The sequence below is a fragment of the Nocardioides aequoreus genome, from assembly GCF_000720335.1.
Lineage (GTDB): Bacteria > Actinomycetota > Actinomycetes > Propionibacteriales > Nocardioidaceae > Marmoricola > Marmoricola aequoreus.
Map to the genome: position 1 here is coordinate 225459 of NZ_JOJN01000001.1, position 57252 is coordinate 282710.

Below are 57252 nucleotides of genomic sequence, written 5' to 3' on the forward strand. Positions count from 1 at the left end.
AAGACGGTCTCGATGCCGGCCAGGCCCGCACCGAGGCCCCGCATCACGGCGTTGATGGCCGTCAGCACCCCGAGCATCGCCAGCACCTTGGAGTCCATCCCGCCCTCGGTGAGCTCGGCCAGGCACACCACGACGATGACGGGGAGCAGCGCGACGAAGAGGAAGGGCGGCTGGACCGTGCCGGCGTCCGGGGGCACCTGCAGCAGCAGCGGCCAGCAGAACATCATCAGCCCCGCGAGCGAGGCCGCGGCGAGCACGGCCGCTGACCGGGGCCGCAGCCGGAGCCCGGGCACGTCGAGCCGCTCCTCGCGCGTCACGACTGCCCCTGCAGCTGCGCCACCGTGAGCCAGCCCTCGCCGAGGATCTTGTGCACCTGCGGCGCGAAGGCGGGCGACTCGGCCACCACGCGGGCCGTCGGGCCGGCCGAGACGACCTCGCCCTCCGCGAGCACCACCACCTCGTCGGCGACCTGGGCGACGAACTCGACGTCGTGGGTCGCGACCAGCACCGCACGTCCCTCGGCCGCCTGTGCGCGCAGCACCGAGGCGAGCACCTCCTTGCCGGGGTAGTCGAGCCCGCGGGTGGGCTCGTCGAGCAGCAGCGCCGTGGGGCGCGCCGACAGCACCACGGCCAGCACCAGCGCGAGCCGCTGGCCCTCCGAGAGGTCGCGGGGGTGGGCCTCGCGGTCGATGCCCGGCACCAGCCGGTCGAGCAGCCGTGCCGCGCTCCCGGGCTCCGCGCCGGTCTCGCGGTCGGCTGCCGCGCACTCCTCGGCGACGCTCTCCAGGTAGAGCAGGTCGGCGGCCGTCTGCGGCACCAGCCCGACCAGCCCTCGACGCTCCTCGGCGTCGAGGCGCTGCGGGTCCCGCCCGTCCACCTCGACGCTGCCGCCGGCGCGCGAGCGGCTGCCCTGCAGCGCCCAGAGCAGCGTGGACTTGCCCGACCCGTTGCGGCCCATCAGCGCCGTCACCCGGCCGGAGCCGAGCACGAGGTCGACCTCGCGCAGCGCGGCGACCCGGCCGTAGGCCACCGACACCCGCCGCGCCGTCAGCGCGGGCGGCGCGGGAGCCGGCTCCGGCACCACCGCGGGCGACGGCAGCCGCAGCCGCGTCGCGCGCCGCCGGGCGTCGCGGACGCTCAGCGGCAGCGGGTCCCAGCCGAGGTGGCGGCCGAGCTCGACGATCGGGGGCGCCACCGGCGAGTCGCGCAGCACCTCCTCCGGGGGCCCGACCACGACGCCACCGTCGCCGCGCACGAGCGCGATCCGGTCGACGAAGGGCACCACTCGCTCCAGCCGGTGCTCGGCGAGCACGACCGTCACTCCGAGGTCGTGCACGAGCCGCGTCAGCGTCGCCAGCACGTCCTCGGCCGCGGTCGGGTCGAGCGCCGAGGTGGGCTCGTCGAGCACGAGCACCCGCGGGTGCATCGTCAGCACGGCTCCGATCGCCACGCGCTGCTGCTGGCCACCCGAGAGCGTGCGCAGGTCGCGCCCGCGGAGGTCGGCGACGCCGAGCAGGTCGAGCGTCTCCTCGACGCGGCGTCGCATCGTGGCGGCGTCCAGGCCGAGCTGCTCCATGCCGTAGGCGAGCTCCTCCTCGACCGTGTCGGTGACGAAGCCGGCGCTGGGGTCCTGGCCGACGTAGCCGACCACGTGCGCCCGCTCCCGCGGAGGCAGCCGCACGACGCTGCGCCCGTCGAGCAGCACGTCGCCCTCGAGCACCCCGCCGGTGAAGGACGGCACGAGACCGTTGAGCACCCCGAGCAGCGTCGACTTGCCGACGCCGGTGCGACCGGCGACGAGCACCAGCTCGCCCTCCTCGAGCACCAGGTCGACCGCGTCGAGCACCGGCGGCAGGCCGGGACGGTAGCGGAAGCCGACGTCACGCAGCTCGAGCACGGCCCACCTCCCGCGGGAGGCTCATCCGTGGTGGCGGCGCCGCCACCGCCGCGAGCAGGCCGACGAGCACGACGAGCAGCGCCGTCGCCGTGACCACGGGGGTCTGGTCGAGGGTCGGGAAGCGCACCTCCACCGGCACCAGCAGCCGCATCCCCGCCGCGGCCGCGACGCCGCAGAGCACGACGGCGGTCTCCTCCAGCCTCCAGGGGTCGGGGCGGTAGCGGGTGCGCTGCACCCGCTGCCCCGCGGAGAGGAAGCCGAGCGTGGCGCAGGTCAGCCCGCCGACGAGACCGCCGACGACCAGCCACCGGGGCGCCTCGAGGTCGAGCAGCGCGTAGACGCCCACGCAGATGCCGCCCAGCCCGAGCAGCATCAGCGTCCCGGTCGTGCCGCGGCGGCCGCGGGTCAGCGCGCCGGAGCGGCCGTAGCCGCGCGCGTCCATGCCGGCCGCCAGGGTGAGCGAGCGCTCCAGCGCGTCCTCCAGCACCGGCACCACCACGCCGCGGAAGCGCGCCACCCTCCCCCCGGGTACGCCGCGCAGCCGCCGGGCCGCGAGCACCCGCGCGAGGCTGTCACCCAGCTGCGGCAGCAGCGCGACCGCCACGACCACGGCCGTGCCGACCTCGTAGAGCGCGGCCGGCATCGCCTTGAGCAGCCGCTTGGGGTTGGCCAGCGAGTTGGCGGCGCCCACGCAGATGACCAGGGCCGCGAGCCGCAGCCCGTCGTACAGGCCCGCCAGCACCGCCTCGCGGGTCACCGGGCCGAGCAGCGTGATCCCGGCGGCCCAGTCGGGCAGCGGCACCTCCGGCAGCCACAGCCACTCGGTCACCCCGAGACCGCTGCCGAAGAGGATCCGGAAGACCACGCGCACGACCACGATGACCACGCCGAAGAGCAGGTAGAGCCGGAAGGACGAGGCCCACGGGTGGTCGGAGCGTCGCAGCACCACCGTCACCCAGGCCACGCCGATGACCAGGAGCAGCAGCACCGGGTTGGTGGTCGCCGTCGCCGCAGCGGCCAGGGCGAGGGCCCAGGCCCACCACGCACCCGGGTGCAGGTCCCGGGACAGCCGTCGCGCGCTCACCGTCTCGTCGTACCAGCCCCGGTCGGCCGTGCCGCGCTCAGGCCTGGCGACGCCGCCACCACACGGCGCCCCCGCCGCCGGCCGCGAGCAGCACGAGCACCCCGAGCGGGACCCACAGCGGGAGGCCCTCCGGCTGGTCGTCGTCGACCGCGACGGACGTCGGCTCCAGGGCCGCCTGCGCGTCGTCGGTGGGCGACGCGGACGGCGACCCCGCGGCCGACGTCGTAGCCGACGACGCGGAGGCCTCCGCGGAGGCCTTCGCGGACGCCGTGCTCGAGGCCTCGGCCGAGGCGCTGGCGGACGCCCGGGCGGACGCACGGGCCGACTGACGCGCTGACGGGCTCGAGGAGCCGGTCGTCGCCTGGGGCGCGCTCGAGGAGTCGTCCGAGGGGCGCGCGCTCGGCGTCGAGGCAGGCTTCGACGCAGGCGCCTTCGTGGGCTTCGCCGCAGGCGCCCTCGTGGGCTTCGCGGCGGGAGCCTTCGTGGGCTTCGCCGCCGGCGCCTTCGTGGGCTTCGCGGCCGCCGGCGCCGTGGGGCTCACCCCCGGCGCCCCGCTGCCACCACTGCCCTGGAAGGCCCAGCCGACGAAGCCGCCGGAGGGCACGTCGAGGGAGTAGGCCCCGCGGCTGGAGTAGGTCCACCGGCCGTTGCCGCTCGACCAGTAGAGCCCCCAGTAGGCGCTGCCCGAGGACGCCCGCTGGCAGGGGTCGTTGGCCGGCTTGCCGTTGACCCGGCACACGAAGCCGGGCTCCTGGGCGGCCTGGGTCAGGGCCACTCCGGCGCGCTGGCTCAGCGCGGCGGCCTTGCCGCCGCCGCCCGAGGCGCAGGAGCGCACGATGCCGCCCCCGAGCGCCTTGTAGTCGACCACGACGCTCACGCCCTGGCCCGCGCCGCACAGCGCTGCGGCCGCGGGTGCGGCGTGCCCCACCGCACCGGTGGCGGCGACCAGGGCCGCCACCACCAGACGGGTGGTCCAGCGCAGGATCAACGCACGACCCGGACGGTCTTCTCGCCGCGCCGGATGTCACCGAACTTCGACCGGGCGACGACCTTCTTCGCCCCGAGCGAGCGGCCGGAGTCGAAGCGCGCCACGAACTGGCCGTTGCCGTCGGCGTTGCCGCGACCGACGACCTTGCCGGCGTACAGCACGGCGACCTTCTCGTTGGCGGCCAGGCCACGCACGCGGGCGACCAGGTCGGCGCCCCGAGCGGCACGCGCCCGGTTGGTCGCGACGGCGAGCCGCTTGGCCCCGAGCGCCTTGACGTTGGCCCGGGCGATGTTGCCCTGCCGGTCGACGATCGAGTAGGTCCGGTTGGCCGACCTCGCCGGCAGGTCCACCGTGCGGGGGAAGACCGCGGAGGGCGCGTTGCGCAGGATCTTGTTGCCGGGGCCGATCAGGCAGTAGCCCTCGCCGGCCTCGAAGCCGCCCGCGCGCAGCGCGATGCGGCTGCCCGCGCGCTGGTAGCTCTGCGGTGCCGCCAGACGCGGCACGGTGCCGAGCTCGGACTCGTCGAGCAGCGCCAGGGCGGGCAGCGCCTGCGCCATCACGCGCTGCCACTGGTCACGGTCGGCCGGCTCGGAGCCCAGCCCGTCGTTGCGCGCCGACTTGAGGTCGGCGCCGTTGTAGCCCAGCGCGCCGCGCTCGGGGTTCATCTCGGTGCAGGCGTCGAACGCCGTGACCTGGAGCCGACGCAGCCACGCGGCCGCCTCGGTCGCCGCGCCGGCGTCGCCGGCCGCGACCGCGAGCGCCGCCAGGGCGGTGCTGTTGGCGTTGGACGCCGTCTCCTCGCCGCTGCCGCCCCACGAGCCGTTGCCGGCCTGGCGTGAGAGCAGCCAGGTGCGCGCCGCGGCGATCGCGTTGGTCACGTCGGTGCCGGGGGCCTCGATCTCCTGCAGCTGCTGCACCACGATGCCGGTGACGTCGTTGGTGGCCTCCGCCGCGTCGGCGCAGGTCAGCGCCGTGGTCGCGGTGGGCTCGGCCATCTCGAGGCGGAAGCCGCCGCCCGGGCACTGCTGGAGGAGCAGGTAGTCCGCCGCCGCGGCGGCCTCGGGAGAGCCGGCAGCCGCCAGGCCGCGGGCGGCGAAGGCCTGGCCGAGCGTGTTGGCGAAGTCGGTGCGGGTGAAGTCGGCGTCGCCCGCCTGCCCGACGGGCGGCTGCGCGGCGCCGTCCCTGGTCAGGCTGTCGACGATGCGGCCCTGGGAGGCGCCGGCGTCGGTGGTGAGCTCCTCGAGCCGCTGCTCCAGCTCGATGCTGCCGGCCGAGGTGGCTCCGCCCTGCCCGGTGAGGAGCGTCAGTGCCTTGCCGGTCGCGTTGGCCGCCTGGCTCACGAAGTCGGACGGCGTGCCGTCGCTGTCGTCGTCGAAGGAGTACTCCGCCTGCACGTAGGCCTGGCCGCGCGCGCCTCGCACGGCCGAGACCACGGAGGCCACCGCGGCGTCCTGACCGCCGACGGCCGCGAGCGAGAGCGCGGCGTCGATGCTCAGGCCGACGTCGCCACCGCCGAACTGGCCGGGCAGCAGACCGTCGCTACCGAGCTCGTCGGCGAGCCAGGCGGCGCCGGCGGAGGACGCGACGTCGGTGGGTGCCGCGCTGGCGGGCGACGAGGCGGCGACGACCGCGCCCGAGGCGAGCAGGACGGTGCTGAGGGCGGCGGCCGTGGTCCGGCGCACGGATGAGCTCATCGAGTGGTTCCTTCCCGCTGCGGTTCCGCGGCAGCGCGAGTGAAGGTGACTCGTGGCAGGTCCTCCGGCTCGCCGCGGTCCCGACGGGATGGCGGCCTACGGTTGCGGGTCAGCGCCGGACTCAGACCGGCTTCCCCTGATCACGGGCCAAGGTGGAGTTGTCGGCCCCGACGGGGCCGCGCGCAATCTAGCACTGGCGCGGCCCCTCACCGAGCACAGGCCTGCCAGCCGGACGAGGTCAGGCCAGGCGCTCCAGGATGAGCTCGCGCACCCGGCCGGCGTCGGCCTGACCGCGCATCTGCTTCATCACCGCACCGATCAGCGCACCTGCCGCGGCGTGCTTGCCGTCGCGGATCTTCTGCGCCACGTCGGGGTTGTCGGCGATCGCCTGGTCGACCGCGTCGCCCAGGGCGTCGTCGTCGGAGACGATCGCGAGGCCGCGGGAGGCGACGACCGCGTCGGGGTCGCCCTCGCCGGCCAGGACGCCGTCGAAGACCTGCCGCGCGAGCTTGTCGTTGAGCGAGCCGTCGTCGACCAGCGCCTGGATCCGGGCGACCTGCTCCGGGGTGATCGGCAGCGCGGTCAGCTCGGTGCCCTGCTCGTTGGCGCGCCGGGCCAGCTCGGAGAGCCACCACTTGCGGGCCGCCTGCGGCGTCGCGCCCGCCGCGATGGTCTGCTCGACCAGGCCGAGCGCGCCGGCGCCGACGGTGTCGCGCATCTCGAGGTCGGAGAAGCCCCAGGCCTCCTGCAGCCGCGCCCGGCGTACCCGCGGCGGCTCGGGCAGCTCGGCCCGCAGCTCGTCGACCCACTCCCGGCTCGGCGCCACCGGCACCAGGTCGGGCTCGGGGAAGTAGCGGTAGTCCTCGGCGTCGGACTTCTCGCGGCCCGAGGTCGTCACCCCGGTGTCCTCGTGCCAGTGACGCGTCTCCTGCGTCACCGAGGCGCCGGACCTCAGCACCGCCGCCTGCCGGGAGACCTCGTAGCGGGCCGCCCGCTCCACCGAGCGCAGCGAGTTGACGTTCTTGGTCTCGGTGCGGGTCCCGAGGGTGCCCGAGCCGATCGGGCTGAGCGAGAGGTTGACGTCGCAGCGCAGCGAGCCCTGCTCCATGCGCACGTCGGAGACCCCGAGGCCGAGCAGCAGGTCGCGCAGGTGGGCGACGTACGCCCGGGCGACGGCGGGTGCCTTCTCGCGGGTGCCGAGGATCGGCTTGGTGACGATCTCGATCAGCGGGATGCCGGCGCGGTTGTAGTCGACCAGCGAGTAGTCGGCGCCGTGGATGCGGCCGGAGGTGCCGACGTGGGTCGACTTGCCGGTGTCCTCCTCCATGTGGGCGCGCTCGATCTCGACCCGGAAGGTCTCGCCGTCGACCTCGACCTCGGTCCAGCCGTCGAAGGCGATCGGCTCGTCGTACTGGCTGGTCTGGAAGTTCTTCGGCATGTCCGGGTAGAAGTAGTTCTTGCGCGCGAAGCGGCACCACTCGGCGATCTCGCAGTTGAGCGCGAGGCCGATCCGGATCGCCGACTCCACGGCGACGGCGTTGACCGCCGGCATCGAGCCCGGCAGGCCCAGGCACGTCGGGCACACCTGGGTGTTGGGCTCGGCGCCGAAGACGGTCGAGCAGCCGCAGAACATCTTGGTCGCGGTGCCCAGCTCGACGTGGACCTCCAGGCCCAGGGCCGGGTCGTACGCCGCGAGCGCCTCGTCGTAGTCCACCAGGTCCGTCATCGGGCCACCGCCTCGTCGAGCTTGTCAGCCGTCAGCAGCGGGCCGCCCCACTGCTGCTCCAGCAGCGCCTCCAGCGCCGCGCCGACCCGGTAGAGCCGGTCGTCGGCCGCGATCGGGGCCAGCAGCTGCAGGCCCACCGGCAGGTCGTCCTCGGGGGCGAGACCTGCCGGCACCGAGATGCCGGGCACGCCGGCGAGGTTGGCCGGGATGGTGGCGACGTCGTTGAGGTACATCGCCAGCGGGTCGTCGAGCTTCTCCCCCAGCCGGAAGGCCGTGGTCGGCGAGGTGGGGCTGACCAGCACGTCGGCCTGGGCGAAGGCGCGATCGAAGTCGCGCTGGATCAGCGTGCGCACCTTCTGGGCCTGGCCGTAGTAGGCGTCGTAGTAGCCGCTGGAGAGGGCGTAGGTGCCCAGGATGATGCGCCGCTTGACCTCGTCGCCGAAGCCCGCGTCGCGGGTCGCGCGCATGACCTCCTCGGCGCTCGGCGCCTCGACCCCGTCGGGCAGCACCCGCAGGCCGTAGCGCATGGCGTCGAAGCGGGCGAGGTTGGACGACGCCTCGCTCGGCATCAGCAGGTAGTAGGCCGCCAGGGCGTGGGTGAAGCTCGGGCAGCCGACGCGCACCACCTCGGCGCCCGCACCCACGAGCAGCTCGACCGCCTCGTCGAAGCGCTGCTGCACGCCGGGCTGGTAGCCCTCGCCGCCGAGCTCGGTGACGACGCCGACCCGCACCCCGGCGAGGTCGCCGGACGCGCCCTGCCGGGCCGCGGCCACGACGTCGGGCACGGGCTGGTCGAGGCTCGTGGAGTCGAGCGGGTCGTGACCGCCGACGACCTGGTGGAGCAGCGCCGCGTCGAGCACCGTGCGAGTCACCGGGCCCACCTGGTCGAGCGAGTTGGCCATGGCGACGAGCCCGTAGCGGCTGACTCCGCCGTAGGTCGGCTTCACGCCGACCGTGCCCGTGACCGCGCCGGGCTGGCGGATCGAGCCGCCCGTGTCGGTGCCGAGCGCCAGCGGCGCCTGGTAGGCCGCGACGGCCGCGGCCGAGCCGCCGCCCGAGCCGCCGGGGATCCGCTCGAGGTCCCACGGGTTGCGGGTGGGGCCGTAGGCCGAGTGCTCGGTGGAGGAGCCCATCGCGAACTCGTCCATGTTGGTCTTGCCCAGGATCGGCAGCCCGGCCTCCTTGAGGCGGCGCACGACCGTGGCGTCGTACGGCGGCACCCAGCCCTCGAGGATCCGCGAGCCGCAGGTCGTGGGGAGGCCCTCGGTGGCGAGGACGTCCTTGACCGCCACCGGCACGCCGTCGAGGTCGGAGGCGGCCTCGCCGCGCGCACGGCGCTCGTCGGAGGCCCGGGCCTGGTCGAGCGCGCCCTCGGCGTCGACGTGCAGGAAGGCGTGCACGGCCCCGTCGGTGGCCTCGATGCGGTCGAGGTGGGCCTGCGTCAGCTCGACACTGGTGGTCTCGCCGGCGGCGAGCGCGCGGGCGAGCTCGGCGGCGGTGCTGGTCGTGAGCGGGGTGGTCACTGCTCGTCCCCCAGGATGCGCGGCACGGCGAACTTCTGGTCCTCGACGGCGGGGGCGCCCGCGAGCGCCTGCTCGGGGGTCAGCCCGGGCCGGACGACGTCCTCGCGGAAGACGTTGGTCAGCGGCACGGGGTGCGAGGTCGGCGGCACGTCGTCGGCGGCGACCTCGCTGATCGAGGCGACCGACTCCAGGATCACCGCCAGCTGCGGGGCGAGGTGGTCGAGCTCGGCGTCGTCGAGGTCGATCCGCGCGAGGTCGGCGAGGTGTCGCACCTGCTCGCGGCTGATGACGTCGACAGGCTCGGAACGGCGCTCAGGCATGCGCGTCATCCTAGGTGCGTGCCCGTACGCCCTTCCCCGCGCCCTGCGGCCGCCCTCGTCGCCCTGCTCGTGCTGCTCTCCGGCTGCACCGCCGACCAGCCCGAGGCCGCCCCCGACCGTCCCGACGACAGCACCGGCGCGTCCGTCGCGCCCGAGGTGCAGCGCTACGTCGCCCTCGGCGACTCCTACACCGCCGCGCCCGGCGTCCCGCTGACCGACGTCGCCGACGGCTGCTTCCGCTCCGACGGCAACTACCCCGCCCTCGTGGCCGCCCAGCTCGACGCCGAGCTGGTCGACGTGAGCTGCTCGGGGGCGGACACCTCCGACGTCACCGGCCGCCAGCTGCGCGGCGTACCCCCGCAGCAGCGGGCGCTCACGGCCGACACCGACCTCGTCACGGTCGGGCTCGGCGGCAACGACGGCGGCGTCTTCCAGCAGCTGGTGAGCCGCTGCCGGTCGGTCGCCCCCCAGATGGGCGAGACCGAGCCCACCGGCGAGACCTGCCCGCCCGCGCTCGACGCCGCCACGACCGACCGGATCGCGGCCACCATCGACCAGACCGCCGACCGGCTCGCCGAGGTCTTCCGCCTGGTGCAGCAGCGCGCGCCCGAGGCGCGGGTGCTGGCCGTCGGCTATCCCCAGATCCTCAACGCGGACCGGACGTGTGACGAGCTGCCCCTCACCGAGTCCGACCAGCGCGCCGCCGCGCAGCTCGCCGAGCAGCTCGACGACACCGTGCGCCGCGCCGCCGAGGAGACCGGCGTCGACTTCCTCGACGTCAACGCCGCGACCGAGGGGCACGACATCTGCGCCGAGGAGCCCTGGGTCAACGGCATCGTCACCGACCAGCGCCGCGCCATCGCCTTCCACCCCTTCGTCGAGGAGCAGGAGGCGGTGGCCGCGCTCGTGCTCGAGGCGGTGCGCGCCGCTGACTGAGGCCGCCGCTGTCGCACCCCGGGGCTAGCGTCCGGGGATGGCCCTCCACTGGACCGTCGGCGCCGACGCCAACGACCCCCACGCCCTCGCCGACTTCTGGTGCGCCGCCCTCGGCTACGTGCCCGAGCCCGGCTACGACGACCCCGACGGCGCCTCGATCGTCGACCCCGACGGCGTCGGCCCCGCCATCGGCTTCCTCCGCGTCCCCGAGCCCACGACGGGCAAGAGCCGCTTCCACGTCGACCTCCGCGTGGCCGGTGAGCCCCCGTGGGACTGGCCCGCCCGCGCCGAGCTCATCCGCGCCAAGGTCGCCGCCCTCACCCCCCTCGGCGCCACCGTCGTCCGCGAGGAGCAGTACGCCGACGAGCGCGGCAGCATCCTCGGCCACGTCGTCATGCTCGACCCCGAGGGCAACGTCTTCTGCGTCGCCTGACGGCCCCGTCCGGCTCGGGTGGTCGAGGACGGGTCTCGACAAGCTCGACCAACAGGGCCTCGGTGGTCGCGGAAGGCGCGCAGCGCCTGTCTCGAGACCCGGTGACATACGAAGGCGCGCGGGGTCTCGACAAGCTCGACCGACAGGGCCTCGGTGGTCGAGGAAGACGCGCAGCCGGACCCCGGGTGGTCGAGGAAGGCGCGCAGCGCCTGTCTCGAGACCCGGTGAGCGGGCGGCGTACGAGGTCTCGACAAGCTCGACCGACAGGGCCTCGGTGGTCGAGGAAGACGCGCAGCCCGACGCCGGGTGGTCGAGGAAGGCGCGCAGCGCCTGTCTCGAGACCCGGTGACATACGAAGCGCGCGGGGTCTCGACAAGCTCGACCGACAGGCACGGGAGGTCGAGGAAGGCGCGCAGCCGGACCCCGGGTGGTCGAGGAAGGCGCGCAGCGCCTGTCTCGAGACCCGGTGAGCGGGCGGCGTACGAGGTCTCGAGACGGTTGCTGCGCAACCTCCTCGACCACCCGGGGGGAGGCAGCTGGGCGCTGGTCTCGACAAGCTCGACCGGCAGGGCCCGGGTGGTCGAGGACGGCGCGCAGCGCCTGTCTCGAGACCCGGTGAGGTGCGCAGGCGCGCGGGGGTCTCGACAAGCTCGACCGACAGGGCACGGGAGGTCGAGGAAGACGCGCAGCCCGACCCCCGGTGGTCGAGGAAGGCGCGCAGCGCCTGTCTCGAGACCCGGTGAGGTGCGGGCGTGCGGGGGTCTCGAGACGGTTGCTGCGCAACCTCCTCGACCACCGGGGGGGTGGCGCGGGGTGGACTTGCGGTTGGTCAGTGGTGGGTGGCGATGGGTAAGCGCGAGGTGGGGACGACGGTGTAGGTCTGGCCTTGAGGGCTGGTCCAGTCGTAGGTGCCGTCGCGGCGGCGGACGTAGGTCCAGCCGGCGTGGGTCTTGGCGCGGTGGTGGCGCCGGCAGAGTGGCGCGAGGTTGGAAGGTCGCGTCTGGCCGGGCGGGCCGTCGGGGTCGTATGCCTGGATGTGGTCGAGGTCGCAGGAGCGGGAGTCGCGGGCGCAGCCGGGGAAGACACAGTGGGCGTCGCGCAGGATCACCTGCTCGCGCATCGCGGGTGGTGGGTCGTGGCGGTCGACCGAGTTGTCGGCGGCGAGGTCGATGACGGGTCGGACCCTGACGGTGGCTCCCTCGATGCCGCAGCGGGCGAGCCAGCCGGCGAAGAGCTCAGTGGACAGGGCGCCGAGCCGCTCGACGACCGCCACGCCGTCGCCCTCGAGGTCCGACGGCGTGAGGTGGACGCTCAGGTCGAGGGTGCCGGCGGTGCGGGGTCGCGGGTCGGTGGTCTCCCCGGTCATCAGATCCAGGGCGTGCTGCGGGTCGGCGAGGACCCCGACGGCCTTGGCGCGGCGGACGTCGAGGACGTCGGTGTCACCCAGCTCCTTGAGCTCGCCCGCGAGTCGTCCGACGGTGTGGTGGAAGGCCATCGCCTCGGGGGTGTCGAGCGTCAGGTGGACGTCGGTCACCCCAGGGGCGCGGCCGTCGCGCTGCAGCCACACCCCACGCCGCGTCAGCGCCTCGTCCTCGTCGGCCCTCGCGCGGTCGGGGTCGGCGTGCAGCCGCGCCTCGTGCACCAGACGCGCCGCCCCCGCGGCCGACAGCTGGTCGAGCCGGTCCGGCACGGCGCAGAGCAGCCGGTCGGCGTGCAGCGCCGCATCCAGCGAGAGGTCGCGGGTCTCCCCGGAGATCGCACGGGCACGCCACACCGCGACCCGGCCGGCGCACATTAGCTCCCACAACCGCGGCAGCCGGAAGACCAGCTCCAGGGTGTCGCCCAGCAGCTGCTGGGCGTGCTCGGCCGGACGACCCGGGGCGGCGGCCAGCTCCAGTGGTGCGGCCGCCGCGACGAGCGGAGCGCCGTCGCCGGCCAGCGGGAGCGGTCCACCCACGCCGTCGCCGAGCACCAGGCCGTCGTCACCCCAGCCGGCGTACGCCGCGCCCTCGGCGGCGGGGTGGAGCAGGGCCCACTGGAGCGCGAGACGGAGCTGGCGGACCTGCGCCTCCTCCTCCTCGGCGCGGGCCTCGACGAGGACGTCGAGGACCTGGCGCTTGGGGAGGTAGGGGCTGGGCTCCATGAGTTGATTCTACGCCACGTGACTGACAATCGAACAGGTGTTCTACTGTCTGTGGACAAGCTCTCTGGACGGGTGGCGGGGGTCTCGAGACGGTTGCTGCGCAACCTCCTCGACCACCCGGGGGTTGGGTGACCTCCTCGACCACCCGAAGAACAGCCCCGCGACCTCCCGAAGAACAGCCCCGCGACCTCCTCGACCACCCGGAGACGCGGGTGGGTCAGGGTCAGAGGCCGTCCGGGCCCTGCTCGAGGAGGAGCTTGAACTGCGCCTCGTCGAGGATGGGGACGCCGAGCTGCTCGGCCTTGTCGGCTTTGGAGCCGGCGTTGTCGCCGACGACGACGTAGTCGGTCTTCTTCGAGACCGAGCCGGAGGCCTTGCCGCCGCGGCTGATGATGGCCTCCTTCACGGAGTCGCGGGTGAAGTCCTCGAGGGAGCCGGTGGCGACGACGGTGAGGCCCTCCAGGGTGCGGGCCACCGAGGCGTCGCGCTCGTCCTCCATGCTCACGCCGGCGGCGGCCCAGGAGTCGACGACGGCGTTGTGCCAGGCGGCGTCGGGCTCGTCGTCGAAGAAGCGGCGCACCGAGGCCGCGATGGTGGGGCCGACGCCCTCGGTGTCGGCGAGCAGCTCCTCGGGGGCCTCGCGGATCGCCTGCATGGAGGCGAAGCGGGTGGCCAGGGCGCGAGCGGCGGTGGGGCCGACGTGGCGGACCGACAGGGCGACCAGCACCCTCCACAGCGGTACGTCGAGGCGCGAGCGCAGGTTGGCCAGCAGCCGCTCGCCGTTGGCCGAGAGGACCCGCCCGTCGGTGGCGCGCTCGGCCTCGGTCTTCTTCGCCGCGCGGGTGAAGAGCTCGGTGCGCAGCAGCTTGTCCTCGTCGAGGTCGAAGACGTCGCCCTCGTTGGTGATCACGCCGGCGTCGAGCAGCGCGACGGCCGCCTCGTAGCCCATGCCCTCGATGTCGAAGCCGCCACGGCCCGCGACGTGGAAGATGCGCTCGCGGACCTGGCCCGGGCAGGCGACGTGGTTGGGGCAGCGCAGGTCCTTGTCGCCCTCCTTCTCCTCGCGCAGCTCGGTGCCGCAGGAGGGGCAGTGGGTCGGCATCACCCAGGGGGCCAGGCCGTCGGGACGCAGCGCCAGCACCGGGCCGAGGATCTCGGGGATCACGTCGCCGGCCTTGCGCAGGATCACGGTGTCGCCGGGTCGCACGTCCTTGCGCTTGACCTCGTGGGCGTTGTGGAGCGTGGCGTTCTCGACCGTGGAGCCCGCGACCTTGGTCGGCACCATCACGCCGTACGGCGTCACGCGGCCGGTGCGGCCGACGTTGACCTCGATGGAGAGCAGCTCGGCGTTGACCTCCTCGGGCGGGTACTTGAAGGCGATGGCCCAGCGGGGCGCGCGGCTGGTGGAGCCGAGCCGGCGCTGCAGCGCGACGTCGTCGACCTTGACCACGACGCCGTCGATCTCGTGCTCGACGTCGTGGCGGTGCTCGCCGTAGTGCTCCACGAACTCCTGCACCGCCGCCAGGCCGTCGACGACCTTGGCGCGGTCGCTCGTGGGCAGGCCCCAGGCGCGGAGCGCGGCGTAGGCCTCGGACTGGGTCGTGGCCTCGAAGCCCTGGCGGGCCCCGATGCCGTGGCAGACCATGCCGAGCGCGCGGCGGGCGGTGACCCGGGGGTCCTTCTGCCGCAGCGAGCCGGCGGCGGCGTTGCGCGGGTTGGCGAACATGGGCTTGCCGGCCTCGGTCATCTGCTCGTTGAGCTGGTCGAAGGCCGCGACGGGCAGGAAGACCTCGCCCCGCACCTCGAGCAGTGCCGGCACCTCGAACCCCTCGGCCGCCTGCAGCCGGTGCGGGATCGAGTCGATCGTCTTGACGTTGGGCGTGACGTCCTCGCCCGTGCGGCCGTCGCCGCGGGTGAGGGCGCGGACCAGGCGGCCCTCCTCGTAGAGCAGGTTGATCGCGAGGCCGTCGACCTTCAGCTCGCAGAGGTAGGCGGCGTCGCTCACGCCCTCGCGCGCCAGCCGGACGGCCCACGCCTCGAGCTCCTCGAGCGAGAAGGCGTTGTCGAGGCTCTGCATCGGCTCGAGGTGGTCGACGGCCGTGAACTCCGTGGACACCGCGCCGCCGACCCGCTGCGTCGGGGAGTCGGGCGTGCGCAGGTCGGGCACCTGCTCCTCGAGCTCCTCCAGGCGCCGCATGCGGACGTCGAAGTCGGCGTCGGAGAGGGTGGGGTCGTCGAGCACGTAGTAGCGCCAGCGCGCCTCCTCGACCTCCTCGACGAGCCGGCGGTGCTCCTGGCGCAGCTCGGCGGCGGGGTCGGCCTCGGGGGTGGCCTGGCGGGTGGCCTGGGGACTGCTGCTCACGGGCACCATCTTGCCCGTCACCACCGACATCGGGGCCGCGGGCGGGGTACCCCATCCGAGCGCCGTACGCCGCCGAACCACGCACGCCCGTCACCCCACCCGAGAGGACCCCCGTGCCCGAGCCCGCCCTCACCAGCTCCACCCCGCCCGAGCAGCCACGCGGCGTGGTGCTGATGCTGCACGGCGGCAAGCCGCGCGGCACCGAGCCCGTGGGCAGCCGCAGCGCCTCGCGCTGGCGCTCCGACACCATGCGCCGGGTGCTGGAGCCGCGCTTCCGCGACGCCGGGCTGGCGGTGCACCTGCTGACCTACGCCGTGCGCGGCTGGAACGCCGGCTCCGCGCTCGAGCCCTCCCCGGTGCCGGACGCCCGCTGGGCGCTGGAGCAGCTCAGCCACGAGCACCCCGGGCTGCCGGTGGCGCTGCTCGGCCACTCCATGGGGGCCCGCACCGCCGTGCACGTGGCCGACCACCCGGCCGTGGTCGGGGTGGTCGGGCTGGCGCCGTGGTTCGACGCCGGCGACCCGGTCGCCACGCTGCGCGGCCGCCACCTCGTCGCCGGTCACGGGAGCCGCGACCGGATCACCTCGGCCCGCCACACCCGGGCGTACGTCGACCGCGCCGCCCGGGTGGCGGCGTCGGCGGAGTTCGAGGACCTGGGCCCCCTCGGCCACTACATGCTGGCGCGGCCCGACCGGTGGAACCGCTTCGCGCTCAGGGCCACGCTGCGCGTGCTCGACCGGGAATGACCCGGGCGGCGACGCGGTTGCGACCCCTGATGTACGCCACCCGCTCGCCCGCCCACCTGCCCGTGCTCGTCGGGCTCCTCTTCGGGCTCGCCGGGCTCGGCAGCTCCTCGGCCGCCATCGCCCTCCCGGCCCTCGCCGAGGACCTCGGCGTCAGCACCGGTGTCAGCGCCTGGGCGATCAGCCTCTACGTGCTGATGCTCGCGGTGATGACCGCGCTCTACGGACGGCTCTCCGACCTCGTCGGCCAGCGGCTGCCGCTCGTGGCGGGCGTCTCGCTCATGGCGCTGGGCGCGCTCGCGGGCGCGCTCTCCCCCGACTTCGGCGTGCTCCTGGCGGCCCGGCTGCTGCAGGGGGCCGGCGCCGCGGCGGTGCCCACGCTCGGCGTCGCTATCGTCAGCGCGCGCTTCCCGGGCGCCGGCCGCGGCGCCGCGCTCGGCACGGTCGCCGGCATGGCCGCGGCGCTGAGCTGCCTGGGTCCGCTGGCGGGCGGCGTCGTCGAGGGCCTGCTCGGCTGGCGCGCCGTGGTCGCGCTGCCGGTCCTGGGTCTGCTGGTGCTGCCGCTGCTGTGGCGCCACGTCCCGACCGACGGCAGCGGCGCCCGCCTCGACCTGGTCGGTGCTGTGCTGGTCGCCGGCACGGCCGGAGGCGTGGTGCTGCTCGTGCAGTCCCCCTCCACCGGCCCGGCCGTGGCCGTGATCGGGGCCGTCCTCGCCGTGGCGGGCATCCCCGCGGTCTCGGCGTGGGTACGCCGCCGTCCCCACGGCTTCCTGCCCGCCGAGGTGATCCGCAACGCCACCGTGGTGCGCAGCGCGCTGGCCGCCGGCGCCGTGCCGGCGGTGTGGTTCGCGCTGCTCATCGCCGTGCCCGCGGTGCTCGTCGCCGACGGGTGGGAGCCGTGGCACGTCGGCGTGGCGCTGCTGCCCAGCGCCGCGACGGGGCTGCTCGCCCCGCGCCTGGCCGGGCCGCTGCTCGAGCGGGTGGGCGCGACCCGCGCGCTCGGGCTGGCCGCCACGGTCTCCGCGGTGGCGCTGCTCGTCTCGGCCCTGGGGGCCGCGGTGACCTCCGCCACCCTGCTGGTCGCGGCGGTCGTCGCCGTGACCTTCGCCTTCGGGCTCGGTCAGCCCGCGCTGACCGCCGCGGTGGGCGACGCGGTCGACGACGACGTGCGCGGCGTCGCGCTCGGCATCGCGACGCTCTTCTTCCTGGTCGGAGGGGGTGTGGGGTCGGCCGTCGTCGGCGGCCTCGGCGACGTCCTCGGCATGGCCCCGTCGCTGGCGCTGCTCACCGTGCTGCCGGTGCTGGGGCTGGTCGCCCTGTGGCCTCAGCTGCGTGTGTCACAGTCGACGGAGGGCTGAGCGGCGACGCTTCCCGGGCGGCGTGGCCGAGGTCACCCCGCACTCCAGGAACGAACGACCCCGCCCGCGACGTCCTACCTGACGCACGACCGCCCCCCACCGTGAAGAGATCATGACCGAGGAAGACGACTCGACCCCCCGCAAGCTGGAGCTGTCCCCCGTCCAGGTCGCGGCCAGTGCGCTGGCGGCGACCTCAGCCGCCTTCGTCGCCTCCTGGGCGGGCACCGCCGGCACGCTCATCGGCGCCGCCCTGGGCAGCGTGATCGCGACGGTGGGCGCGGCGACCTACACCTACTCGCTCAAGCGCACCAGCGAGCTGGCCCGGCGCACGGCGGCCCAGGTGCGCGAGGGGGCGTTGCTCCCCAACGGCCTGCCCCGCACGCGCGGGCGGGTCGACGAGACCGCCGTGATGCCGCCGGTCGAGGACGGCGCCACACCCGCGGAGGCGGGCGAGGACGTCGCCTGGTGGCGCCGCTTCGACCCCCGCGGCAAGCAGCTGCCCTGGGGTCGCGTCGCCCTCGCCAGCGCCGCGGTGATGCTCGTGACCCTGGCTGTGCTCACGTCCTTCGAGGGCGTGACCGGGCGCTCGGTGTCCGACACCGTCACCGGCGACGACAGCAGCCGCACGACGGTCGGCAACGTCTTCCGGGGCGGCGGCGACACCCGCGACGAGGAGCCGGCGCCGCAGGAGGACGAGCAGCAGCCGGACGACGGGGCCACGCCCTCCCCCAGTGACGACGCGACGCCGTCCGACGACGCCGACCCGACGCCGACGACCGAGCCCACCGAGGAGCCGTCCGTCGAGCCGACACCGACCGTGGAGCCGACGACGCCGACCCCGACCCCGAGCGCGCCGGCCCCGGACGCCGCCGAGCCGACGGAGGCGCCCGACGCGTCGCCGAGCGCCACTCCGTCGGCCTGATCCGCCTGCTCAGGCGGTCAGCAGCTCGCCGATCGCCTCGACGAAGGCCGGCAGGTCGTCGGGGTTGCGGCTGGTGACCAGGGTCCCGTCGACGACGACCTCCTCGTCGACCCAGTCGGCGCCGGCGTTCTGCAGGTCGATCGCCAGGCTCGGGTAGCTGGTCAGCCGCCGGCCCTCCGCGACGCCGGCCGAGACCAGCAGCCACGGGCCGTGGCAGATCACGGCGAGCACCTTCTCGTGCTCGAGCGCCTGGCGCGTGATCTCCTGCGCGTCCTCGTCGGTGCGGATGGTGTCGGCGTTGACGGTGCCGCCCGGCACGACCACCGCGTCGACCGAGGCGACGTCGAGGTCGGTGAAGACCCCGTCGACGGCGATCTTCTGGGTCGGCTCGGTATCGCCCTCGACGGCCTGGATGGGCTCGCCGTCGGTGGAGTAGATGCGCACCTCCGCGCCGGCGGCCCGCAGCTCGTCGCGCGGCGTGGTGAGCTCGGACTCCTCGAAGTGCGAGGTGGCGATGATGGCGATCTTCTTGCCGGAAAGGTCAGGCACGAACAGCTCCTGTCGATGGGGACGTCTGGCGACCCAGGGGTACCCGAGTCCGCCGTCGCCACGCGGTCAGCCGAGCTCGGTCGCCACCTCGCGCAGCCGTCGCAGCACCGCGCGGGCGTACGCCGCCGTCGCCCCGGCCGAGCCGCAGGCCGGGGTGAGCACGAGCCGCTCGCCGACCTCCTCGACGTCGAGGCCGAGCATGTCGAGCCACGAGCGCACCCGGTCGACGACCGACCCCACCGGGGGCACCTCCGGCGCCACCGCGGGGACGACGCCCAGGTGCACCCGCTCCCCCGCCTCCAGCGCCGTCGCGAGCCCCTCGTACGCCGCGGGCGCGAGCACGGCGAGGTCGACCGAGAGCGCCCCGGCACCGGCCCCGCGGAGCAGGTCGACCGGCACGTCGGCCGCGCAGCAGTGCACGACGGGGGCCTCCGCGACGCCGAGCACCCACGAGAGCGCCTCGGAGGCCTCGGGCGGCGCCACGCTGCGGTGGCGGCCGAAGCCGGAGGCCGTCGGCACCCGCGCCGCCAGGACCGCCGGCAGTGCCGGCTCGTCGACCTGCAGCAGCACGGTGGCGCCGGGGAGCCGGCGGCGTACGTCGGCCAGGTGGTCGGCGACGCCCGCCGCCATGGCCTGGGCGAGCTCGCGGCGGGCGCCGTGGTCGGCGAGCACGCGGTCGCCGCGGGGCCGCTCGACGCTCGCGGCCAGCGTCCAGGGGCCGGTGACCTGCACCTTGAGCTCGCCGCGGTAGCCCTGCGCCTGCTCCTCGAGGACGTCGAGGTCCTGCGCCAGCAGCGAGCGTGCCCGGCGCTGGTCGAGGCCCGGCTCCGCCGACCCGGTCAGGCGCCACCCGGCCGGTTGCAGGTCGAGGCCGAGCTCGGTGCAGATCGCGGCGGCGCGACCGACCATCGTGGCGCCCACGCCCCGGTCGGGCAGCTCGGGGAGGTGCGGCAGCCCGGGCGGCTCGCCCAGCTCGCCGAGCACCACGCGCACCGCCTCCGCGACGTCGTCGCCGGGCATGGAGCCGACGCCGGTGACCCGCGCGGTCACGCGGCCCGCCGTGTCTGCGCGATAGTGGCCGAGCCGAGCACGCGGCTGCCGACGTAGACCACCACGGCCTGGCCGGGAGCGATGCCCTCGGCGGGGTCGAGCAGCTCGACGTCGACCTCGTCGCCACGGGCGTGCACCACCGCGCGCAGCTCGCCGCCGTGGGCGCGCAGCTGCACCGTGCACTCCACCGGGCCCGAGGGGGCCGCGCCGCACCAGCGCGGGCGGGTGGCGGTCAGGCCGTCGACGCGCAGCTCCTCGCGGGAGCCGACGGTGACGGTGCCGGAGACCGGCGAGATGTCGAGCACGTAGCGCGGCCGGCCGTCGGGGGCCGGGGTCCCGATCCGGAGCCCGCGCCGCTGGCCCACGGTGTAGCGCCAGGACCCCTCGTGGTGACCGAGCACGCTGCCGTCGGCGTCGACGAGGTCGCCCCCGCTGTCGACCTCGCGGCCGCTCTCGCGCAGCTTCTCGGCGAGCCAGCCGCCGGTGTCGCCGTCGGCGACGAAGCAGATGTCGTGGCTGTCGGGCTTGTCGGCCACCAGCAGCCCCCGCCGCGCGGCCTCGGCGCGCACCTCGGGCTTGGCGGTGCCGCCGAGCGGGAAGAGCGCGTGGGCCAGCTGCTCCTGCGTGAGCACCCCGAGCACGTAGCTCTGGTCCTTGGCCATGTCCTCGGCGCGGTGCAGCTCGACCCCGTCGGCCGTCTCGCGCACCGTGGCGTAGTGGCCGGTGACCACGGCGTCGAAGCCGAGCGCCAGCGCCCGGTCGAGCACGGCGGCGAACTTGATGCGCTCGTTGCAGCGCAGGCAGGGGTTGGGCGTGCGGCCCGCGGCGTACTCGTCGAGGAAGTCCTCGACCACGTCCTCGTGGAAGCGCTCGCTGAGGTCCCAGACGTAGAAGGGGATGCCGATGACGTCGGCCGCCCGGCGGGCGTCGTTGGCGTCCTCGATGGTGCAGCAGCCCCGGGCACCCGAGCGGTAGCTCTGCGGGTTGCGCGAGAGCGCCAGGTGGATGCCGGTGACGTCGTGCCCCGCCTCGTGGGCGCGCGCCGCGGCCACCGCGGAGTCCACCCCGCCCGACATCGCGGCGAGGACCCGCCGAGGCGGCATCAGCCCGCGACCGGTCGCATCGCCAGCGAGGCCCGGCGGGCCCGCTCGACGGCCGGGCCGATCGCGTCGAGCACGGCGTCGACGTCGGCCTCGGTGCTGGTGTGGCCGAGGGAGAAGCGCAGCGACGAGCGCGCGGTGGCCTCGTCGTGGCCCATCGCCCGCATCACGTGGCTGGGCTGCGGCACGCCGGCGTCGCAGGCGGAGCCGGTGGAGCACTCGATGCCCCGGGCGTCGAGGAGCATCAGCAGGGAGTCGCCCTCGCAGCCCGGGAAGCTCAGGTGCACGCTGCCCGGAAGCCGGTGGTCGGGCCCGGGCACGAGGTCGCCGTGCGCGACCGCGTCGGGCACCTGGCGGCGTACGCCGTCGCGCAGCCGGGTCGCGAGCCGCTCCAGGCTCAAGGCCAGCTGCTCCTGCCTCGCCACGGCCAGCTCCGTCGCGACCGCGAAGCCCGCGATGGCCGGCACGTCGAGGGTGCCGGAGCGCACGTCGCGCTCCTGCCCGCCGCCGTGCAGCAGCGGTGTCGGGGCGAGCTCGCGGCGTACCAGCAGGGCACCCACGCCGTGCGGACCGCCGGCCTTGTGGCTGGTCACCGTGAGCGCGTCGACGCCCGAGGCGGCGAAGTCGAGCGGCAGCTGGCCGAGCGCCTGCACCGCGTCGGTGTGCAGCGGAACGCCGTGCGCCCGGGCGAGCGCCAGGGCCTCGCCGACGGGCTGCACCGTGCCGACCTCGTTGTTGGCCCACATCACGCTCGCCAGCGCGACGCTGCCCGGGTCGGCCTCGAGCGTGGCGGCGAAGGCGTCGAGGTCGAGGCGCCCCTGCGCGTCGACCGGGACGAGCTCGACCTCGGCACCGACCTCGCCCAGCCACGCCAGCGCGTCGAGCACGGCGTGGTGCTCGACCGGGGTGCTGAGCACGCGCACCCGGCGCGGGTCGTCGTGGTGCCGCGCCCAGTAGAGGCCCTTGACCGCGAGGTTGTCGGACTCCGTGCCGCCGGAGGTGAAGACCACCTCACCCGGGCGGCAGCCCAGGGCACCCGCGATCCGCTCGCGCGACTCCTCCACCACGCGTCGCGCGGCACGGCCGGAGGCGTGCAGCGAGGACGCGTTGCCGACCCGGGTCAGCTCGGCGGTCATCGCCGCCGCGGCCTCAGGGAAGAGCGGCGTGGTGGCCGCGTGGTCGAGGTACACGCTCATCGAGTGGCAAGCGTACGCGCAGCCCCGGACGGGGCCCGCGCCGACCGCGTCGCCCGCGGTGACCGCTCCCGACGAACAGCCTCCGGTCTCCCTCGGCGACCCTCGGCGTGGACTAGACCTGGCGGGCCTGCTCGCTCATGTGGCGGACAGTCGCCACGTCTCAGCACGTGGGAAGCCGACACCTCGACAAGGCGCTGAAACACCCGCAAGTGGGGTGCAACCGGACGGGCGACATGTCCGGTGGGTTCGCATGACGAGACGTTTGCACCCTCCGCGCCCGACCTCCGGTGGACAGGTGTTTGCGGCTGTCGGTGGGCTACCCCACCCTCTGCTGCGTGACCGATCTCGGGGGAGCCACGACCAGCCGCGTGCCCGCGGCGTCGTGGCTGACGGCCGGCGCCGTGGTCTCGGCGACCACGGGGGCCGTGACGCTCGCCGCGCTGCTGCACCGGCACTACCTCGCCGAGGACCTGCGGGCCCACGGCGGCCTCGCCATCGCGGTCACCGCGGGCGTCTTCCTCGTGGCGGCCAGCCTGCGGCTCGCGATCTCGATGCTCACCGGTCAGCCCGAGGCACGGGTCCGAGCGGGCGCCCTCGCCGTGGTCGCCGTCGGCCTGATGCCGGTGCACCTGTGGAGCCACAGCTTCGTCGACCCCGGTCGTGCCACGGCCGAGGAGCTGGCGCTGGTGGGCGCGGGCCGCGTGCTGTCGGCGGTCGTCGTGGTGACGCTGCTGCTGCTCGCGATCGCCCGCCGACGTCGCAACGACCGGCTGTACCTCGTGGCGGGCGCGGCGTGGGTCCTGGCGCTGGCCCTGCTGGCGCTCGGTGCGACGAGCGCCACGTGGCCCGACGCCACAGCACGGGTGCTGCAGCTCGTCTCGGTGCTGACGGCGGCACTGTGGATCGCCGCGGCCGGCTACGCCGCCCACCGCACCGAGACCCGCCCGTGGGCCCGCACCCTGGCCCCCTTCCTGCTGCTCATGGGGGTGACCGAGGCGCTGGTCGCCGTCGATCCCCGCGTGCCCGGTGTTGGGTCGACAACCGCGGTGCTGATCGCCGCGACCCTGGCCGGCGGCGCCCTGGTGTGGGCGCTGAAGGACCTCCGCTCGGCGGTGCGCGACGAGCAGCGGCGCAGCGCGGAGCTGGAGCACGACCTGCTGACCACGCGGGACGACCTCGCCTCGCTGCAGCAGCGCGAGCGTCGGCTCGCGCACGACGCCCGCGGCACGCTGGCCGGCGTCCGCGCCGCGATGCAGATCTGGGCCGCCGCCCCCGCGGCAGACACCGACGGCACGGCGCAGCTGCGACACGCGGCCCTCGCCGAGGTCTCCCGGCTCGAGGACGCCCTGCGCGAGCACCGCATCGAGCTGGGGTGCGGCCCGGTCGCGCTCGACCTGGTCGTCGCCCGGGCGGCACGCTCCGCGGTGGCCCGCGGCGCGGAGATCGTCATCTCCGTGCCGGCCCTCGTCGTGCTGGGCCACGCCACCGACCTCGAGCTGGCGCTGCGCGAGGTGATCGAGCGAAGCCTGCTCGACCGTCCGGAGTCGCGCCTCCACGTGGCCGGCTGGAGCGACGCCGACCTGGCCGTCGTCGAGGTCACCAGCCCCGACCGTCCTGCTCGCGAGCCGCGCTCGCGCAGGCTGCGCGCCGTGCCCGACGGGTGCGTCGCCGATCCGGTCGGCGACCTCGGCCACGCCCAGCACCTGATGCGGCGGCAGAGCGGGACGCTGCGCCACGACCCGGACCACGACTCGTGGCGGCTGGGCGTCCCCCTGTGCCCGCCGCCGCTGCCCGTGCCCCGGCAGCGCGACCGTGGCGGTAACACCACCCGGGTCGCGGTGGGCGCCCGATGACGCGCCCACCCCAGGTGGTGATGATCGACGACCATCCGCTGCTCACCCACGCCCTCGCCTTCACGCTGCGCAGCCGTGGCGTCGCGTGCACGGTCCCGACACTGACCGACCACGAGAGCCTCGTGAGCGAGGTCGAGGCACTGCAGCCCGACGTCGTGCTCCTCGACCTCGACCTCGGCGACCTCGGCGACGGCTCGGCGCTCGTGCCCGACCTGGTGCGCCTCGGCGCGGCCGTCCTGGTCGTCTCGGCCTCCCGGGACACCGAGCAGGTCGGGCGGGCCCTGAGCCGCGGCGCGACCGGCTACATCCCCAAGGAGCGCCCGCTCGACGAGCTCGTCGAGAGCGTGCTGGCCACGGTGCGTGGCGAGCCGGTGATGGACCACGAGCACCGGTCGGCGCTGATCGAGCAGGCGCGCGCGTCGTCCCGTCGCCGCCAGGCGGTGCAGCGCCCGCTGGAGTCGCTGAGCCCCCGGGAGGCGCACGTCCTGCGGGGCCTGATGGCCGGCGGCTCGGTGCGCGAGATCGCGGCGACGTCGCACGTCTCCGAGGCGACCGTGCGCACGCAGGTGCGCGCGGTGCTCACCAAGCTGGGGGTGGGCTCGCAGCGCGAGGCCGTGGCCCTCGCCGCGAGGGCCACCTGGCGCTGAGCCCGAGCCCCGCTCAGCCCTTGCGCTTCTCGATGGCCTCGGTCGCCGCGGGGAGCACGGCGTGGAGGTCACCGACGACGCCGAAGTCGACGAGCTCGAAGATCGGCGCCTCCTCGTCCTTGTTGACCGCCACGATGGTCTTGGAGGTCTGCATGCCGGCGCGGTGCTGGATCGCCCCGGAGATGCCGTTGGCGACGTAGAGCTGCGGGCTGACGGTCTTGCCGGTCTGGCCGACCTGGAAGGCGTGGGGCTTCCAGCCCGAGTCGACCGCGGCGCGCGAGGCGCCCACGGCCGCACCGAGCGAGTCGGCGAAGCCCTCGACCTCGGAGAAGTCACCGCCGGTGCCGCGGCCGCCGGAGACCACGATCGCGGCCTCGGTCAGCTCGGGGCGTCCCGAGGCCTTGCGGGCCTGCGAGGCCACGATCTTGGCCTTCTTCGCGCCCTCGGAGATCGACGGGGCGAACTCCTCGACCGTGCCCGCGGACTCGGCCTCCTCGGGGGCCGCCGAGTTGGGCTTCACGGTGATCACCGGGACGCCCTTGGTCACCACCGACTGCGTGGTCCAGCCGCCGGCGAAGACCGACTGCGTCGTGACCGGACCGGACTCGCCGGGCTGCACGTCGACGGCGTCGGTGATCAGGCCGGAGCCGATCTTGACCGCCAGCCGGGCGGCGACCTCCTTGCCCTCCGCGGTCGAGGGCACCAGCACCGCGGCGGGACCGTGCTTGTCGACGAGCTGCTGGAGCGTCTCGGCCTTGGGGGCCACGAGGTAGCCCTTGATCTCGGCGTCGTCGACGGCCACGACCTTGGTCGCGCCGTACTTCTTGACCGCCTCGGCGACCTCGCCGGACTTGGCCGACTCACCGATGAACACCGCGACCGGCTCACCGAGCCGCGCCGCGATCGTCAGCAGCTCGTAGGTGGGCTTGCGGACCTTGCCGTCGACGTGGTCGACGAGCACCAGAACCTCAGACATCTCTTCTCGCTTCTCGCGTGGTCTTGACGGGGTCTCGACGTGGTCTCGACCGACGGATCAGATGAACTTCTTCGACGCCAGGAAGTCGACCAGCGCCGTGGCGCCCGAGCCGTCCTCGTCGGTGACGATCTCGCCCTGCGTGCGCGGCGGGCGTGCCTCGGCCGCCTCGACCTTCGACCAGGCGGCGTCGAGCCCGACCTCGCCGGCGTCGACGCCCAGGTCGGCCAGCGACCACGTCTCCACGGGCTTCTTCTTCGCCGCCATGATCCCCTTGAAGGAGGGGTAGCGGGCCTCGCCGGACTGGTCGGTCACGCTCAGCACGATCGGCAGGGTCGCACCGATCACCTCGGTGGAGGTGTCGCCGTCGCGCTTGATCCGCACCTGGTCGCCCTGGCGCTCGATCACCGAGCCCAGCGTCACCTGCGGCAGGTCGAGGCGCTCGGCCAGCATCGCCGGGACCACGCTGCCGGAGGCGTCTGTCGAGGCCATCCCGCACAGCACCAGGTCGACGGCGCCGGACTCGCCGACCTTGCGCACCGCGGCGGCCAGCACCTGGCTGGTCGCGAGGTAGTCGGAGCCCGCGATCGCCTCGTCGGTCACGTGGACGCCGGAGTCGGCGCCCATCTGCAGCGCCTTCTTCACGGCCTCGGCCGCGGCCTCGGGGCCGACCGTCAGCGCGACGACCTCGACGTCCTCGCCCTCGGCCTTCTCCTTGAGCTGCAGCGCCTGCTCCACGGCGTACTCGTCGAGCTCGGAGAGCAGCCCGGGCACCCCGGCCCGGTCGACGGTGTGGTCGGACTCGAACTGCCGGTCGGCGGTCGCGTCGGGCACGTACTTCACGAGAACAACGATCTTCATGCGGTGTGCGGCCCCGGAGAGGGCCCCTCCTCCATCGGTGCGGACGGTTACGGCGAGGTTACCCGCGGGTCATGAACGCGGGAACGTCGCCGTCGGGTGGGGTGGGTCACACGGGTCGGACCCGGGTGCCGGTGGCTCAGCGCGAGCCCTTCGGCCCGACCAGGCCGGCCAGCACGCGGCCGATGACGAGGTAGACCAGGGCCGCGATCCCCCAGTTGACCAGGGCGTTCTTGGCCGCGGCGTTGTCGCCGCCGAAGTCGAAGATGCCGTCGTCGCGACTGAAGGGCCCGGCGACCGCGTCGGCGACGTCGAGCACGAAGCGCACGATGTTGTTCTGCTCGTTGACGCTGTCGCGGAGCACCACCAGCACGGCACCCACGGCCAGGATCGCGGCGAGGACGCCGAAGACGAGCCGGATGACGCGCGCGAGCTGCGCGCGGACGACGGTCGGGGCCTTCGGTCCGGAGCGCTTCTTCTCGCCGGTCTCGTCGGTGCTGGCCTTGGGCACGGTGGGGTCTCCTTCAGCGGTGGTGGGTCAGCGTCCCACGAAGGACGCCTTGCCTGGTCCCTGCTCAACGAACGAGGTCATGCCGCGGGTACGGTCCTCGGTCGCGAAGAGTGCGGCGAACTGCTGCCGCTCGATCTCGAGCCCGGTCTCGAGGTCGACCTCGGCCCCGCGGTCGATCGCCTCCTTCGCGGCCCGCAGCGCCAGCGCGGCCGCGCCGGAGAACTGCCCGGCCCACGCGAGCGCCTCGTCGTAGACGCGGTCGGCGGGCACCACCCGGTCGACCAGGCCGATCGCCAACGCCTCCTCGGCCTTGACGAAGCGGCCCGTGAAGATCAGGTCCTTGGCCTTGCTCGGCCCGACCAGGCGGGTGAGCCGCTGCGTCCCCCCGGCGCCGGGGATGATGCCGAGCAGGATCTCGGGCTGGCCCAGCGTCGCGTCGTCGGCGGCGATCCGGACGTCGGCGGTCAGCGCCAGCTCGCAGCCGCCTCCCAGGGCGTAGCCCCTGACCGCGGCGACGACCGGCTTGGGGATGCGCGCGACCGCGCTCAGCGCCGACATCAGCGCGCCCGAGCGCTTGACCATGTCGGCGTGCGACATGGTGGCCATCTCCTTGACGTCGGCACCGGCCGCGAAGAGCTTCTCGCCGCCGTAGAGCACCACGGCGCGCACGTCGTCGCGCTCGGTGGCCTCGGCGGCCGCGGCACGGATCTCCTCCTGCACCTGCACGCTCAGCGCGTTCATCGGTGGGCGGTCGAGCCGGAGCGTGGCGACCCCGTCGGCGACCTCGAGGCGGACCAGTGCGTCGGCGGGCGAGTCGGCAGGTGAGTCGTCGGGGGCAGCGGCGTCGGTGCTCATCTGGCGGATAGTAGTAGTGGCACCATCGGGGGCGTGCCGACCTCACTGATCTCCCCCGCCGACCCGGGTCCGGGTCTGGCCGAGCAGGTCGCGCGGGCGCTGCGCGAGCGCATCCTCGAGGGCGAGCTGCGCAGCGGGCAGCCGCTGCGCGAGGCCGCGCTGGCCACCGAGCACGACGCCTCCCGCAACACCGTGCGCGAGGCCTTCCGGCTGCTGGCGCGCGACCGGCTCGTCACCCACGAGGCCCACAAGGGCGTCGCGGTGCGCACCCTCGACGAGGACGACGTGCGCGACATCTACGTCGTCCGGCTCGCCCTCGAGCCGCGGGGCCTCGCGCTGGTCGACCCGGGCGCCCTGGGAGACGTCGTGGCGGCCGCGCAGGAGGCGGCCGCGCAGGGCGACTGGCGCGGCGTCTCCACGGCCGACCTGCGCTTCCACCAGCTCCTGGTGAGCGCCCTCGGAAGCCCCCGCTTCGACGACATGTTCGTCACCGTGCTCGCCGAGCTGCGCCTGGCCTTCGCCCAGGTCGCCGACGGCCGCCGCTTCCACGAGCCCTACCTGGAGCGCAACGCGCAGATGGTCGACCTGCTGCGCCGCGGCGAGGTCGCCGAGGCCGAGCGCGAGCTCGTCGCCTACCTCACCGACGCCCAGGAGCAGGTCGGCTTCGTGGTCTCGGTACGCCGCAGCGGCTGAGCGTCGGCACGTGACGGCCACGTAAAATCGTTGAACAATCCCTTGACGGATTGTTCAACGATTCTTAGCGTCGTGTCGCATGACACAGAGCGCACCCCCGTCTCAGGAGTCCAAGGCCCTCAAGGTCACCGGCCGCAGCGGCTTCGTCGGGGCCATGTTCCTCATGGCGACCTCGGCCATCGGGCCCGGCTTCCTGACCCAGACCGCGACCTTCACGCTGCAGCTCGGCGCGGCCTTCGCCTTCGCGATCCTGGTCTCGGTGCTCGTCGACATCGCGGTGCAGCTCAACGTCTGGCGCATCATCGGCGTCTCCGGACGACGCGCGCAGGACCTCGCCAACACCGCGATCCCCGGCTCGGGCTACGTGCTCTCCGGCCTCGACGTCTTCGGCGGCCTGGTCTTCAACATCGGCAACATCGCCGGCTGCACGCTCGGCCTCAACGCGCTCTTCGGCCTCGACGTGCGCGTCGGCGCGGCGGTGTCGGCGGCCTTCGCGATCGTGGTCTTCCTGGTCCGCCGGGCCGGCGTCGCGATGGACCGCATCGTGATCGGGCTCGGCGTGGTGATGCTGCTGCTCACGACGTACGTCGCCCTGACGAGCAGCCCGCCCGCGGGCGACGCGCTGCGCCAGAGCATCGCCCCGGAGACCGTCAGCTGGCTGGCGATCGCGACCCTGATCGGTGGCACCGTCGGCGGCTACATCGTCTACGCCGGCGCCCACCGGATGGTCGACAACGGGGTGCGCGGCGCCGACCAGGTCGGCGAGATCACCCGCGCCTCGGTCCTGGGCATCGCCATCACCGCGGTCATGCGCGTCGTGCTCTTCCTGGCCATCCTCGGCGTGGTCAGCGCGGGTGCCGACATCGACGAGACCAACCCGGTGGCGTCGGCCTTCACCGCCGCCCTGGGCGACGTGGGCCGGATCTTCTTCGGCACCGTCATGTGGATCGCGGCGATCACCTCGGTGATCGGCTGCTCCTACACCTCCACCTCCTTCATCAAGGTGCTGGGCCAGTGGGTCACCGACTGGGAGCGCTGGGTGGTGGTCGGCTTCATCGTCGCCTCGAGCGCCGTCTTCATCGTGCTCGGCACCCAGCCGGTCAACCTGCTGGTCTTCGCCGGCGCCTTCAACGCGCTGATCCTGCCCTTCGGCCTGGGCGTGCTGCTGTGGGTCGCGTGGAAGCGACGCGACCTGCTCGACGGCTACGTCTACCCGAAGTGGCTGCTGGGGCTCGGGGTCCTCGCGTGGCTGGCGGCCTTCGGCGTCGTCGTCCCCGCGATGAAGGGCCTCGCCGAGCTGATGGGATGGGCCTGATGACGGTGACGGTCGACCTCAACAGCGACCTGGGCGAGAGCTTCGGCACCTGGCAGCTCGGTGACGACGAGGCGATGCTCGGGCTGGTCACCAGCGCCAACATCGCCTGCGGCTTCCACGCCGGCGACCCGCGGACGCTGCGGCGCTCGTGCGCCTGGGCCGTCGAGCACGGCGTCGTCATCGGGGCGCAGGTCGGCTACCGCGACCTGCCGGGCTTCGGCCGCCGCTTCATCGACGTGGAGCCCGCCGACCTCACCGCCGACGTGCTCTACCAGCTCGGCGCGCTCGACGGCCTCGCCCGGGTGGCCGGGGGCGCGGTGCGCTACGTCAAGCCGCACGGCGCGCTCTACAACGCGATCGTGCACCACGAGGAGCAGGCCGCCGCCGTCGTCGAGGCCGTGGTCGCCTACCAGGACGCGCTCGGCACCACCCTCCCGGTGCTCGGCCTGCCCGGCTCGGCCTGGCTGCGGCTGGCCGAGGAGGCCGGGCTGACGACGCGGCGCGAGGCCTTCGCCGACCGCGCCTACACACCCGAGGCCACCCTGCTGCCGCGCCGCGAGCTGGGGGCGGTGCTGCACGACGCCGAGGCCGTGGCCGCACGCGTGCTGCGCCTGGTCACCGAGGGCGTCGTCGAGGCCGTCGACGGCAGCGACGTCGAGGTGCGTGCCGACTCGGTGTGCGTGCACGGCGACTCCCCCGGCGCCGTCGAGATGGCCCGCGCCGTACGCCGCACCCTCGAGGACGCGGGCGTCGACCTGCGCGCCTTCGCCGGCGACGGCTCGTGAGGAGCGCCGCATGAGGTGGCTGCCGTGCGGCGACGCCGCCGCGCTGGTGGAGGTCGACGACCTCGACACCGTGCTGCGGCTGCACGCCGCGGTCGAGGCGGCCGCACCCGACGGCGTCGTCGACCTCGTGCCGGCGGCCCGCACGCTGCTGGTGCGCTGCACCGACCAGCGCGCCCTGGAGCGGGCCGCCGCGGTCGTCGCCGACCTCGAGCTGCCCGACCACGCGGTCCCGACCGGCGAGGAGGTGACCATCCCCGTGCACTACGACGGCGAGGACCTCGACGACGTCGCCGCGCACCTCGGCTGCGACACCGAGGAGGTGGTGCGCCGCCACCTCGCCACCACCTGGCGGGTCGCCTTCACCGGCTTCGCACCGGGCTTCGGCTACCTCGTCGACGACGCGGGCGGCCGGCCGCTCGAGGTGCCCCGCCGCGACGAGTCGCGCACCCGGGTGCCGGCGGGGGCGGTCGCGCTCGCCGGCGAGTTCACCGGCGTCTACCCCCGGGAGTCGCCGGGAGGCTGGCAGCTCATCGGCCGCACCGACGAGGCGATGTGGGACGTCGACCGCGACCCCGCCGCCCTGCTCGCCCCCGGCACGCGGGTGCTCTTCGAGGAGGCCCGATGAGGGGGCCGGTGAGCGGGCCGGTGAGTGGGCACGCGGCGCGGCTCGTCGTCGAGCAGCCGGGCGCGCTCACCGTCGTGGAGGACCTGGGCCGTCCGGGGCACGCCGCGCTCGGCGTCCCCGAGTCCGGTGCGCTCGACCCGGGAGCGCTGCGCCTGGCCAACCGCCTGGTCGGCAACGACGAGGACGCCGCCGGGCTGGAGACCACCCTCGGCGGCCTGGTCCTGCGCGCCGAGGGCCCGCTCGTCCTCGCCGCCACGGGAGCGCCGGTCACCCTGGTGGTCGAGGGCCCCGACGGCTGCCGCAAGCACGGCACCGGCGCGGCCGTGCACGTGCCCGACGGCGCCACGGTGCGGGTGGAGCCACCCCGCGCGGGGCTGCGCAGCTGGGTCGCCGTGCGCGGCGGGCTGGTCCCGGCGCTCGTGCTGGGCTCCGCCAGCACCGACCTCCTCTCCGGTCTCGGCGCCCCGCTCGCCGAGGGCGACGTCGTGCCCGTCGGGTCGACCCCCGCGCGGCCGGTCCCCGCCCTCGACCAGGCCCCGCTGCCAACGCCGACCGACGGCGTCCTGGTGCTGCGCGCCGTCCCGGGTCCGCGCGACGACTGGTTCACCCGGGAGGCCCGCGAGTCGCTCACCCGCGACTGGACGGTCGACTCGCGCAGCAACCGCGTCGGGGTGCGGCTCGAGGGCGAGCCGCTGCGCCGGCGCCGCCGCCACGAGGACCAGGAGCTGCCGAGCGAGGGCACGATCGCCGGCTCGGTGCAGGTGGCGGCCAACGGCCTGCCCGTGCTCTTCCTGCGCGACCACCCCGTCACGGGCGGCTACCCCGTCGTCGCCACCGTCGTCACCGAGGACCTGCCCCAGGCGGCCCAGGCCGTGCCGGGCCAGCAGCTCCGCTTCCGCTACGTGAGAGGACCTCAACTACCGTGCGAGACCTGACCCCCGCCGACGCCCGCGCCCGCTTCCGCGAGGGGCTGCGCACACCGACCGCCGGGTGGTGCGACGGCTGGACGCAGGCCAACCTCGTCGCCGTGCCCGAGGAGCTCGCCTACGACGTGCTGCTCTTCGCACAGCGCAACCCGCGCCCGTGCCCGGTGCTCGACGTCGGCGACGTCGGGGCGACGGCGACCCGGATCTTCGACGGCGACCTGCGCACCGACCTGCCGGCGTACCGCGTCTTCGTCGACGGCGAGCTCGTCGCCGAGGTCGACGACGCGCGCGAGCACTGGCGCGAGGACCTGGTGGCCTTCCTGATCGGCTGCTCCTTCACCTTCGAGGACGCCCTCCAGCGCGCCGGGGTGCCGGTGCGCCACGTCGAGCAGCGGCGCAACGTGCCGATGTACCGCACCGACCGCCCCTGCCGCTCCGCCGGCCGGATGTCGGGGCCGCTCGTGGTCTCGATGCGCCCGATGCCGGCCTCGCAGGTGGCCGACGCCGTGCGGGTGACCGCCCGCTACCCCGCCGTGCACGGCGCGCCCGTGCACGTGGGCGACCCCGCCGCCCTCGGCATCGCCGACCTCGACGCGCCCGACTACGGCGAGGCCGTCGCGCTCGGGCCCGGTGACGTGCCGGTCTTCTGGGCGTGCGGCGTGACGCCGCAGGCGGCGATCGCCGCCTCGCGCCCGGCGTACGCCATCACCCACGCGCCCGGGCACATGGCGATCACCGATGCGCGGGACAGCGACTACGTCGTTCCCTGAGCCCGGGGGCGCGCAGGGTGGATACTTGTCCCTCGTGACCTCCCTGGACCTGAGCGCGTGGCCGGGGCGCAACTGGCCGCTCGGCGCCACCTGGACCCCGGAGGCGACCAACTTCGCGGTGCACGCGCCCGCCGCCACGGCCGTGTGGGTGTGCCTCTTCGACGACGACGACGTCGAGCGCCGGCACCGGCTGACCGAGCACAGCCTGGGGATCTGGCACGGCGCCCTGCCCGGGCTCTCCCCCGGCCAGCGCTACGGCTTCCGCGCCGACGGGCCCTGGGACCCCACGCAGGGGCTGCGCTTCAACCCCGCCAAGCTGCTGCTCGACCCCTACGCCCGCGCGGTGAGCGGCGACTTCGTCACCCACCCCGCGATCTACGGCACCGACGAGCGCGACTCGGCGCCGTACGTCGGGCGCAGCGTGCTGGTGCACGACGACTTCGACTGGTCCGGCGACGTCAAGCACGGCTACCGCTGGCGCGACAGCGCGATCTACGAGCTGCACGTCAAGGGCTTCACCAAGCTGCACGACCGGATCCCCGAGGAGCTGCGGGGCACGTACGCCGGCCTCGCCCACCCCGTCGTCACCGACTACCTCACCGACCTCGGGATCACCGCCGTCGAGCTGCTGCCGGTGCACCAGTTCTGCTCCGAGCCGCACCTGGCGCCCCTGGGGCTGACCAACTACTGGGGCTACAACTCGGTCGGCTTCTTCGCGCCCCACGCGGCGTACAGCGCCTCGGGCGACCGGGGGCAGCAGGTCACCGAGTTCAAGCAGATGGTCAAGGACTTCCACGCCGCGGGCATCGAGGTGCTGCTCGACGTGGTCTACAACCACACCGCCGAGGCGGGCCCCGACGGGCCGACGTACTCGCTGCGCGGGCTCGACGACCTCGGCAGCTACCGACGGGTCGCCGCGCGGCCCCACCGCCGGGAGCCCGACACCTACTGGGACGTGACGGGCTGCGGCAACACCGTGAGCACCGACGACCACAGCTCGCTGCGGCTGGTGCTCGACTCGCTGCGCTACTGGGTCACCGAGATGCACGTCGACGGCTTCCGCTTCGACCTCGCCTCCGCGCTCGCGCGCACCGACCACCGGGTCGACATGGCCGGCAAGTTCCTCACCTGCGTCACCCAGGACCCGGTGCTGCGGCACGTGAAGCTGGTCGCCGAGCCGTGGGACGTCTCGATGGACGGCTACCGCGTGGGCGAGTTCCCGGCCCCCTTCACCGAGTGGAACGACCAGTACCGCGACACCATGCGCGACTTCTGGCGCGCCCGCACCGACGGCGTGCGCACCGTCGCGACGCGGCTCGCGGGCTCCAGCGACCTCTACCTCGACGACGGGCGCTCGCCGTACGCCTCGATCAACTTCGTCACCGCGCACGACGGCTTCACGGTGCGCGACCTGGTCTCCTACGACCGCAAGCACAACGAGGCCAACGGCGAGGGCAACCGCGACGGCAGCGACGAGAACCGGTCGTGGAACTGCGGCGTCGAGGGCGAGACCGACGACCCCGACGTCGTCGCGCTGCGCCGTCGGCAGGCGGCGAACCTGATGGTGACGCTGTGCCTCTCGGCCGGCGTCCCCATGATCACGGCGGGCGACGAGCGCGGGCGCACGCAGGGCGGCAACAACAACCCCTACTCGCAGGACAACGAGGTCTCCTGGGTCGACTGGAGCGCCGACGACGCGTGGCTCGACGTCTACGACCTCACCCGGACGGCGCTGCGGCTGCGGCGCGAGCACGAGGCACTGCGGCAGCGGCACTGGTTCGAGGGCCGGCCGACGGTGCCGGGCGGCGCGAAGGACCTGGCGTGGATCCACCCCGACGGCCGGGAGATGACCCCCGAGGACTGGCAGGACCCGGCGCTGCACGTGCTCGGCATGTTCGTCTCCGGCGACCCGCTGCGCACCCTCGGCCCGCGCGGGGAGGTGCTGCGCGACACCGGCTTCCTGCTCTGGCTCAACGCCTCGCCCCAGGAGCGCACCGTGACGCTGCCGGAGAACGACTGGGTGCACACCGGCGTGGTGGTCCTCTCGACCGACCCCGACGTGCCCACCTCGCTCAAGGTCGTGGCGGGCGAGGAGCTGCTCCTCGCCGCCCGCTCGCTGGTGCTGCTGCAGGAGGCCTGAGCCGCTCAGCGCAGGAGGGCGAGGTCGCGCCGGACGTAGCGCAGGTGGGCCCACTCCTCCTCGAGGATCACCCGCAGGCAGTCGCCGACGGTGGGCCGCCAGTCGTCGCCGCCACCCCATGGGTTGCGGCGCTCCTCGGCCAGCAGCTCGGGCGTCGCCGTGGCCAGGAAGTCGGTCACCAGCCGCTGCCGCTCGGCGCGCACCGCGAGCACCTCGTCGTACGTCGGTGGGTCGGCGCGGAAGACCGACACGTCGAAGCCCATCTCCGCGGCGCCGGTGAAGATCATGCCGATCTCGTGGAAGGGCTGCTCCACGCCCAGGATGCCGCCGCGCAGCCAGGCGTCGGTGGCCAGCACGAGGTGCCGCAGCGTCTCGGCCAGCGACCACTCGTCCTCCACGTGGGCGTCGACCAGCGCCCGCGGGGTGTCGGCCACCGTCTCCTGCCACGCGGCCTGCACGGCGACCCAGCCCTCGCGCAGGCCCTCGGGCGTCGTCGAGCGCTGCAGCGCGCGCCCCGGGAAGCGGCGGTCGAGCTCGGCCTCGACGAGCGGCACCACGTCGACGCCGTTGACCAGCAGGGTGCCGAAGGCCAGGTCGTGGCTGTCGATGTCGAGCCCGCCGACGTCGACGCTGCGCATCGTCACGTCGCTGACGTCGGAGGAGCGCAGGGTCGCGCCCTTGAGGCTGGCCCGGTAGAACGTCGCGCCCTCGAGCTCACGGGTGTTGGAGAAGTCCACCATCCCGACATCATGACGCCGACCGGGGACAGTCGCCGTGCCTCAGGCGCGGGCGGTGAGCACGATCGGCTCGTCGACCGTGATCGCGACGGTGTGCTCGGAGTGGGCGCCGCGAGAGCCGTCGGCGCTGCGCAGGGTCCAGCCGTCGGGGTCGGTGCGCAGCTCGTCGGTGGTCTGCAGGAACCACGGCTCGATCGCGATCACGAGCCCGGGCCGCAGCTTGAAGCCGCGGCCGGGGCGGCCGTCGTTGGCGACGTGGGGGTCGCCGTGCATGGTGCGCCCGACGCCGTGGCCGCCGAACTGCAGGTTGATGCCGAGCCCCTCGGCGCGGGCGACGTCGCCGATCGCCGCACTCACGTCGCCGAGCCGCTTGCCGGGCCGGGCCACCTCGATCGCCGCGGCGAGCGCCCGCTCGGTGGTGTCGATGAGCGCGAGGTCCTGCGGGTCGGGCTCCCCCACCACGACGCTGACCGCCGAGTCGGCCACCCAGCCGTCGACGCTGACCGCGAAGTCGACGCTGAGCAGGTCGCCGTCGGCGAGGGTGTAGTCGTGCGGCAGCCCGTGCAGCACCGCGTCGTTGACGCTGGTGCACAGCACCTTGCCGAAGGGCATCGCGCCGAAGCTCGGGTGGTAGTCGATGTAGCACGACTCGGCCCCGCGCTCCTTGATCATCCGGTGCGCCAGCTCGTCGAGCTCGAGCAGGTTGACCCCCACGTCGGCCTTCTCGACCAGCGCGGTCAGCACCTCGCCGACGAACCGTCCCGCGGGTCGCATCTGCTCGATCTCGGTCGGGGTCCTCAGCTCGATCACGGTGCCGAGCGTACGGCGCTGCCGGTTTCACCAGCCAACTGGTGAATCCGCCGAGTGCCACGTGAGCGTCGCCCGCGCGGGCCAGTCACGACCGTGGCGTGGCACTCGTCGTCCACAGATCCGCCTCGGGGCCGCCGCGGACGCTCACGGGCACGCAGGGTGGGGCCGTGGACGGCACCTTCCGACCCCGCTGCCCGGCACCCAGCGCCCTCGTCGAGCCGGTGCGGGTGGGCGAGGGCGTGACGCCGGGGCGGGCACGCGGGCCGGGCTGGCGGCGTACGACGCCCGGGCTCTACGTGCCGTCCCACGTCGCACCCTCGGTCGAGCAGCGGATCCTCGAGCAGTCGCGGCGACTCCCCGAGGGTGGCGCGGTCGGCGGTTGGGCGAGCCTGCGGCTGCACGGGGCGGCGTACTTCGACGGTGTGCGTGGGCGCGAGCCCCTGGCCGTGCCGCTGGTCGTGCCGCACGAGGCGCCCCGGCTGCGTCCCCTGCCCGGCTCGCGCGTCGTCCGCACCCGTCGACCGGTCCCCGTCGTGAGCCGTTACGCCGTGCCGTGCGTGGCCCCCGCCGCCGCGGTCGTCGCGGAGGCCTCCGACGCCCCCGACCTCGGCGCGGCGGTCACGGTCCTCGACATGGCGCTGGCCGCACGCGTCGTCACGCACGACGACGTACGCCGCGAGCTGGCGGAGCGGGGCGGGCAGCGCGGAGTGGCACGGGTACGCCGCGCCCTCGCCCTGGCCGACGAGCGCAGCCGGTCGCCGCAGGAGTCGTGGCTGCGGCTGGTCTGGGTGCTCCTCGCCCGCCTCCCCCCGCCCCGCTGCAACTGGCTCGTGGCCGACGCCGACGGGCGAGTCGTCGGCAGCCCCGACCTGCTGTCCCTCGAGCTCGGGCTGGTCGCCGAGTTCGAGGGCGCCACGCACCTGCACGCCGCGTCGCGCCGCAGCGACGTACGCCGTGAGGAGGCCTTCGAGGCGGTGGGCCTCGAGGTGGTCACGGTCGTGGGTCGCCACCGTGGCGACGAGGCCGAGGTCGCCGAGCGGCTGCGCGCCGCAGCACGGCGCGCGCAGGCGGCGGCGCGGCCGCAGACGTGGTCGGCGCGGCCCTACCGCCTCCCCTGAGCCCGACGAGTGCTACACCAGCGTCGTCGTACGCCCTCGCAGACGACCAGCACGTAGCACTCGGCAGATTCACCGGCCGGCCGGTGAATTTGCCGGCCGTCAGGCGAAGGCGACCAGGCCGAGCTCCGCCGGGGTGGCGAGGTCGGGGTTGCTGGGCAGGATGCGGACGGTGTAGCCGAAGGAGCCGGCGCGGGAGAGCGGGACGTGGCCGTCGAAGCGGTGGCGGCCGGCCTCGTAGCTCTCCCCCAGCGCCAGCGGCGTGGTGGAGGTCTCGACGAGGGAGTCGTCGGCCTGCACCCGGCCGTGCACGACCTCGACCACGACGTCGTCGGGGGCGAGGCCGCCGAGCGAGACGTAGGCGTGCAGGTCGAGGGCGGCACCGATCTCGGGCACGTCGGGCAGTCCCTCGCTCTCGACGTGGTCGACGCGGACCTCGCCCCAGCCGCCGACGACGCGCGACTTCCACGCGGCCAGGGCGCGGGCGCCGTCGAAGGAGTCGTTGAGCGCCCGGGAGGCCTCGGCCGCCGGGGCGTAGAGCTTCTCGACGTACTCCTTGAGCATGCGCGTCGAGAGCACCTTGGGGCCGAGCGACTTCAGCGTGTGGCGCACCATCTCGATCCAGCGCACGGGCACACCGCTGGTGTCGAGGTCGTAGAAGCGCTGGGTGACGTCCTTCTCCAGCAGGTCGTAGAGCGCACCGGCCTCGATGTCGTCACGCCGGCCGTTGTCGAGCTCGGCGCCCGCGCCGCTGCCGTCGTCGGCGGAGGGGATCGCCCAGCCGTTGTCGCCGTCGTACCACTCGTCCCACCAGCCGTCGAGGATCGAGAGGTTGAGGCCGCCGTTGAGCGCGGCCTTCATGCCGGAGGTGCCGCAGGCCTCGTAGGGGCGCAGCGGGTTGTTGAGCCAGACGTCGCAGCCGGGGTAGAGCGGCTGCGCCATCGCGATGTCGTAGTTGGGCAGGAAGGCGATGCGGTGGCGCACCTCGGGGTCGTCGGCGAAGCGCACGATCTGCTGGATCAGCTGCTTGCCGCCGTCGTCGGCCGGGTGGCTCTTGCCGGCGATCACCAGCTGCACCGGCCGCTCCGGGTCGAGCAGCAGCCGCTTGAGCCGCTCGGGGTCGCGCAGCATCAGCGTGAGGCGCTTGTACGACGGCACCCGGCGCGCGAAGCCGATGGTGAGCACGTCGGGGTCGAGCGCGGAGTCGATCCAGCCGAGCTCGGCCGGGGCGGCGCCCCGCTGGAGCCACGACTTGCGCAGCCGTACCCGCGCGTCGTCGATGAGCTTCTGGCGCAGCACGCGCTTGGTGGCCCACAGGTCGGCCGCCGGGACCTTGTCGACCGCGGCCCACACGTCGTCGCCGTGCTGGCCGGCGAGCTCGAGCACCTCGCGGCCGACCCAGGTGGGGGCGTGCACGCCGTTGGTGATCGAGGTGATCGGCACCTCGGCCTCGTCGAAGGCCGGCCACAGCCCGTTGAACATGCCGCGGCTGACCTCGCCGTGGAGCTCGGAGACGCCGTTGGCGCGCTGCGCGAGCCGGAAGCCCATCACCGCCATGTTGAAGACGCCGTGGTCGCCGCCCTCGTAGTCCTCCGCGCCCAGCGCCAGGATCCGGTCGACCGGCACGCCGGCCACCGGGCTCTGCGCGCCGAAGTACTGCTCGACGAGCTGCCGCGGGAAGCGGTCGATGCCCGCGGGCACCGGGGTGTGGGTGGTGAAGACGCTGCCGGCGCGGACCACGGCGAGCGCGGTGTCGAAGTCGAGTCCGGGGCCGCCCTCGGCCACGGTGAGCTCGCGGATCCGCTCCACGCCCAGGAAGCCCGCGTGGCCCTCGTTGCAGTGGAAGACCTCGGGCGCGGGGTGGCCGGTCAGGCGGCAGTAGGCACGGACGGCGCGGACGCCGCCGATGCCGAGCAGGAGCTCCTGCTGCAACCGGTGCTCGGTGGTGCCGCCGTAGAGGCGGTCGGTGACCTCGCGCAGGTGGGGCGGGTTGTCCTCGATGTCGGTGTCGAGCAGGAGCAGCGGCACGCGGCCGACCTGCGCGATCCAGACGCGGGCGCGCATCGGCTGGTCTCCGGGCACCTCGACCTGCACGACCTCCTGGCTGCCGTCGTCAGCACGCAGCGGCGTGATCGGCAGACCGTCGGGGTCGAGCACGGGGTAGCTCTCCTGCTGCCACCCCTCGCGCGAGAGCGCCTGGCGGAAGTAGCCCATCTGGTAGAGCAGGCCCACGCCGATCAGCGGGATGCCGAGGTCGCTGGCGGTCTTGAGGTGGTCGCCGGCGAGGATGCCGAGACCGCCGGAGTACTGCGGCAGCACCGAGGTGATGCCGTACTCGGAGCTGAAGTAGGCGATGGCACGCGGCAGGTCCTGCGCCTCGGCCCGGCGACCGCCCTTGACCTGCTTCTGGAACCAGCGGTCGGCGGAGAGGTAGCCCTCGAGGTCGTCCTGGGCGGCGCGCAGCCGCTTGAGGAAGCGCTTGTCGCCCGCCAGCTCCTCCAGCCGCGCCGGCGAGACCGCACCCAGGGTCTTGACCGGGTCGTGGCCGCTCGCGCGCCACACCTCGGGGTCGATCTCGGCGAAGACGTCCTGCGTCTCCGGGCTCCAGGACCAGCGCAGGTTGGTCGCCAGCTCGGTCAGCGCCGCGAGCTTCTCGGGCAGGACAGGACGGACGGTGAATCGTCGGATCGCACGCACCCGCCCACGCTAGCCCAATTTCGTTGGATCGTTCCAAAGATCACCCGAGTAGGCCGGCCGCTTCCGGGGCACCGTTTGCGTGCCCGCACCACAACGGACAAGGTGAGCGCATGGTCGGACGCATCCCCGTCATGGACGTCACTCCCGTCGTCGACCTCGGACGACACCCCGCGAAGGCCGCCGTCGGCGAGGCCTTCGACGTCACCGCGCTGGTCTTCCGCGAAGGCCACGACCAGCTCGGCGCGGAGGTGGTGGCCACCGACCCCTCGGGCGTGCGGCGGCCGCCGCTGCGCATGCGTCCCGTCGAGGACGAGGTGTCGCGCATGGCCGCCACGGTGCGGCCCGACGTCGAGGGCGCCTGGACCTTCGAGGTGCAGTCGTGGAGCGACCCGCTCGGCACCTGGCTGCACGACGGGCCGATCAAGATCCGCGCCGGCGTCGACACCGAGCTGATGTTCACCGAGCTCGGCCTGCTGCTCGACCGCGTCGTGGCCGAGGGCGACCTCACCGAGGCCGAGCTGGCCGGCGTGGCCGACGTCAAGGCCGCCGTGGGCGACAGCTCCCGGCCGCTCGAGGTGCGCCTCGCGGCCGCCGAGGACGAGGCGCTGCTGGCCGTCTTCGAGGCCCACCCGCTGCGCGACCTGCTCACGACCGAGGGCCCCTACCCCTTCTTCGCCGACCGCGAGCGGGCGCTCTACTCCAGCTGGTACGAGTTCTTCCCGCGCTCGGAGGGGGCCTACGTCGACGAGGCCACGGGCAAGGTCGTCAGCGGCACCTTCCGCACCGCGGCCGAGCGGCTGCCGGCCGTGGCGGCCATGGGCTTCCACGTGATCTACCTCCCCCCGATCCACCCGATCGGCGAGGTCAACCGCAAGGGCGCCAACAACACCCTGACCCCCTCGGCCGACGACGTCGGCTCGCCGTGGGCGATCGGCAGCAAGGACGGCGGCCACGACGCCGTGCACCCCGACCTGGGCACGCTCGAGGACTTCGACCACTTCCTGGCCGAGGCGAAGAGGGCGGGCCTGGAGGTCGCGCTCGACTACGCGCTGCAGGCGGCGCCCGACCACCCCTGGGCCAAGGAGCACCCGGAGTGGTTCACCGTGCGCGCCGACGGCACCATCGCCTACGCCGAGAACCCGCCGAAGAAGTACCAGGACATCTACCCGATCAACTTCGACCGCGACCCCGACGGCATCTACGCCGAGTGCGAGCGGGTGCTCCGCTTCTGGATGGACCGCGGGGTGCGGATCTTCCGCGTCGACAACCCGCACACCAAGCCCGTCGTCTTCTGGGAGTGGCTGCTCGGGCGGGTGCGCGAGACCGACCCCGACGTGCTCTTCCTCTCCGAGGCCTTCACCAAGCCGCCGATGATGCGCGCCCTGGCCACCGTCGGCTTCCACCAGAGCTACACCTACTTCACCTGGCGCACGGCCCGCTGGGAGATCGCGGAGTACCTCCAGGAGGTCTCGCACGAGACGTCCGCGGTGCTGCGCCCCAACTTCTTCGTCAACACCCCCGACATCCTCCACGGCTTTCTGCAGTACGGCGGCCCGCCGGCCTTCAAGATCCGGGCGGCGCTGGCGGCCACCAGCTCGCCGAGCTGGGGGGTGTACGCCGGCTACGAGCTCTTCGAGCACGTGGCGGTCAAGCCCGGGAGCGAGGAGTACCTCGACTCCGAGAAGTTCCAGATCCGGGTGCGCGACTGGGACGGCGCCGCCGAGCGCGGCGAGACCCTGGCGCCGTACCTGACCCGGCTCAACCAGGTGCGCGAGGCGCACCCCGCCCTGCAGCGTCTGCGCAACCTGCACGTGCACTCCAGCGACGACGACGCCGTGCTGGTCTACAGCAAGCAGGAGGGCTCCGACATCGTCGTGGCGGTCATCAACCTCGACCCGTACGCCGCCCACACCACGACCGCGCACCTCGACCTGCCGGCGCTGGGCATGGAGTGGCACGACCGCTTCGACGTGCACGACGAGATCACCGGCCAGGACTGGGAGTGGGGCGCGCACAACTACGTGCACCTCGACCCGCACCACGAGCCCGCCCACGTGCTGACGGTCCGTCGTCATGGGGGCCACCGATGAGCCACCCCCAGATGACCGACTACCTCGGTGGCGCGCGCTGGTTCGCCGGCAAGGGCCGGCACTACGAGGTGACCGACGTCGACCGCGTCGCCAGCGTGCACGTGGGTGACGCGCTGCTCACCCTCGACGTGCTCACCGTGGAGTACGAGGGCGAGGGGCGCCGCGACGTCGAGCGCTACCAGATGCCGCTGGTGCACCTGCCCGTCGAGCGGGCCGACCTCCACCACGCCCTGCTCGGCCGCCACGAGGGGCGCTGGACCTACGACGCCGTGCACGACCCCGAGTCGATGGCGCGCTACCTCGAGGTCTTCGCGCGCACCGAGCCGGGCGGCACCCGGCAGGTGGGCGGCGCCGTCTTCCACCGGCTCGACGTCGAGGGCAGCTCCGACGACGGCGCGCTCGACCCCGCCCTGCCCGCGCGCCTGCTCACCGGCGAGCAGAGCAACACCACCGTGGTCTACGGCGACCGCACCCTGCTCAAGCTCTTCCGCCAGGTCACCCCCGGCCGCAACCCCGACATCGAGATCCACGCCGCGCTCACGGCGGCGGGCAACCCCACGGTCGGGGCGCTGCGCGGCTGGGTGACGGCGGGCGAGGGCGAGCGCACCGAGGACCTCGCGATGCTGCAGGAGTTCCTGGTCGACGCCCACGACGGCTGGGCGCTCACGCTCGACGCCGCCCGCCGCGGCGACGACTTCGCCGGCGAGGCGTTGGCGCTCGGCGCGACCGTCGCGTCGGCCCACCACGCCCTCGCCGAGCAGTTCCCCACCGGCACCGTCGACGGCGACGACCTCGCCGAGCGGATGCGGGTGCGGGTCGAGGCGGCCCTCATCGGCTTCCCGCAGCTCGCGCCGTACGCCGACGGGCTGCGGCAGCGCCTCGACGGCCTGGGCGACCAGGGCGAGCAGGAGGTGCAGCGGGTGCACGGCGACCTCCACCTCGGCCAGACCCTGCTGACCCCCTCGGGGTGGCGGCTCGTCGACTTCGAGGGCGAGCCCGCCAAGCCGCTGGCCGAGCGCCGGCTGCCCGACTCGCGGTGGCGCGACGTCGCCGGCATGCTGCGCTCCTTCGACTACGCCGCCCACGCCGCAGGGGCCGAGCCCGGCTGGGCCACCACGCCGCGCGCGCGCTTCCTCCACGGCTACGCCGGTCGCTGCCTCACCCCCGCCGAGCAGTCGCTGCTCGACGCCTACGAGGTCGACAAGGCCGTCTACGAGGTGGGCTACGAGGCACGCAACCGGCCCGACTGGGTAGACATCCCCCTGGCGGCCGTGCAGCGGATCGCCACGACGCCCACACCGAAGGAAGGCCCACAGTGAGCCACACGATCGGCGAGATCGACCTCCACCTGATCAACGAGGGTCGTCACGAGCGGCTCTGGGACGTCCTCGGCGCGCACGTCGAGGAGGAGGGCACCGTCTTCCGCGTGTGGGCGCCCAACGCCCTCGAGGTGCAGGTGCGCGGCGGCTTCAACGGCTGGGACGGCTCCCGCTCCCCCATGGCGGCCGTCGAGTCCTCCGGGGTCTGGGAGTGCTTCGTGCCGGGCGTCGGGTCCGGGGCGGAGTACAAGTTCCACGTGCGCGGCGCCGACGGCCACTGGCGCGACAAGGCCGACCCGCTGGCCTTCCACACCGAGGTGCCGCCGCACACCGCGTCCGTGGTCTTCGACAGCACCCACCAGTGGGGCGACGAGGAGTGGATGCAGGCGCGCGCCGAGGGCGGGCGGGCCGACCAGCAGCCGATGTCGGTCTACGAGGTGCACCTGGGCTCCTGGCGCCACCACCCGGGCGCCGGCACCTACAGCTACGACGACCTCGCCGAGCACCTCACGGCGTACGTCGTGGAGATGGGCTTCACCCACGTCGAGCTGCTCCCCGTCATGGAGCACCCCTTCGGCGGCTCGTGGGGCTACCAGGTCACGTCGTACTACGCCCCGACCTCGCGCTTCGGCGACCCCGACGGCTTCCGCCGCCTCGTCGACGCGCTGCACCAGGCCGGCATCGGCGTCATCGTCGACTGGGTGCCGGCCCACTTCCCCAAGGACGAGTGGGCGCTGGCGCGCTTCGACGGCACCGCCCTCTACGAGGACCCCAACCCCAGCCGCGGCGAGCACCCCGACTGGGGCACCTACGTCTTCAACTTCGGCCGCCACGAGATCCGCAACTTCCTGGTCGCCAACGCGCTCTACTGGCTCCAGGAGTTCCACATCGACGGGCTGCGCGTCGACGCCGTCGCCTCGATGCTCTACCTCGACTACTCCCGCAACGACGGCGAGTGGCAGCCCAACGTGCACGGCGGACGCGAGAACCTCGAGGCCGTGCAGTTCCTGCAGGAGCTCAACGCCACGGTCTACAAGACCGTGCCCGGCGCCGTCACCATCGCCGAGGAGTCGACCTCCTGGCCGGGCGTCACCCGCTCGACCGACAGCGACGGCCTGGGCTTCGGGCTGAAGTGGAACATGGGGTGGATGCACGACTCGCTCGCCTACATCGCGCGCGACCCGGTCTACCGCAGCCACCACCACCACGAGGCCACCTTCTCGATGGTCTACGCCTTCTCCGAGAACTTCGTGCTGCCGATCAGCCACGACGAGGTCGTGCACGGCAAGGGCTCGCTGCTGCGCAAGATGCCCGGCGACCGCTGGCAGAAGCTCGCCGGCGTGCGCGCCTACCTCTCGTGGATGTGGGCGCACCCGGGCAAGCAGCTGCTCTTCATGGGCACCGAGTTCGCGCAGGACCAGGAGTGGGCCGAGCAGCGCGAGCTCGACTGGTGGCTGCTCTCCGACCGCGACCACGAGGGCGTGCGCCGCCTGGTCGCCGACCTCAACGGCGTCTACCTCGACACCCCCGCCCTGTGGGCGCAGGACTCCTCCCCGGAGGGCTTCACCTGGATCGAGGCCGACGACGCCGCCGGCAACACCCTGGCCTTCGCCCGCTGGGACGCCGACGGTGGGGCGCTGGTCAGCGTCACCAACTTCTCCGGCGGCCCGCGCGAGGCCTACCGCCTGGGCCTGCCCTTCACCGGGGAGTGGAGCGAGGTGCTCAACACCGACGCCGAGGTCTACGGCGGCTCGGGCGTCGGCAACCTCGGCACGGTCACCGCGCACGGCGAGCCCCACCAGGGCCAGCCGGCCTCCGCCTCGCTGCGGGTGCCGCCGCTCGGGACGGTGTGGCTGCGCCGCAGCCCCCAGGCGTAGCCCGAGCGTGACCCCGAGAGTGACCCGAGAGTGAGCCGAGAGTGACCCCACGCAGGTGATCGATCTGCTCCCCCTGGCCGAGCGCGTGTGGCCGGTGCTGCTGTTCCTCGTCCTGGTGCAGCTGGTGGCCGACCTCAGCGACGACGCGGGTCTCTTCGACCTGGCCGCCCACGTGGCGGCCACGCTCGCCGGGGGCCGCACGGTGGTGCTCTTCGGGCTCTTCTGCGCGCTCGCGACGGTGACCACGTGGCTGCTCAGCATCGACACGACCGCGGTGCTCCTCGCCCCCATCGGGCTCACGCTCGCGCGCGAGCTGCGGATCCCGCCGCTGCCCTTCGCCTTCGCCGCCGTCTGGCTGGCCAGCACCGCCTCGCTGCTGCTGCCGATCAGCAACCTGACCAACCTGCTGGCGATCGAGCGGCTCTCGCTGCACCCGCACGAGTTCGTGCAGGCCACCTGGGCCCCGCAGCTGGCCGTGCTGGCCGTGGTGGTGGCGGGGCTGCTCGCGCGTCACCGCGCCGACCTCCGTGGCCGCTACGAGGTACCGGGCATGCTGCCCGCGGGCGACCGGGTCCTGGCCGGGGTCGCCGGGGCCGTGGTGGTGCTGCTCGCCCCGGCCGTCGTGCTCGGCGTCGAGCCCTGGTTGGCGGCCGGGGTCGGCGTGCTGGTGCTGGTCGCCTGCTTCGCCGTACGCCGCCCGGCCCTGGTGGCGCCACACCGGCTGCTGGGGCTGGTGCCCTGGTCGGTGCTCGCCCTCGCCACGGTGCTCTTCGCCGTGCTGGGCAGCCTCGGCCCGCGGCTGGAGCCCTGGCTGGGCGACGTGCTGGGGCGCGGCGACTCCGCCGGCGACCTCGCCACGCTTGCGGGCGCCGGGGTGCTGCTCGCCAACGGCGCCAACAACCTGCCGGCCTACCTGCTGCTCGAGCCGGTGGCGCTCGCGGGCGCCGGGGGCGTCGACCGGCTGCTGACCACGCTGGTGGCGGTCAACGTCGGGCCGCTGCTGCTGACCTGGGGCGCGCTGGCCAACCTGCTCTGGCTGCGCGCGTGCCGGCGCCGCGGCGTCGTCGTGACCGCCCGCCGCTTCGCCCGGGAAGGACTGCTCGTCGTGCCGCTCGCCGTCGCCGCGGGGGTGGCCGCGGTGCTCTGGTGGTGACCGGAGCCGTGCGGTCGGGGCCTACGCTGAGACCGTGCCCGCCGAGCTGATCCCCGTCTCCCCCGGCGTCGTGCGCGTGTCGTGGACCGACGACGTCGAGCCCGCCGAGGTGCGGGGCGTGGTCGAGTCGGCCTTCAAGGGCGGCTCGACGCGGGTCGAGACCCACGTCGCGCCCGACGACCGCGAGGGCCAGCGCGTCGCCACCTGGGCGGGGCTGCTGCGCGAGGGCGTCGCCCGCGGCGTGGCCGACGGCGGCGCCCAGGACGGCGACCGCATCGTCTACGCCCGGCTCAACGACGACACCCCGCTGGAGCAGCCCGAGGGCTTCCGCTCGCTGCTCAACTCCTTCCTCCCCCGCAAGCGGGCGATCAGCCAGCTGCTGGTGCGCGACCCCGACGACCGCGTGCTGCTGTGCCAGCTGACCTACAAGCGCGACCTCGACCTGCCGGGCGGCGTGGTCGAGGTCGGCGAGTCGCCGCAGGTGGCCGTCGGCCGCGAGGTGCAGGAGGAGCTGGCGCTGTCGCTGGAGCCGGGGCCGCTGCTGCTCGCCGACTGGCTGCCGCCGTGGAGCGGCTGGGACGACGCCCTGTGCCTGGTCTTCGACGGCGGCGTGCACGACCCCTCCCTGCTCGACCACGTGGTCAAGCAGGAGCGCGAGATCCGCGGCGTCGACTTCCACCACCTCGACGACGTGCGCGAGCGCTGCGCCGACTTCACCTTCCGCCGCCTGGAGGCCGCGCTGGCCAACGCCCGCCGCGGCGCCGCGTCGTACACCGAGAGCGGCCGCACATGACCCCGGTGACGGCGGCCCCGCGCCTGTCGCTGGTCGCGCAGACCTACGTCGCCGTCGTCGCCGCCACCTCGGTCTGGGTGCTGCTGGCGCCCTCGCAGGCCGCCTGGGCCGCGCTCGTCGTGCTCGCGCTGCCGCTGAGCCTGGTGGCGATGTGGGTGGGCTTCTACGCCGGTCTCGCGGTCGGCTTCTGGACCGGGGTGGGCCACGACGAGGTGAGCCTGCCGATGGGCCTGGCCTGGGTGACCGTCTGGACGGCGGCCGCGTGGATCAACGCCCGCCTGCTCGAGAAGGTGCTCGACCGCGGCTGGGACGCCCTGCACGTGCGTGGCCGCGACGAGGACGACGAGGACGAGTAGCGCGGGCTACGACAGCTCGGCGTCGACCGGGTCGCCGGCGTCGTCGGCGTCGACCGGCACCACCACGACCGGGCAGTGGGCGTTGCGCACGATCTGCTCGGCCGTCGACCCCATCCGCAGGCCCATGAAGCCACCGGCGCCGCGGTTGCCGACCACGATCGCCGAGGCCTTCTCGGAGGCCTCGACCATGCGGCGTCCGGCGGAGCCGTGCACGGCGTGCAGGTGCACCTCGCAGGTCAGGCCGAGGCGGTCGACGTCGCGGCGCAGGCGCTCGAGCACCGCGGCCTCGAAGTCGGTCAGGGGCGGCACGTAGCCGGTGGTGGCCGAGGCGGGCCGGGGCGCGGTCGAGATGATCCAGGAGCGCACCACGTGCAGCGGCTCGCCCAGCCGCGCGGCCAGCCGCGCGGCCCAGCGCACCGCCTGCAGCGAGGCCTCGGACCCGTCGTAGCCGACGACCATCTCCTTGCCGATCTCCAGGGAGCTGGCTACCTGCGCTGTCGACATGGGGGCCTCCTGGGGAGCAGTGGGAGCTGGGCGGTCGTGCTGTCGTCAGTGTGTCAGAGAGAGCCGGGTCAGAAGAGCGCCGAGGCGAGCTCGCGCCGGGCTCGCTGCACCCGCGGGTCGGCGTCGCCCACAGCGCCGAAGAGGCCGATCAGGTGGGTGCGCGCGGCGTCGCGGGGCGCGTCGCTGGTGCGCCGCACCACCTCGATGAGCCGGTGGAAGGCGTCGTCGACGTGGCCACCGAGCAGGTCGAGGTCGGCGACCAGCGTCTGCGCGTCGACGTCGTCGGGGTTCTCGGCCGCCGCCTGGCGCGCCTGCTGCAGGTCGACGCCGTCGGTGCGCTGCAGCAGCTTGGCCATCGCCAGGCCCGCGGCCGCCTCGCTGTCGGCGGGGTTGGCGTCGACCAGCTTCTGGTACTCCGCCACGGCGCCGGCGATGTCGCCGCGCTCGAGCGCGTCCTGCGCGGGGGCGTAGCGGGGGTCGAGCTGGTCCTCGCCGTCCTCGTCGGCGGCCGGGGCCGCCGAGCGCGGCTGGTGGCGCCCGGTCACGCCGTTGGCGGTGAGCTGCTGCAGCACCTGGGTCAGCGCCGTGCGCAGCTCCTCCAGCGAGACCGCCTCCTGCAGCAGCGGCATCGGACGGCCCTGGGCCACGAGCACGACCAGCGGGATGCTCGGGATCTGCATCGCCTGCGCGATCTGCGGCACCTGGTCGACGTCGACGCGGCCGAGCAGCACCCGTCCCTCGAGCTCGCTGCTGACCGTCTGCAGGTCGTCACCGAGGCTGACGCTCTCGGGCGAGCGGCTCGGGCTCTCGAAGCTCAGCAGGACGGGCGCGTTGCGGGAGGCCTCGAGCAGCTCCTGGAAGGTCTCCTCGGTGACCGAGACGGCGTACGGCGCGCCTGCGACCCCGCCCGTGGGCGCGGCGCCACCGGGAGCGGCTCCCGGGGCGGCCCCCTGCAGCGCGGAGAGGTCGACGGCACCGGGGCGGGAGAACGGCTGCTGGCTCATGGCTCCCATTCTGCCCAGGTGGCGGCACCGGCCGACACACCCCTCCGGCGGGTTCCGGCGCAGAGCAGGCGGGATGCCGCCATACTGCCTGCGTCCCCCTCTCGGTCCAGACCCGGCGACAGGAGGAGCGCCCGTGCGCCGCCTGCTCCTCCTCACCGTGGTCACCTGGGTCGCCGCCGACCTGGGATACGCGTCGTTCCGCGAGGACCTGACGATCAGCCTGGTGTGGCCCGTGACCGGCGTGGCGCTGCTCTGGGCGGGCACGGGCAGCCGTCGCACCTGGCCGGTCGACGCCGTGGCGCTGCTCGTCGTGATCGGGGCGGCGCTGCTGCTCCTGGGCGCGACCTGGCAGGTCGCGACGATGGCCGGGCTCCAGGTCGTCGCCCAGACCGCGGTGCACCTCGCCCTGATGACGCGGCTGGCGCCCGACCTGTGGGGCACCGGCCGGGGCAGCCGGCCGATGACCCGGCTCGGCGACCTGGCGGCCTTCCTGCTGGCCACCACGGTCGGCGCCACCGCCGGCACGCTGGTGCGGGCAGCCGGGCTCGGGCTGATCCCGACCCCGACGGCCGTCGACGCGGCCCTGGTGTGGGTGCGCAACTTCGGCTGGGCCTTCGTCATCGGCGCCGTGACGGTGCAGCTGGCGCCGGCGCTGGCCGACGGTCTGGGCGCCGCGGCCGTGCGTCGTCGCAGCGCGCAGTGGTGGACCGGGTGGACGCTCCGGCTCCCGGAGACGGCGCTGCTGCTCGCCATCACCGCCACCGCCTACGTCCTCGTGCTCACCCTGGCCAGCCCGGCGCCGGTGACCTTCGTGCTGCTCCTGCCCACGCTGTGGACCGCGCTGCGGCTGCCGCCCCCGATCGCCTCGCTGCACGCGCTGCTGTGCGGGCTGCTGGCCGTCCTGGTGACGCTCGCCGGCTCCGGGGTCTTCGCCGGGGTCAGCGACCCCCTCGTCGGCGCGGCGATGGCCCAGGCCTTCATGGTCTCGCTGATGGTGATCTCGCTGGCGGTCTCGCTGGTGACCTCCGAGCGCGTGGTGGCCTCCTCCCAGGCCGACGAGCGGGCGGCCCTGCTGACCGCCGTGCTCGAGCAGATCCGCGAGGGGATCCTGGTGGTCCGCAGCGACGGCGAGGTGGTGCTGCGCAACGCCGCCCTCCCGCCACTGACGGGCGCCTCCGGCCTCGAGGTCGGGGAGCCGCTGCCCGACGTGGGGCTGCTCGACCTCGAAGGACGGCGCGTGCCCGCCGACCAACTGCCCCACGTGCGGGCGCTGCGCGGCGAGGAGGTGCTGGTGCAGGAGCTGGTGCACCGTCTCGACGACGGCGAGCCGCGGGTGCTGGAGATCTCGGCGAGCAGGCTCACGGTCGACGGCGAGGAGCCGAAGGCTCTGGTCGTGGTGCGCGACGTGACCCTGGTGCGACAGCGGGAGGACGCCCTCGCGGCCTTCGCCGGCGTGGTCGCGCACGACCTCAACAACCCGCTCACGATCGTCAGCGGGTGGGCCGACACCCTGGCCGACTCCTTCGCCGAGGGCGAGGTCGACGGCACCACCGGGTCCTCGATGACCCGCCGGATCCAGGACGCCTCCGCGCACATGCGCAGCTTCATCGACGACCTGCTCGCCTACACGATCGCCCGCGACCAGCCGCTGCGGATGCAGGAGCTCGACCTGACCGCGCTCGCCGAGCAGGTCGCCACGCTGCGGCGCCAGGCGCCGGTCGGCCCCACCGTCGTCGTGGCCATCGGCATGCACGCCTACGGTGACGAGGTGCTGGTGCGACAGCTGCTCGACAACCTGGTCGGCAACGCCGTGAAGTACGTCGCCGACGGCGTGCGGCCCGAGGTGCACCTGACCTCGCGCGCGAGGGGCGACCTCGTGGAGGTGGCGGTCAGCGACAACGGCGTTGGGGTGCCGCCCCACCAGCGCGAGCGGATCTTCGAGACCTTCGTCCGCGTGCACGACGGCCGCTACACCGGCACGGGCATCGGCCTGGGCATCTGCCGCGGCGTGGTCGAGCGGCACGGCGGGCGGATCCACGTCGAGGACAACCCCGGAGGCGGGAGCCGCTTCGTCTTCACCCTCCCGGCCCACGCGTGAGCCGGGTGTGGTCGGGCGCCGACCTGCGCGCCTGGCTGATGCAGCGGAGCGCGCCGCTGACCGTGCGCTACGGCCGCGAGCTGCTCCTCGAGGGCGCCGACCTGCCCCGTCCCCAGCGGCTGCGGGTGCCCACCCGGCACGGCGACGTGCGCTGCGCGCGCTGGGCGGGGCGTCACGAGGCGACGTACGTGCACCTCCACGGGGGCGCCTTCGTGATGCGCCACCCCGCCATGGACGACTTCTGGGCGCGCTTCGTCGTCGCCACGACGGGGCTCACCGTGGTCGACGTCGACTACGACGTCGCCCCGAAGGTGCGCTACCCCGTCGCCCAGGAGCAGGCGCACGACGTGCTGGCGCACCTCGCCGCCGAGGGCCTGCCGGCGGCCGTCGGCGGCTTCAGCGCGGGCGGCAGCCTCGCCGCGGCCGCCTGCCTGATGGCCCGCGACCTCGGGACGCCACCGCCGCGCCTGCAGCTGCTCGGCGTCCCCTCCCTCGACGTCGCGGAGTCCTACGACGACAAGGGCGTCACCGGCTCGATGCTCGGGCGCTCGGTGCTCGACCTGGTGCGCGCCACCTACTTCCGCGACGCCGCGCGCCGCGCCGAGCCCTACGCCTCCCCGCTGCGCGCCGGGTCGCTGGCCGGCCTGCCCCCGGCGTACGTCGTCACCGGCGAGCGGGACCTGCTGCGGCGCGAGGGCGACGCCTACGCCGCCCGCCTCGCCGAGGCCGGCGTGCCGGTCGACCACCACGTCGTGCCCGGCGCCGACCACTACTTCCTCACGCCGGCCAACGCGCGACGCGAGATGACGCGCATGGCCGAGGCGCTCTCCGGCGCGCTGCTCCCAAGCGGCTGAGAGGCGGCCTCAACCGACGGGATCGATCCTCCGGCGCCGACCCAGGTCCGGCAGACGCTCGACCCGCCCGATTGCCGACACCGCCCCTGCGACCTCCTCGGGTGTCCACCGGCGGACCGGGCGACGGTCTGTCTTCTCCAGGAGCACCCCGACCTCGCTGCCGGGGAAGCGCTCGGCCAGGTCGTCGAGCTGTGCGCGCAGCCACGCGTGACACTCGGCAGTGTCCTGGGCCAGTCGCGCCTCGAAGCGCAGTGCGGCCGTCTCCACCTGGAAGGAGTGCGAGGTGGTCGCCAGCACCGCTGACGTGCCCGGCTCGGCGGGGAGCAGTCGCGCCTCTACGGGGAGGCGGTACCTGCCGTGTCCCGGTGGGCAGACCACCCGGAGCCGGTCCCAGGCCACCGTCACCGCCAGCTCGACCCGCTGCCGCTCGCGTGTCCACTCGCGGTCACCCGACGGCACCTCGACGTCGAGGTCGACGACGAGAGTCCGGGGCTGCTGGGTGCCGATCGGTGCCTCGCCGACATCAGTCCCGGCCACCGTCCAGCCGAAGCGCGGCGTACCGGACTGCACGGCATCGGCTCGCACCGACCCGGCGGCCGAGGCCCGCACCTGCAGCTCGACCTGCTGCGTCGTCGAGCGAGCGAAGTAGCGGCCGACACCGCAGCCCGGGCCCACCCCCGCGACCTCGAAGCTGACGCGGGGTGCGAGCTCGAGGAAGGACGGCGTCGCCCGCGCCGACGTCGTCAGCAGCAGCGACGGCCGCTGCCTCAGCCCCGCGGCCAGCGAGAGCCGCGCGACGCCGCCGGCATACGACACCAACGTGAGACGGTGGTGACCGGTGAGGCCGGCCACCACGACATCGCGTCGGCCGGCCGCCGGGACCGGGATGGTGCCGACGTAGACGGGCACCCCCTGCTCGAGCTCACCATCGTCGCCCAGCACGGTGCCGAAGCGGTGCACGACCACGCCGGGAGCGTCACTGAGCACGGTGTCGTCGTCGACCCCCGTGACACCGGCCGGCTCGTCGGGCCGGTCGAAGCGCAGCGCACCGTCCCAGTCCAGCGGCAGCGTCGGCCGCGGACGCCGGACCTCGACGACGAAGCCGCCGAGGTCGGGAGGACCGACCAGCACGGCTCGCGAGATCCCCTCCGCAGCGGTGTCGTCACCCACCTCCAGCAACGTGTCCCGTCCCGCCGGCGGCAGGCCCTGGGTGCCGAGCCAGACCGGGTCCGGGCGTCCCTGCCGACGGGTCCACGAGAGCCACGAGGCCCTCGTCAGGCCGGGGCCCAGCTCGGTCCACCACGCCGCCTCGACCGGCACTGCCGTCCCCGGCGGGGGACCGAGACGCAGGGAACGCTCGGCCGCATCGGTGCCGGGCATCTGCGTCCCGCCCATGACGCAGTAGGACGAGGCGTACTCGTGCTTGTCCAAGGCGCTGTCGACCTCGCCCCAGGCGTGGCCGAAGCCGAGCATGTGACCGACCTCGTGGGCGCAGGTGCGGTGCGGTCGGTTGATCGCCGTGTAGCCGGCCGGCTTGCGCACCGTGCGGCCCGGCCGGACCTCCACCTCGAAGTCGGACGCGAAGGCACGCGCCGTGGGGAGCGAGCTCAGCACCAGGACCCCGTCTGTGGCGAGGCGGGTCGCCAGCGAGACGTGCCTCTCGACCAGTGTCGCCAGGTGGGCACCACGACCGCCGACGTCGGCGGCGAGCGCCGCCCAGTCCGGGTCGGTCGCTGGCAGCACCACCGGCTGCAGGTGCTGCCAGGTCAACCGGATCTCGCCGCCGGTGACGTCGGACCAGTAGTCGGCCACGCTGCGGCGCAGCTCTGCCGGTTGGCCGGCGGCGCTCCGGTCGAGCATCTCGAGGGCGGCTGCGCCGGTGAGGCCGGTGCCGATGTCGGTGGTCAAGATGAGGACTGCGTAGCGTCGCGTGGTCGTCATGGTTCCTCCTGCGAGGAACCTCCTCCGTGGCGCGCGGTGACGTCCACGGATTATCCGTCAGGTATGGACCAGCTGTGCCAGCAGGTCAGAAGCGCGCCGGCTCGCGGTACTCGCCCCACTCCTCGCGCAGGGCGTCGCAGATCTCGCCCAGCGAGGCCTCGAGGCGGCAGGCCTCGAGCATCGGGCCGACCATGTTGGTGTCGTCGCGGGCGGCCTGCACCATCCGGGCGATCGCCTCGGCGATGGCCGCCTCGTCGCGACCGGCCCGGCGCTCGGCCAGCTCGCGCACCTGCTCGCGCTCGACCTCGTGGGAGACGCGCATGATCTCCAGCTCGCTGGTGACCGACTCGGTGTGGCAGTTGACGCCGACGATGCGCTTCTCGTCCTTCTCCAGCGCGGTCTGGTAGACGAAGGCCGCCTCGGCGATCTCGGAGGTGAACCAGCCCTCCTCGATGCCGCGCAGCAGGCCCCGGGTCACCGGGTCGTCGCCCTCGCGGGCCGAGCGCGCCAGCCCCTCGACGTCGTCGTGGCGCAGGTCGGAGCCGCCGAGCTCGAGGATGGTGTCGAAGATCCGGTTGGCCTGCGCCTCGATCTGGTCGGTGAGCGCCTCGACGTACCAGCTGCCGCCGAGCGGGTCGGCGACGTTGGCGACGCCGGTCTCCTCCATGATCACCTGCTGCGTGCGCAGCGCGATCTCGGCGGCCTGCTCGCTCGGCAGCGCCAGGGTCTCGTCGAGGGCGTTGGTGTGCAGGCTGTTGGTGCCGCCCAGCACCGCGGCCAGCGCCTCGAGGCCGGTGCGCACGACGTTGTTGTAGGGCTGCTGCGCCGTGAGGCTCACCCCGGCGGTCTGGGTGTGGAAGCGGAGCCACTGCGCCTTCTCGGTGGTGGCGCCGTAGACGTCGCGCAGCCAGCGCGCCCAGATCCGGCGCGCGGCGCGGAACTTGGCGATCTCCTCGAAGAAGTCGACGTGGCTGTCGAAGAAGAAGGAGAGCCCGGGGGCGAAGACGTCGACGTCGAGCCCGCGCGAGAGGCCGAGCTCGACGTACCCGAAGCCACCGGCGAGGGTGAAGGCGAGCTCCTGCGCGGCGGTCGAGCCGGCCTCGCGGATGTGGTAGCCCGAGACGCTCAGCGGCTTGTACGCCGGGATCTCGGCGGCGCAGTACTCCATCAGGTCGCCGATCAGCTTCAGGTGCGGCTCGGGCGGGAAGAGCCACTCCTTCTGGGCGATGTACTCCTTGAAGATGTCGGTCTGCAGCGTGCCGTTGAGCTTGGAGAGGTCGGCGCCCTGCCGCTCGGCGGCGACGAGCATCATGCAGAAGACCGGCACCGCCGGACCGCTGATCGTCATCGACGTGGTGACCTGCTCCAGCGGGATGCCGTCGAAGAGCACGTCCATGTCGGCGGCGGTGTCGACCGCGACGCCGCAGTGGCCGACCTCGCCGAGGCTCTTCGGGTCGTCGGAGTCGCGGCCCATCAGGGTCGGCATGTCGAAGGCCACCGACAGCCCGCCGCCGCCCCGGGCCAGGATCATCTTGTAGCGCTCGTTGGTCTGCTGGGCGTTGCCGAAGCCGGCGAACTGCCGGATCGTCCACTGCCGCCCGCGGTAGCCGGTGGGGTAGAGGCCGCGGGTGTAGGGGAACTCGCCGGGCCACTCGGAGTCGTCGGTGCCGTACGCCGGCGCGACCTCCTCCCCCGAGAGGGTGGTGAAGTCGGCGTCGCGCACGCGGCCCTGCGCGAAGGCCGCGTCGTACCGCTCCTGCCAGCGCTGCCGACTGGTCGTCGCCTCTGTGTCGCCCGCTGTGTCCCCGGTCACGTCGCTCATGGTCGGATCGTAGCCGCGATGTGAACGGTCGCTAACCCGTCGTCGAGGTCACCTGCTCCGCGTCGCGGGCCCGCAGTAGGGTCAGGCCCGTGCCTGAGGTCAAGCCGCTGCAGAAGGTCCTGGTCGCCAACCGCGGAGAGATCGCCGTGCGCGTCATCCGTGCCTGCAAGGACGCGGGCATCGGCTCGGTGGCGGTCTACGCCGAGCCCGACCGCGACGCGCTCTTCGTCCGGATCGCCGACGAGGCGCACAGCCTCGGCGGCGCGACGCCCGCCGACTCCTACCTCGACATCGACAAGATCATCGCCGCGGCGAAGGAGTCGGGCGCCGACTCCGTGCACCCCGGCTACGGCTTCCTGGCCGAGAACGCCGACTTCGCCCAGGCCGTGCTCGACGCGGGGCTGGTCTGGATCGGCCCGCCCCCCGCGGCCATCGACGCCCTCGGCGACAAGGCCAAGGCCAAGCACATCGCCGAGCGCGCGAAGGCGCCGCTGGCCCCCGGCACCAAGGACCCCGTCGAGGACGCCGACGAGATCGTCGCCTTCGCTGAGGAGCACGGGCTCCCCGTCGCCATCAAGGCCGTCTACGGCGGCGGCGGCCGCGGCCTGAAGGTCGCGCGCACGATGGAGGAGATCCCCGACGCCTTCGAGGCCGCCGTCCGCGAGGCCGTCGGCGCCTTCGGCCGCGGCGAGTGCCTGGTCGAGAAGTTCCTCGACCAGCCCCGCCACGTCGAGACCCAGTGCCTGGCCGACCAGCACGGCAACGTCGTCGTCGTCTCCACCCGCGACTGCTCGCTGCAGCGGCGCAACCAGAAGCTCGTCGAGGAGGCGCCCGCGCCGTTCCTCACCGAGGACCAGGTCACCCGGCTCTACGAGAGCTCCAAGGCGATCTTGCGCGAGGCGGAGTACGTCGGCGCCGGCACGTGCGAGTTCCTCGTCGCCCAGGACGGCACCATCTCCTTCCTCGAGGTCAACACCCGGCTGCAGGTGGAGCACTGCGTCTCCGAGGAGGTCACCGGTCTCGACCTGGTGCGCGAGATGTTCCGCATCGCCGCCGGCGAGGAGCTCGGCTACGACGACCCGCCCGTGCGGGGCCACTCCATCGAGT

49 protein-coding genes and 1 riboswitch (2 of these 50 running past the window's edge) are annotated in these 57252 nt (G+C 74.1%); of the genes, 24 read left to right on the forward strand and 25 right to left on the reverse strand.

The genetic code is table 11. The features are described 5' to 3' along the window. From IG63_RS0101055 to gatC, 8 genes are all read right to left on the reverse strand, one after another. Positions 1-317, reverse strand: the 5' end (the start) of a protein-coding gene (locus tag IG63_RS0101055; RefSeq protein ID WP_245604219.1) for an ECF transporter S component. The gene continues 535 nt to the left of window position 1, outside the view; 317 of the gene's 852 nt are visible here — the first part of the coding sequence; it begins with the start codon at positions 315-317; the stop codon falls past the left edge of the window. Further along, positions 314-1897, reverse strand: coding sequence for an ABC transporter ATP-binding protein (locus tag IG63_RS0101060; protein WP_030482529.1), 1584 nt, complete (start codon positions 1895-1897; stop codon positions 314-316). Before IG63_RS0101060 ends, IG63_RS0101055 begins: the two co-directional genes overlap by 4 nt. Then, positions 1881-2981 carry a CbiQ family ECF transporter T component gene (locus IG63_RS0101065; protein WP_036194121.1) on the reverse strand — a complete coding sequence of 367 codons (1101 nt, stop codon included), beginning with the start codon at positions 2979-2981 and terminating at the stop codon, positions 1881-1883. The genes IG63_RS0101060 and IG63_RS0101065 overlap by 17 nt, the downstream gene beginning before the upstream one ends. Positions 2982-3018: 37 nt before the next feature. Next, entirely contained in the window at positions 3019-3969 is a 951-nt protein-coding gene (locus IG63_RS0101070; RefSeq protein ID WP_030482531.1) for a hypothetical protein, read from the reverse strand. Then, on the reverse strand, positions 3966-5663 hold the full coding sequence (locus IG63_RS0101075) for a hypothetical protein (RefSeq protein ID WP_157209966.1): 1698 nt from the start codon (positions 5661-5663) through the stop codon (positions 3966-3968). Before IG63_RS0101075 ends, IG63_RS0101070 begins: the two co-directional genes overlap by 4 nt. Before the next feature lie 37 nt (positions 5664-5700). Next, positions 5701-5823: riboswitch (cobalamin riboswitch) on the reverse strand. A 78-nt stretch (positions 5824-5901) separates the two neighbouring features. Continuing rightward, a complete protein-coding gene (gene gatB / locus IG63_RS0101080; protein WP_030482533.1) occupies positions 5902-7389 on the reverse strand; it encodes an Asp-tRNA(Asn)/Glu-tRNA(Gln) amidotransferase subunit GatB in 1488 nt (495 codons plus the stop codon). Then, positions 7386-8912, reverse strand: a complete 1527-nt coding sequence (gene gatA, locus IG63_RS0101085; RefSeq protein ID WP_030482534.1) for an Asp-tRNA(Asn)/Glu-tRNA(Gln) amidotransferase subunit GatA — start codon at positions 8910-8912, stop codon at positions 7386-7388. Before gatA ends, gatB begins: the two co-directional genes overlap by 4 nt. Then, entirely contained in the window at positions 8909-9232 is a 324-nt protein-coding gene (gatC, locus tag IG63_RS0101090) for an Asp-tRNA(Asn)/Glu-tRNA(Gln) amidotransferase subunit GatC (RefSeq protein WP_030482535.1), read from the reverse strand. Before gatC ends, gatA begins: the two co-directional genes overlap by 4 nt. Positions 9233-9250: 18 nt before the next feature. On the opposite strand from gatC, the gene IG63_RS0101095 reads away from it, so the two are divergent. After that, a complete protein-coding gene (locus tag IG63_RS0101095) occupies positions 9251-10168 on the forward strand; it encodes an SGNH/GDSL hydrolase family protein (protein ID WP_169741739.1) in 918 nt (305 codons plus the stop codon). A gap of 37 nt (positions 10169-10205) precedes the next feature. Beyond that, on the forward strand, positions 10206-10601 hold the full coding sequence (locus IG63_RS0101100; protein ID WP_030482537.1) for a VOC family protein: 396 nt from the start codon (positions 10206-10208) through the stop codon (positions 10599-10601). Positions 10602-11430: 829 nt separating this feature from the next. Here IG63_RS0101100 and IG63_RS23440 read toward each other — a convergent pair. Both IG63_RS23440 and ligA read right to left on the reverse strand, forming a co-directional pair. After that, on the reverse strand, positions 11431-12744 hold the full coding sequence (locus tag IG63_RS23440) for an HNH endonuclease signature motif containing protein (protein ID WP_030482538.1): 1314 nt from the start codon (positions 12742-12744) through the stop codon (positions 11431-11433). A 223-nt stretch (positions 12745-12967) separates the two neighbouring features. After that, positions 12968-15115, reverse strand: a complete 2148-nt coding sequence (ligA, locus tag IG63_RS0101110; RefSeq protein WP_030482539.1) for an NAD-dependent DNA ligase LigA — start codon at positions 15113-15115, stop codon at positions 12968-12970. A gap of 104 nt (positions 15116-15219) precedes the next feature. On the opposite strand from ligA, the gene IG63_RS23760 reads away from it, so the two are divergent. From IG63_RS23760 to IG63_RS20280, 3 genes are all read left to right on the forward strand, one after another. Continuing rightward, a complete protein-coding gene (locus tag IG63_RS23760; RefSeq protein WP_036194124.1) occupies positions 15220-15852 on the forward strand; it encodes an alpha/beta hydrolase in 633 nt (210 codons plus the stop codon). Further along, on the forward strand, positions 15849-17207 hold the full coding sequence (locus IG63_RS0101120) for an MFS transporter (protein ID WP_084596463.1): 1359 nt from the start codon (positions 15849-15851) through the stop codon (positions 17205-17207). The genes IG63_RS23760 and IG63_RS0101120 overlap by 4 nt, the downstream gene beginning before the upstream one ends. A 112-nt stretch (positions 17208-17319) precedes the next feature. Further along, on the forward strand, positions 17320-18129 hold the full coding sequence (locus tag IG63_RS20280; RefSeq protein WP_036194125.1) for a hypothetical protein: 810 nt from the start codon (positions 17320-17322) through the stop codon (positions 18127-18129). 9 nt (positions 18130-18138) lie between these two features. On the opposite strand, the gene IG63_RS0101130 is transcribed toward IG63_RS20280, so the two are convergent. The 4 genes from IG63_RS0101130 to IG63_RS0101145 form a co-directional block, all read right to left on the reverse strand. Continuing rightward, positions 18139-18678 carry a type 1 glutamine amidotransferase domain-containing protein gene (locus tag IG63_RS0101130; protein WP_030482542.1) on the reverse strand — a complete coding sequence of 180 codons (540 nt, stop codon included), beginning with the start codon at positions 18676-18678 and terminating at the stop codon, positions 18139-18141. A 66-nt stretch (positions 18679-18744) separates the two neighbouring features. Further along, on the reverse strand, positions 18745-19728 hold the full coding sequence (locus IG63_RS0101135) for a uroporphyrinogen decarboxylase/cobalamine-independent methonine synthase family protein (RefSeq protein ID WP_036194127.1): 984 nt from the start codon (positions 19726-19728) through the stop codon (positions 18745-18747). After that, positions 19725-20831, reverse strand: a complete 1107-nt coding sequence (mnmA, locus tag IG63_RS0101140) for a tRNA 2-thiouridine(34) synthase MnmA (RefSeq protein WP_030482544.1) — start codon at positions 20829-20831, stop codon at positions 19725-19727. Before mnmA ends, IG63_RS0101135 begins: the two co-directional genes overlap by 4 nt. After that, positions 20831-22024, reverse strand: coding sequence for a cysteine desulfurase family protein (locus IG63_RS0101145; RefSeq protein ID WP_030482545.1), 1194 nt, complete (start codon positions 22022-22024; stop codon positions 20831-20833). Before IG63_RS0101145 ends, mnmA begins: the two co-directional genes overlap by 1 nt. A 335-nt stretch (positions 22025-22359) precedes the next feature. Between IG63_RS0101145 and IG63_RS0101150 the strand changes: the two genes are divergently transcribed. Both IG63_RS0101150 and IG63_RS0101155 read left to right on the forward strand, forming a co-directional pair. After that, the gene (locus IG63_RS0101150; RefSeq protein ID WP_157209968.1) at positions 22360-23877 is read left to right on the forward strand and encodes a hypothetical protein; all 1518 of its coding nucleotides are present in this window, start codon (positions 22360-22362) and stop codon (positions 23875-23877) included. After that, positions 23874-24524 (forward strand): LuxR family transcriptional regulator, encoded by a 651-nt coding sequence (locus IG63_RS0101155; protein WP_084596465.1) that lies wholly within the window; start codon positions 23874-23876, stop codon positions 24522-24524. Before IG63_RS0101150 ends, IG63_RS0101155 begins: the two co-directional genes overlap by 4 nt. Before the next feature lie 13 nt (positions 24525-24537). Here the strand turns inward: IG63_RS0101155 and IG63_RS0101160 are convergent, their stop codons facing one another. The 4 genes from IG63_RS0101160 to IG63_RS0101175 all read right to left on the reverse strand — a co-directional run bounded on the left by IG63_RS0101160 (position 24538) and on the right by IG63_RS0101175 (position 27721). Beyond that, positions 24538-25500 (reverse strand): electron transfer flavoprotein subunit alpha/FixB family protein, encoded by a 963-nt coding sequence (locus IG63_RS0101160; protein ID WP_030482548.1) that lies wholly within the window; start codon positions 25498-25500, stop codon positions 24538-24540. Between the two features lie 57 nt (positions 25501-25557). Next, positions 25558-26340, reverse strand: coding sequence for an electron transfer flavoprotein subunit beta/FixA family protein (locus IG63_RS0101165; protein ID WP_245604223.1), 783 nt, complete (start codon positions 26338-26340; stop codon positions 25558-25560). A 154-nt stretch (positions 26341-26494) separates the two neighbouring features. After that, positions 26495-26866 carry a hypothetical protein gene (locus IG63_RS0101170; protein WP_051706012.1) on the reverse strand — a complete coding sequence of 124 codons (372 nt, stop codon included), beginning with the start codon at positions 26864-26866 and terminating at the stop codon, positions 26495-26497. 27 nt (positions 26867-26893) lie between these two features. Then, entirely contained in the window at positions 26894-27721 is an 828-nt protein-coding gene (locus IG63_RS0101175; RefSeq protein ID WP_051706013.1) for an enoyl-CoA hydratase/isomerase family protein, read from the reverse strand. Positions 27722-27754: 33 nt separating this feature from the next. On the opposite strand from IG63_RS0101175, the gene IG63_RS0101180 reads away from it, so the two are divergent. The 7 genes from IG63_RS0101180 to glgX all read left to right on the forward strand — a co-directional run bounded on the left by IG63_RS0101180 (position 27755) and on the right by glgX (position 34975). Further along, positions 27755-28414, forward strand: a complete 660-nt coding sequence (locus tag IG63_RS0101180; protein WP_051706014.1) for a GntR family transcriptional regulator — start codon at positions 27755-27757, stop codon at positions 28412-28414. Positions 28415-28493: 79 nt separating this feature from the next. Next, positions 28494-29729 (forward strand): NRAMP family divalent metal transporter, encoded by a 1236-nt coding sequence (locus tag IG63_RS0101185; RefSeq protein ID WP_030482553.1) that lies wholly within the window; start codon positions 28494-28496, stop codon positions 29727-29729. Then, a complete protein-coding gene (locus IG63_RS0101190; RefSeq protein WP_030482554.1) occupies positions 29729-30514 on the forward strand; it encodes a LamB/YcsF family protein in 786 nt (261 codons plus the stop codon). The genes IG63_RS0101185 and IG63_RS0101190 overlap by 1 nt, the downstream gene beginning before the upstream one ends. Positions 30515-30524: 10 nt before the next feature. Then, positions 30525-31139 carry a 5-oxoprolinase subunit B family protein gene (locus tag IG63_RS0101195; RefSeq protein WP_030482555.1) on the forward strand — a complete coding sequence of 205 codons (615 nt, stop codon included), beginning with the start codon at positions 30525-30527 and terminating at the stop codon, positions 31137-31139. Further along, complete coding sequence (locus tag IG63_RS0101200) at positions 31136-32074, forward strand: 5-oxoprolinase subunit C family protein (RefSeq protein ID WP_157209970.1); 939 nt, start codon at positions 31136-31138, stop codon at positions 32072-32074. The genes IG63_RS0101195 and IG63_RS0101200 overlap by 4 nt, the downstream gene beginning before the upstream one ends. Beyond that, the gene (locus IG63_RS0101205; protein ID WP_211249160.1) at positions 32062-32835 is read left to right on the forward strand and encodes a putative hydro-lyase; all 774 of its coding nucleotides are present in this window, start codon (positions 32062-32064) and stop codon (positions 32833-32835) included. The genes IG63_RS0101200 and IG63_RS0101205 overlap by 13 nt, the downstream gene beginning before the upstream one ends. Before the next feature lie 34 nt (positions 32836-32869). Beyond that, the gene (gene glgX, locus IG63_RS0101210; RefSeq protein WP_245604234.1) at positions 32870-34975 is read left to right on the forward strand and encodes a glycogen debranching protein GlgX; all 2106 of its coding nucleotides are present in this window, start codon (positions 32870-32872) and stop codon (positions 34973-34975) included. Between the two features lie 5 nt (positions 34976-34980). Here glgX and IG63_RS0101215 read toward each other — a convergent pair whose 3' ends face one another. Next, positions 34981-35715 carry a DinB family protein gene (locus tag IG63_RS0101215; RefSeq protein WP_030482559.1) on the reverse strand — a complete coding sequence of 245 codons (735 nt, stop codon included), beginning with the start codon at positions 35713-35715 and terminating at the stop codon, positions 34981-34983. 39 nt (positions 35716-35754) lie between these two features. After that, the gene (map, locus tag IG63_RS0101220; RefSeq protein WP_030482560.1) at positions 35755-36522 is read right to left on the reverse strand and encodes a type I methionyl aminopeptidase; all 768 of its coding nucleotides are present in this window, start codon (positions 36520-36522) and stop codon (positions 35755-35757) included. Between the two features lie 167 nt (positions 36523-36689). Here map and IG63_RS21205 point away from each other — a divergent pair, with 167 nt between their 5' ends. Beyond that, positions 36690-37640: a hypothetical protein gene (locus tag IG63_RS21205; protein ID WP_051706015.1), complete on the forward strand. Its 951-nt coding sequence runs from the start codon at positions 36690-36692 to the stop codon at positions 37638-37640. 99 nt (positions 37641-37739) lie between these two features. Here the strand turns inward: IG63_RS21205 and glgP are convergent, their stop codons facing one another. Beyond that, on the reverse strand, positions 37740-40334 hold the full coding sequence (gene glgP, locus IG63_RS0101230; RefSeq protein ID WP_030482562.1) for an alpha-glucan family phosphorylase: 2595 nt from the start codon (positions 40332-40334) through the stop codon (positions 37740-37742). Positions 40335-40444: 110 nt separating this feature from the next. Between glgP and IG63_RS0101235 the strand changes: the two genes are divergently transcribed. Genes IG63_RS0101235 through IG63_RS0101260 form a run of 6 tightly spaced genes read left to right on the forward strand, consistent with a single transcriptional unit; the run spans position 40445 to position 47922 of the window. Continuing rightward, entirely contained in the window at positions 40445-42424 is a 1980-nt protein-coding gene (locus IG63_RS0101235; RefSeq protein ID WP_030482563.1) for an alpha-1,4-glucan--maltose-1-phosphate maltosyltransferase, read from the forward strand. Next, positions 42421-43743 (forward strand): maltokinase N-terminal cap-like domain-containing protein, encoded by a 1323-nt coding sequence (locus IG63_RS23450; RefSeq protein ID WP_245604235.1) that lies wholly within the window; start codon positions 42421-42423, stop codon positions 43741-43743. The genes IG63_RS0101235 and IG63_RS23450 overlap by 4 nt, the downstream gene beginning before the upstream one ends. After that, positions 43740-45620 carry a 1,4-alpha-glucan branching protein GlgB gene (gene glgB / locus IG63_RS0101245; RefSeq protein WP_051706017.1) on the forward strand — a complete coding sequence of 627 codons (1881 nt, stop codon included), beginning with the start codon at positions 43740-43742 and terminating at the stop codon, positions 45618-45620. The genes IG63_RS23450 and glgB overlap by 4 nt, the downstream gene beginning before the upstream one ends. 55 nt (positions 45621-45675) lie before the next feature. After that, positions 45676-46773, forward strand: a complete 1098-nt coding sequence (locus IG63_RS0101250; protein WP_036194131.1) for an SLC13 family permease — start codon at positions 45676-45678, stop codon at positions 46771-46773. 34 nt (positions 46774-46807) lie between these two features. After that, entirely contained in the window at positions 46808-47566 is a 759-nt protein-coding gene (locus IG63_RS0101255; protein ID WP_036194133.1) for an NUDIX domain-containing protein, read from the forward strand. Further along, on the forward strand, positions 47563-47922 hold the full coding sequence (locus IG63_RS0101260; protein ID WP_030482568.1) for a hypothetical protein: 360 nt from the start codon (positions 47563-47565) through the stop codon (positions 47920-47922). Before IG63_RS0101255 ends, IG63_RS0101260 begins: the two co-directional genes overlap by 4 nt. 6 nt (positions 47923-47928) lie before the next feature. On the opposite strand, the gene IG63_RS0101265 is transcribed toward IG63_RS0101260, so the two are convergent. Together IG63_RS0101265 and IG63_RS0101270 are read right to left on the reverse strand one after the other, a co-directional pair. Further along, positions 47929-48426: a universal stress protein gene (locus tag IG63_RS0101265; protein WP_245604236.1), complete on the reverse strand. Its 498-nt coding sequence runs from the start codon at positions 48424-48426 to the stop codon at positions 47929-47931. Positions 48427-48494: 68 nt separating this feature from the next. Beyond that, positions 48495-49430: a tetratricopeptide repeat protein gene (locus IG63_RS0101270; RefSeq protein WP_030482570.1), complete on the reverse strand. Its 936-nt coding sequence runs from the start codon at positions 49428-49430 to the stop codon at positions 48495-48497. A gap of 133 nt (positions 49431-49563) precedes the next feature. On the opposite strand from IG63_RS0101270, the gene IG63_RS0101275 reads away from it, so the two are divergent. Beyond that, positions 49564-51528, forward strand: coding sequence for an ATP-binding protein (locus IG63_RS0101275; RefSeq protein ID WP_051706018.1), 1965 nt, complete (start codon positions 49564-49566; stop codon positions 51526-51528). Next, positions 51525-52382, forward strand: coding sequence for an alpha/beta hydrolase fold domain-containing protein (locus IG63_RS20285; RefSeq protein ID WP_157209972.1), 858 nt, complete (start codon positions 51525-51527; stop codon positions 52380-52382). Before IG63_RS0101275 ends, IG63_RS20285 begins: the two co-directional genes overlap by 4 nt. A 9-nt stretch (positions 52383-52391) precedes the next feature. Here the strand turns inward: IG63_RS20285 and IG63_RS0101285 are convergent, their stop codons facing one another. Then, on the reverse strand, positions 52392-54323 hold the full coding sequence (locus IG63_RS0101285; protein WP_030482573.1) for a hypothetical protein: 1932 nt from the start codon (positions 54321-54323) through the stop codon (positions 52392-52394). An 85-nt stretch (positions 54324-54408) separates the two neighbouring features. Beyond that, the gene (gene icmA / locus IG63_RS0101290) at positions 54409-56145 is read right to left on the reverse strand and encodes a coenzyme B12-dependent isobutyryl-CoA mutase large subunit (RefSeq protein ID WP_051706019.1); all 1737 of its coding nucleotides are present in this window, start codon (positions 56143-56145) and stop codon (positions 54409-54411) included. Between the two features lie 89 nt (positions 56146-56234). Between icmA and IG63_RS0101295 the strand changes: the two genes are divergently transcribed. Then, positions 56235-57252 carry the 5' portion of an acetyl/propionyl/methylcrotonyl-CoA carboxylase subunit alpha gene (locus IG63_RS0101295; RefSeq protein WP_030482575.1) on the forward strand. 764 nt of this gene lie beyond the right edge of the window, so 1018 of the gene's 1782 nt are visible here — the first part of the coding sequence; its start codon is at positions 56235-56237; its stop codon lies beyond the right edge, outside the window.

What these genes read in the sequence shown, in the direction of transcription:
- gatC (WP_030482535.1), bottom strand. Translation starts at nt 9,232, where the DNA reads ATGCCTGAGCGCCGTTCCGAGCCTGTCGACGTCATCAGCCGCGAGCAG.
- ligA (WP_030482539.1), bottom strand. Translation starts at nt 15,115, where the DNA reads ATGGTGCCCGTGAGCAGCAGTCCCCAGGCCACCCGCCAGGCCACCCCC.
- IG63_RS0101285 (WP_030482573.1), bottom strand. Translation starts at nt 54,323, where the DNA reads ATGACGACCACGCGACGCTACGCAGTCCTCATCTTGACCACCGACATC.
- IG63_RS0101145 (WP_030482545.1), bottom strand. Translation starts at nt 22,024, where the DNA reads ATGAGCGTGTACCTCGACCACGCGGCCACCACGCCGCTCTTCCCTGAG.
- IG63_RS0101175 (WP_051706013.1), bottom strand. Translation starts at nt 27,721, where the DNA reads ATGAGCACCGACGCCGCTGCCCCCGACGACTCACCTGCCGACTCGCCC.
- IG63_RS0101190 (WP_030482554.1), top strand. Translation starts at nt 29,729, where the DNA reads ATGACGGTGACGGTCGACCTCAACAGCGACCTGGGCGAGAGCTTCGGC.
- IG63_RS0101235 (WP_030482563.1), top strand. Translation starts at nt 40,445, where the DNA reads ATGGTCGGACGCATCCCCGTCATGGACGTCACTCCCGTCGTCGACCTC.
- icmA (WP_051706019.1), bottom strand. Translation starts at nt 56,145, where the DNA reads ATGAGCGACGTGACCGGGGACACAGCGGGCGACACAGAGGCGACGACC.
- IG63_RS0101265 (WP_245604236.1), bottom strand. Translation starts at nt 48,426, where the DNA reads ATGTCGACAGCGCAGGTAGCCAGCTCCCTGGAGATCGGCAAGGAGATG.
- gatB (WP_030482533.1), bottom strand. Translation starts at nt 7,389, where the DNA reads ATGACGGACCTGGTGGACTACGACGAGGCGCTCGCGGCGTACGACCCG.
- IG63_RS0101160 (WP_030482548.1), bottom strand. Translation starts at nt 25,500, where the DNA reads ATGTCTGAGGTTCTGGTGCTCGTCGACCACGTCGACGGCAAGGTCCGC.
- IG63_RS20280 (WP_036194125.1), top strand. Translation starts at nt 17,320, where the DNA reads ATGACCGAGGAAGACGACTCGACCCCCCGCAAGCTGGAGCTGTCCCCC.
- IG63_RS0101260 (WP_030482568.1), top strand. Translation starts at nt 47,563, where the DNA reads ATGACCCCGGTGACGGCGGCCCCGCGCCTGTCGCTGGTCGCGCAGACC.
- mnmA (WP_030482544.1), bottom strand. Translation starts at nt 20,831, where the DNA reads ATGCCGCCTCGGCGGGTCCTCGCCGCGATGTCGGGCGGGGTGGACTCC.
- IG63_RS0101185 (WP_030482553.1), top strand. Translation starts at nt 28,494, where the DNA reads ATGACACAGAGCGCACCCCCGTCTCAGGAGTCCAAGGCCCTCAAGGTC.
- IG63_RS0101195 (WP_030482555.1), top strand. Translation starts at nt 30,525, where the DNA reads ATGAGGTGGCTGCCGTGCGGCGACGCCGCCGCGCTGGTGGAGGTCGAC.
- IG63_RS0101100 (WP_030482537.1), top strand. Translation starts at nt 10,206, where the DNA reads ATGGCCCTCCACTGGACCGTCGGCGCCGACGCCAACGACCCCCACGCC.
- IG63_RS0101200 (WP_157209970.1), top strand. Translation starts at nt 31,136, where the DNA reads ATGAGGGGGCCGGTGAGCGGGCCGGTGAGTGGGCACGCGGCGCGGCTC.
- IG63_RS0101120 (WP_084596463.1), top strand. Translation starts at nt 15,849, where the DNA reads ATGACCCGGGCGGCGACGCGGTTGCGACCCCTGATGTACGCCACCCGC.
- IG63_RS23450 (WP_245604235.1), top strand. Translation starts at nt 42,421, where the DNA reads ATGAGCCACCCCCAGATGACCGACTACCTCGGTGGCGCGCGCTGGTTC.
- IG63_RS0101215 (WP_030482559.1), bottom strand. Translation starts at nt 35,715, where the DNA reads ATGGTGGACTTCTCCAACACCCGTGAGCTCGAGGGCGCGACGTTCTAC.
- IG63_RS0101075 (WP_157209966.1), bottom strand. Translation starts at nt 5,663, where the DNA reads ATGAGCTCATCCGTGCGCCGGACCACGGCCGCCGCCCTCAGCACCGTC.
- IG63_RS0101155 (WP_084596465.1), top strand. Translation starts at nt 23,874, where the DNA reads ATGACGCGCCCACCCCAGGTGGTGATGATCGACGACCATCCGCTGCTC.
- IG63_RS23440 (WP_030482538.1), bottom strand. Translation starts at nt 12,744, where the DNA reads ATGGAGCCCAGCCCCTACCTCCCCAAGCGCCAGGTCCTCGACGTCCTC.
- IG63_RS0101270 (WP_030482570.1), bottom strand. Translation starts at nt 49,430, where the DNA reads ATGAGCCAGCAGCCGTTCTCCCGCCCCGGTGCCGTCGACCTCTCCGCG.